54 protein-coding genes (2 of these 54 only partly in view) are annotated in these 56,259 nt (G+C 63.8%); 32 read left to right on the top strand and 22 right to left on the bottom strand.

Annotated elements, in window-relative coordinates; translation table 11 throughout:
- Positions 1-997, top strand: the 3' portion of a protein-coding gene (locus IVB31_RS06045) for a TRAP transporter large permease subunit (protein WP_247319804.1). Its footprint begins 308 nt before the window's first position; the window shows 997 of its 1,305 coding nt (coding positions 309-1,305); its start codon lies off the left edge, out of view; its stop codon occupies positions 995-997.
- 52 nt (positions 998-1,049) lie between these two features.
- On the opposite strand, the gene IVB31_RS06040 is transcribed toward IVB31_RS06045, so the two are convergent.
- Positions 1,050-1,694: a glutathione binding-like protein gene (locus IVB31_RS06040; protein WP_247319803.1), complete on the bottom strand. Its 645-nt coding sequence runs from the start codon at positions 1,692-1,694 to the stop codon at positions 1,050-1,052.
- A gap of 114 nt (positions 1,695-1,808) precedes the next feature.
- Here IVB31_RS06040 and IVB31_RS06035 point away from each other — a divergent pair, with 114 nt between their 5' ends.
- Entirely contained in the window at positions 1,809-2,459 is a 651-nt protein-coding gene (locus IVB31_RS06035) for a TetR/AcrR family transcriptional regulator (protein ID WP_247319801.1), read from the top strand.
- Positions 2,460-2,550: 91 nt separating this feature from the next.
- Here the strand turns inward: IVB31_RS06035 and IVB31_RS06030 are convergent, their stop codons facing one another.
- Together IVB31_RS06030 and IVB31_RS06025 are read right to left on the bottom strand one after the other, a co-directional pair.
- On the bottom strand, positions 2,551-4,518 hold the full coding sequence (locus IVB31_RS06030; protein ID WP_247319799.1) for a methyl-accepting chemotaxis protein: 1,968 nt from the start codon (positions 4,516-4,518) through the stop codon (positions 2,551-2,553).
- Between the two features lie 118 nt (positions 4,519-4,636).
- Positions 4,637-5,602, bottom strand: coding sequence for a glyoxylate/hydroxypyruvate reductase A (locus IVB31_RS06025; protein ID WP_247319797.1), 966 nt, complete (start codon positions 5,600-5,602; stop codon positions 4,637-4,639).
- A gap of 143 nt (positions 5,603-5,745) precedes the next feature.
- Here IVB31_RS06025 and IVB31_RS06020 point away from each other — a divergent pair, with 143 nt between their 5' ends.
- The 4 genes from IVB31_RS06020 to IVB31_RS06005 all read left to right on the top strand — a co-directional run bounded on the left by IVB31_RS06020 (position 5,746) and on the right by IVB31_RS06005 (position 8,478).
- Complete coding sequence (locus IVB31_RS06020) at positions 5,746-6,114, top strand: YciI family protein (RefSeq protein ID WP_247319795.1); 369 nt, start codon at positions 5,746-5,748, stop codon at positions 6,112-6,114.
- Entirely contained in the window at positions 6,111-7,412 is a 1,302-nt protein-coding gene (locus IVB31_RS06015) for an RNA polymerase sigma factor (protein ID WP_247319793.1), read from the top strand. Before IVB31_RS06020 ends, IVB31_RS06015 begins: the two co-directional genes overlap by 4 nt.
- Before the next feature lie 77 nt (positions 7,413-7,489).
- A complete protein-coding gene (locus IVB31_RS06010) occupies positions 7,490-8,026 on the top strand; it encodes an SRPBCC family protein (protein WP_247319791.1) in 537 nt (178 codons plus the stop codon).
- A gap of 38 nt (positions 8,027-8,064) precedes the next feature.
- On the top strand, positions 8,065-8,478 hold the full coding sequence (locus IVB31_RS06005; RefSeq protein WP_247319789.1) for a VOC family protein: 414 nt from the start codon (positions 8,065-8,067) through the stop codon (positions 8,476-8,478).
- 118 nt (positions 8,479-8,596) lie between these two features.
- Here the strand turns inward: IVB31_RS06005 and IVB31_RS06000 are convergent, their stop codons facing one another.
- From IVB31_RS06000 to IVB31_RS05980, 5 genes are all read right to left on the bottom strand, one after another.
- Positions 8,597-8,950 (bottom strand): hypothetical protein, encoded by a 354-nt coding sequence (locus IVB31_RS06000; protein ID WP_247319787.1) that lies wholly within the window; start codon positions 8,948-8,950, stop codon positions 8,597-8,599.
- Positions 8,951-9,373: 423 nt separating this feature from the next.
- A complete protein-coding gene (locus IVB31_RS05995) occupies positions 9,374-9,772 on the bottom strand; it encodes a hypothetical protein (protein WP_247319786.1) in 399 nt (132 codons plus the stop codon).
- A 241-nt stretch (positions 9,773-10,013) separates the two neighbouring features.
- Positions 10,014-10,451, bottom strand: a complete 438-nt coding sequence (locus IVB31_RS05990) for a hypothetical protein (RefSeq protein WP_247319784.1) — start codon at positions 10,449-10,451, stop codon at positions 10,014-10,016.
- A gap of 33 nt (positions 10,452-10,484) precedes the next feature.
- Positions 10,485-11,273, bottom strand: coding sequence for an SDR family oxidoreductase (locus tag IVB31_RS05985; RefSeq protein ID WP_247319782.1), 789 nt, complete (start codon positions 11,271-11,273; stop codon positions 10,485-10,487).
- Positions 11,274-11,393: 120 nt separating this feature from the next.
- Positions 11,394-12,035: a PAS domain S-box protein gene (locus IVB31_RS05980; protein ID WP_256464292.1), complete on the bottom strand. Its 642-nt coding sequence runs from the start codon at positions 12,033-12,035 to the stop codon at positions 11,394-11,396.
- Between the two features lie 334 nt (positions 12,036-12,369).
- On the opposite strand from IVB31_RS05980, the gene IVB31_RS05975 reads away from it, so the two are divergent.
- The 6 genes from IVB31_RS05975 to IVB31_RS05950 all read left to right on the top strand — a co-directional run bounded on the left by IVB31_RS05975 (position 12,370) and on the right by IVB31_RS05950 (position 15,557).
- Positions 12,370-12,735: a nuclear transport factor 2 family protein gene (locus IVB31_RS05975; protein WP_247319780.1), complete on the top strand. Its 366-nt coding sequence runs from the start codon at positions 12,370-12,372 to the stop codon at positions 12,733-12,735.
- 120 nt (positions 12,736-12,855) lie between these two features.
- Positions 12,856-13,272, top strand: coding sequence for a YciI family protein (locus tag IVB31_RS05970; protein ID WP_247319779.1), 417 nt, complete (start codon positions 12,856-12,858; stop codon positions 13,270-13,272).
- Between the two features lie 34 nt (positions 13,273-13,306).
- On the top strand, positions 13,307-13,711 hold the full coding sequence (locus tag IVB31_RS05965; protein ID WP_247319777.1) for a YciI family protein: 405 nt from the start codon (positions 13,307-13,309) through the stop codon (positions 13,709-13,711).
- A gap of 16 nt (positions 13,712-13,727) precedes the next feature.
- The gene (locus IVB31_RS05960; RefSeq protein ID WP_247319774.1) at positions 13,728-14,090 is read left to right on the top strand and encodes a hypothetical protein; all 363 of its coding nucleotides are present in this window, start codon (positions 13,728-13,730) and stop codon (positions 14,088-14,090) included.
- A 102-nt stretch (positions 14,091-14,192) separates the two neighbouring features.
- Complete coding sequence (locus IVB31_RS05955) at positions 14,193-14,945, top strand: TetR/AcrR family transcriptional regulator (RefSeq protein ID WP_247319772.1); 753 nt, start codon at positions 14,193-14,195, stop codon at positions 14,943-14,945.
- A 120-nt stretch (positions 14,946-15,065) separates the two neighbouring features.
- Positions 15,066-15,557 (top strand): DUF2852 domain-containing protein, encoded by a 492-nt coding sequence (locus tag IVB31_RS05950; RefSeq protein ID WP_247319770.1) that lies wholly within the window; start codon positions 15,066-15,068, stop codon positions 15,555-15,557.
- A 190-nt stretch (positions 15,558-15,747) separates the two neighbouring features.
- Here the strand turns inward: IVB31_RS05950 and IVB31_RS05945 are convergent, their stop codons facing one another.
- Positions 15,748-16,917, bottom strand: coding sequence for an acyl-CoA desaturase (locus IVB31_RS05945; RefSeq protein ID WP_247319768.1), 1,170 nt, complete (start codon positions 16,915-16,917; stop codon positions 15,748-15,750).
- 329 nt (positions 16,918-17,246) lie between these two features.
- Here IVB31_RS05945 and IVB31_RS05940 point away from each other — a divergent pair, with 329 nt between their 5' ends.
- Together IVB31_RS05940 and IVB31_RS05935 are read left to right on the top strand one after the other, a co-directional pair.
- Positions 17,247-17,996 carry a serine acetyltransferase gene (locus tag IVB31_RS05940; protein ID WP_247319767.1) on the top strand — a complete coding sequence of 250 codons (750 nt, stop codon included), beginning with the start codon at positions 17,247-17,249 and terminating at the stop codon, positions 17,994-17,996.
- A 30-nt stretch (positions 17,997-18,026) separates the two neighbouring features.
- Positions 18,027-18,737, top strand: coding sequence for an SDR family NAD(P)-dependent oxidoreductase (locus IVB31_RS05935; RefSeq protein WP_247319763.1), 711 nt, complete (start codon positions 18,027-18,029; stop codon positions 18,735-18,737).
- Positions 18,738-18,750: 13 nt separating this feature from the next.
- Here the strand turns inward: IVB31_RS05935 and ggt are convergent, their stop codons facing one another.
- Positions 18,751-20,487: a gamma-glutamyltransferase gene (ggt, locus tag IVB31_RS05930; RefSeq protein WP_247319761.1), complete on the bottom strand. Its 1,737-nt coding sequence runs from the start codon at positions 20,485-20,487 to the stop codon at positions 18,751-18,753.
- A gap of 249 nt (positions 20,488-20,736) precedes the next feature.
- The gene (locus IVB31_RS05925; RefSeq protein ID WP_247319759.1) at positions 20,737-21,255 is read right to left on the bottom strand and encodes a DUF2231 domain-containing protein; all 519 of its coding nucleotides are present in this window, start codon (positions 21,253-21,255) and stop codon (positions 20,737-20,739) included.
- Positions 21,256-21,711: 456 nt separating this feature from the next.
- On the opposite strand from IVB31_RS05925, the gene tolQ reads away from it, so the two are divergent.
- From tolQ to ftsH, 10 genes are all read left to right on the top strand, one after another.
- A complete protein-coding gene (gene tolQ, locus IVB31_RS05920) occupies positions 21,712-22,428 on the top strand; it encodes a protein TolQ (protein ID WP_007596319.1) in 717 nt (238 codons plus the stop codon).
- A gap of 43 nt (positions 22,429-22,471) precedes the next feature.
- Positions 22,472-22,921 carry a protein TolR gene (tolR, locus tag IVB31_RS05915; RefSeq protein WP_018453789.1) on the top strand — a complete coding sequence of 150 codons (450 nt, stop codon included), beginning with the start codon at positions 22,472-22,474 and terminating at the stop codon, positions 22,919-22,921.
- A gap of 3 nt (positions 22,922-22,924) precedes the next feature.
- Complete coding sequence (locus IVB31_RS05910; RefSeq protein WP_247319757.1) at positions 22,925-23,884, top strand: protein TolA; 960 nt, start codon at positions 22,925-22,927, stop codon at positions 23,882-23,884.
- A gap of 41 nt (positions 23,885-23,925) precedes the next feature.
- On the top strand, positions 23,926-25,275 hold the full coding sequence (gene tolB, locus IVB31_RS05905; protein WP_247320367.1) for a Tol-Pal system beta propeller repeat protein TolB: 1,350 nt from the start codon (positions 23,926-23,928) through the stop codon (positions 25,273-25,275).
- 254 nt (positions 25,276-25,529) lie between these two features.
- Complete coding sequence (locus tag IVB31_RS05900; RefSeq protein WP_247319756.1) at positions 25,530-27,857, top strand: EAL domain-containing protein; 2,328 nt, start codon at positions 25,530-25,532, stop codon at positions 27,855-27,857.
- 191 nt (positions 27,858-28,048) lie between these two features.
- The gene (locus IVB31_RS05895; protein WP_247319755.1) at positions 28,049-28,774 is read left to right on the top strand and encodes a hypothetical protein; all 726 of its coding nucleotides are present in this window, start codon (positions 28,049-28,051) and stop codon (positions 28,772-28,774) included.
- A 292-nt stretch (positions 28,775-29,066) separates the two neighbouring features.
- Positions 29,067-29,555, top strand: coding sequence for a peptidoglycan-associated lipoprotein Pal (gene pal, locus IVB31_RS05890; RefSeq protein ID WP_247319754.1), 489 nt, complete (start codon positions 29,067-29,069; stop codon positions 29,553-29,555).
- Positions 29,556-29,762: 207 nt separating this feature from the next.
- Positions 29,763-30,809, top strand: a complete 1,047-nt coding sequence (ybgF, locus tag IVB31_RS05885; RefSeq protein ID WP_247319753.1) for a tol-pal system protein YbgF — start codon at positions 29,763-29,765, stop codon at positions 30,807-30,809.
- Positions 30,810-30,880: 71 nt separating this feature from the next.
- Positions 30,881-31,951 (top strand): tRNA lysidine(34) synthetase TilS, encoded by a 1,071-nt coding sequence (gene tilS, locus IVB31_RS05880; RefSeq protein WP_247319752.1) that lies wholly within the window; start codon positions 30,881-30,883, stop codon positions 31,949-31,951.
- Positions 31,952-32,229: 278 nt separating this feature from the next.
- Positions 32,230-34,152 (top strand): ATP-dependent zinc metalloprotease FtsH, encoded by a 1,923-nt coding sequence (ftsH, locus tag IVB31_RS05875; protein WP_007596301.1) that lies wholly within the window; start codon positions 32,230-32,232, stop codon positions 34,150-34,152.
- Between the two features lie 111 nt (positions 34,153-34,263).
- Here ftsH and IVB31_RS05870 read toward each other — a convergent pair whose 3' ends face one another.
- From IVB31_RS05870 to IVB31_RS05855, 4 genes are all read right to left on the bottom strand, one after another.
- Positions 34,264-34,461, bottom strand: a complete 198-nt coding sequence (locus IVB31_RS05870; protein WP_247319751.1) for a hypothetical protein — start codon at positions 34,459-34,461, stop codon at positions 34,264-34,266.
- Positions 34,462-34,723: 262 nt separating this feature from the next.
- Entirely contained in the window at positions 34,724-35,128 is a 405-nt protein-coding gene (locus IVB31_RS05865) for a response regulator (RefSeq protein WP_247319750.1), read from the bottom strand.
- Positions 35,125-38,262: a CheR family methyltransferase gene (locus IVB31_RS05860; protein ID WP_247319749.1), complete on the bottom strand. Its 3,138-nt coding sequence runs from the start codon at positions 38,260-38,262 to the stop codon at positions 35,125-35,127. Before IVB31_RS05860 ends, IVB31_RS05865 begins: the two co-directional genes overlap by 4 nt.
- On the bottom strand, positions 38,259-38,486 hold the full coding sequence (locus IVB31_RS05855) for a type II toxin-antitoxin system ParD family antitoxin (RefSeq protein WP_247319748.1): 228 nt from the start codon (positions 38,484-38,486) through the stop codon (positions 38,259-38,261). The genes IVB31_RS05860 and IVB31_RS05855 overlap by 4 nt, the downstream gene beginning before the upstream one ends.
- A gap of 202 nt (positions 38,487-38,688) precedes the next feature.
- Here IVB31_RS05855 and IVB31_RS05850 point away from each other — a divergent pair, with 202 nt between their 5' ends.
- Complete coding sequence (locus IVB31_RS05850) at positions 38,689-39,129, top strand: hypothetical protein (RefSeq protein ID WP_247319747.1); 441 nt, start codon at positions 38,689-38,691, stop codon at positions 39,127-39,129.
- Positions 39,130-39,344: 215 nt separating this feature from the next.
- A complete protein-coding gene (locus IVB31_RS05845) occupies positions 39,345-40,076 on the top strand; it encodes a Crp/Fnr family transcriptional regulator (RefSeq protein ID WP_247319745.1) in 732 nt (243 codons plus the stop codon).
- A gap of 74 nt (positions 40,077-40,150) precedes the next feature.
- Here IVB31_RS05845 and IVB31_RS05840 read toward each other — a convergent pair whose 3' ends face one another.
- Positions 40,151-41,641 (bottom strand): hypothetical protein, encoded by a 1,491-nt coding sequence (locus tag IVB31_RS05840; RefSeq protein ID WP_247319743.1) that lies wholly within the window; start codon positions 41,639-41,641, stop codon positions 40,151-40,153.
- A gap of 296 nt (positions 41,642-41,937) precedes the next feature.
- On the opposite strand from IVB31_RS05840, the gene IVB31_RS05835 reads away from it, so the two are divergent.
- The gene (locus IVB31_RS05835) at positions 41,938-42,102 is read left to right on the top strand and encodes a Flp family type IVb pilin (RefSeq protein WP_247319741.1); all 165 of its coding nucleotides are present in this window, start codon (positions 41,938-41,940) and stop codon (positions 42,100-42,102) included.
- A gap of 240 nt (positions 42,103-42,342) precedes the next feature.
- On the opposite strand, the gene IVB31_RS05830 is transcribed toward IVB31_RS05835, so the two are convergent.
- Positions 42,343-43,326 carry a phosphatase PAP2 family protein gene (locus tag IVB31_RS05830; protein ID WP_247319739.1) on the bottom strand — a complete coding sequence of 328 codons (984 nt, stop codon included), beginning with the start codon at positions 43,324-43,326 and terminating at the stop codon, positions 42,343-42,345.
- A 251-nt stretch (positions 43,327-43,577) separates the two neighbouring features.
- Here IVB31_RS05830 and IVB31_RS05825 point away from each other — a divergent pair, with 251 nt between their 5' ends.
- Positions 43,578-44,258: a TetR family transcriptional regulator gene (locus tag IVB31_RS05825; protein ID WP_247319738.1), complete on the top strand. Its 681-nt coding sequence runs from the start codon at positions 43,578-43,580 to the stop codon at positions 44,256-44,258.
- A 151-nt stretch (positions 44,259-44,409) separates the two neighbouring features.
- Here the strand turns inward: IVB31_RS05825 and pyk are convergent, their stop codons facing one another.
- The gene (gene pyk, locus IVB31_RS05820) at positions 44,410-45,846 is read right to left on the bottom strand and encodes a pyruvate kinase (protein WP_247319736.1); all 1,437 of its coding nucleotides are present in this window, start codon (positions 45,844-45,846) and stop codon (positions 44,410-44,412) included.
- A complete protein-coding gene (locus IVB31_RS05815; RefSeq protein WP_247319734.1) occupies positions 45,843-46,442 on the bottom strand; it encodes a DUF1036 domain-containing protein in 600 nt (199 codons plus the stop codon). Before IVB31_RS05815 ends, pyk begins: the two co-directional genes overlap by 4 nt.
- A gap of 180 nt (positions 46,443-46,622) precedes the next feature.
- On the opposite strand from IVB31_RS05815, the gene IVB31_RS05810 reads away from it, so the two are divergent.
- Positions 46,623-46,925 (top strand): DUF1244 domain-containing protein, encoded by a 303-nt coding sequence (locus IVB31_RS05810; RefSeq protein ID WP_247319732.1) that lies wholly within the window; start codon positions 46,623-46,625, stop codon positions 46,923-46,925.
- Between the two features lie 209 nt (positions 46,926-47,134).
- Entirely contained in the window at positions 47,135-47,407 is a 273-nt protein-coding gene (locus tag IVB31_RS05805; protein ID WP_200295726.1) for a DUF2312 domain-containing protein, read from the top strand.
- Positions 47,408-47,584: 177 nt separating this feature from the next.
- On the opposite strand, the gene IVB31_RS05800 is transcribed toward IVB31_RS05805, so the two are convergent.
- The 3 genes from IVB31_RS05800 to IVB31_RS05790 form a co-directional block, all read right to left on the bottom strand.
- Entirely contained in the window at positions 47,585-49,204 is a 1,620-nt protein-coding gene (locus IVB31_RS05800; RefSeq protein ID WP_247319730.1) for a DUF882 domain-containing protein, read from the bottom strand.
- A gap of 283 nt (positions 49,205-49,487) precedes the next feature.
- The gene (locus IVB31_RS05795) at positions 49,488-51,710 is read right to left on the bottom strand and encodes a L,D-transpeptidase family protein (protein WP_247319728.1); all 2,223 of its coding nucleotides are present in this window, start codon (positions 51,708-51,710) and stop codon (positions 49,488-49,490) included.
- Between the two features lie 362 nt (positions 51,711-52,072).
- On the bottom strand, positions 52,073-53,569 hold the full coding sequence (locus IVB31_RS05790; protein ID WP_247319726.1) for a sigma-54 dependent transcriptional regulator: 1,497 nt from the start codon (positions 53,567-53,569) through the stop codon (positions 52,073-52,075).
- Between the two features lie 127 nt (positions 53,570-53,696).
- Here IVB31_RS05790 and IVB31_RS05785 point away from each other — a divergent pair, with 127 nt between their 5' ends.
- On the top strand, positions 53,697-55,619 hold the full coding sequence (locus IVB31_RS05785; RefSeq protein ID WP_247319724.1) for a M3 family oligoendopeptidase: 1,923 nt from the start codon (positions 53,697-53,699) through the stop codon (positions 55,617-55,619).
- Positions 55,620-55,837: 218 nt separating this feature from the next.
- A protein-coding gene (locus IVB31_RS05780; protein ID WP_247319722.1) for a cell division protein crosses the window boundary here: on the top strand, positions 55,838-56,259 show its 5' portion. 2,557 nt of this gene lie beyond the right edge of the window; only the first 422 of its 2,979 coding nucleotides appear in the window; the start codon lies at positions 55,838-55,840; the stop codon falls past the right edge of the window.

Below are 56,259 nucleotides of genomic sequence, written 5' to 3'. Positions count from 1 at the left end.
CTGCACCATCTTCGCGGCAATCTCCGGTTCGTCGGCCGCGACCACGCAGGTGATCGGCCGCATGTCGCTCAACGAGCTCCTGCGCCGCGGCTATTCCCGCGACATCGCGATCGGCTCGCTCGCCGGCGCCGGCACGCTCGGCTTTTTGATCCCGCCATCCAACATCATGATCATTTATGGCGTGCTCGGCGACGTCTCGATCCTGAAGCTGTTCACCGCCGGCGTGCTGCCCGGCCTGCTGCTGGCGGCCACTTTCATGGGCTGGGTGATGCTGCACACGACGCTGAACCCCAGCATGGTCCCGGAGGCCGAAGCAAAACTCTCGCAGGTGCCATGGCGCGAACGCTTCGCCGCGCTGAAGGACCTGGCGCCGGCGCTGTTCCTGATCGCCTGCGTGCTCGGCTCGATGTATGGCGGGCTGGCGACGCCGTCGGAGGCGGCCGCGGTCGGCGTGGCCGGCGCGGCGCTGGTCGCCTGGGCGCAGGGATCGATGTCGCAGCAGGTGATGCGCGACGTGCTGATCGGCTCAGTCGTGACCTGCTCGATGATCGCACTGATCGTGCTCGGCGCCTCGATTCTCGGAAATGCTGCAGCCTTCCTCGGCATCCCTCAGGCGGTCGCCGCCTTCGTCAAGGGCCTGGGGCTGTCGCCCTTCATGCTGATCGTCGTGCTGATCATCTTCTACCTGACCCTCGGCTGCTTCCTCGACGGCTTCTCGATGATCGTGATGACGCTGCCGATCGTGCTGCCGATCGTGAAGGGGGCGGGCTTCGACGAGATCTGGTTCGGTATCTTCCTCGTGCTCGCCGTCGAGATGGCGCAGATCACTCCGCCTGTCGGTTTCAACCTGTTCGTGATCCAGGGCCTGACCGAAGACGGCCTCGGCTACATCGCGCGCGTCACGATGCCGTATCTGATGATCATGATCGGCTTCGTGCTGTTGCTTACGCTGTGGCCCGGCATCGTCACGATCCTGCCGCGGGTGCTGTACGGATAGATTTGCGCCGCCCCGGCCTTGAGACCGGGACGGCATTTAGATCCTTCAGGTCTTACGCCGCAGCCTTCTTCCGCGCCTGCTCCGCCTTGTACAGCTCGAACTCCTCCGCGATCGCGCGTGCGACCGAGGGCCGCTGGCGCAGGCGCTCGTAATAGGCCTTCACGTTCGGCCATTTCGCGAGCTCGATCGGCGGCGTTGCCATGGTCCAGTTGATGACCGTGACGAGATAAGCATCGGCCACGCTGAAATGGTCGAGCAGGAAGTCGCGGCCCTTCAGGTAATTATCGAGATAATCGAGCCGCGGCAGGTTCTTCTCCAGCGCATAGGCCTTGGTTTCCTGCGGCGCCTTGCGGTCGAGCACGGGGATGAACAGGCCCTTGTGCAACTCGGTGCCGATGAAGCAGAGCCATTGATGCAGCCGGGTGCGATCAATGCCCTCGGCAGCGCCGAGGCCGGATTGCGGAAAGCGGTCGGCGACATATTGCAGGATCGCGGCGTTCTCGGTCAGCACCACGCCCTCGTCGGTGCGCAGCGTCGGCACCAGGCCGATCGGATTCACGGTGCGGAAGTCGGTGCCGTCGTTCAGCACCTTCTTGGTCGGCGGATCGACTTCGAGATAATTCGCGTCGGCGCCGGCTTCATACAGCGCGACGCGGGTCGCCATCGAACAAGCGAGCGGCGAGAAATAAAGATCCATCTTTGGCCTCCTTGGCAATTCCTTGGCAGTTCCTTGGGGTGTTGCTCAACCTGGCCAGATTGATTTTTGTACCATCTTGCATATTATATCGGTGGTCAAGGATTATTTTGCGAAATGGTACAAAAATCGAAAGGACCGCCCGTAGCGGCGTCCGAGCAGCCAAAGCGTCGCGGCCGCCCGCGTGCCTACGAGCCCGATGTCGCCCTCGGCAAGGCGCTCGACCTGTTCCGCACGCAGGGTTTTGCCGCGACCTCGCTCGACGATCTCAGCGAAGCGACCGGCATGAACCGGCCGAGCCTCTACGGCGCCTTCGGTGACAAGCGCGAGCTCTACATCAAGAGCTACCAGCGCTACCGCGATGAGGCGCGCGCGTCGATGGTCGCGATCTTTCGCGAGGAGATGCCGCTGCGCCTGAGGCTGGAGCGCATCTTCGCCTGCGCGCTGAACATCTATCTCTCCGGCGAGACCGGCCCGCGTGGCTGCTTCACGGTGGTGACGGCGGCATCCGAAGCAGTGAGCGATCCCGACATCCGCGCCATGGTGCTCGACGGTCTTACTGACCTCGACAAGGCTTTTGCGAATTGCTTCCGTCGCGCCAAGGAGAAGGGCGAGCTGCCTGGGAGTGCCGACCCCGCCGTGCTGGCGCAGCTCGCCTCCGCAACGGTCCACTCGATCGCCATCCGCTCCCGCGCCCGTGTCTCGCGCGAGGATCTGGAAGCGATCGTGAAAGGCGCGATCGATGTGATGGTGGGCGCCAAGAGTTAAGCTGTCGTCATCCACGATGAACGTAGGGCGCGCGGGTTACTCTCCCAGTCGTCCTGGCGACAGCCGAGACGAGTCGCCAACCTTCCCTTACTTACGCCGCGCGGATATGCGCGAGGAAGCGATCGACCTCGTCCCGCAGCCGCTGCGACTGTTTCGACAGCTCGATCGCCGAGCCCAGAACTTCCTCCGCCGCTGTCCCCGTCGCGGCGATGCCGGCGGTGACGCCGGCGATGTTTTGCGAGACCTCGCCGGTGCGGGCGGCGGCCTGCTGGACGTTCTGCGCGATTTCCTGCGTCGCCGTGCCTTGCTGGCCGACGGCCGCCGCAATCGCGGCCGAGATTTCATCGACCTGCTGGATCGTCGCGCAGATCGACTGGATACCATCCACCGCGCCGGTGGTCTCGCCCTGCACGGCGGTGACCTGCGCGCCGATCTCCTCGGTCGCCTTCGCGGTCTGGGTTGCCAGCGCCTTCACTTCGGAGGCGACCACCGCAAAGCCACGGCCGGCTTCGCCCGCGCGCGCAGCCTCGATCGTCGCGTTCAGTGCCAGCAGATTGGTCTGCCCCGCGATGCCGCTGATGAAGGAGACGACGTCGCCGATTTTTTGCGCGGCGTCTGCCAGGCTCTGCACGCGCTCATTCGACCGCCGTCCGTCGCTCGCGGCTTTGCCAACCACCTCGGTCGCGTGCGCGAGGCGTCGGCTGATCTCGGTCATCGACGATGACAGCTCTTCCGCGGCTGCAGCAACCGTCTGCACGTTCTCCGAGGCGAGCGCCGAGGCCGACGACACCGTGCCGGTCTGCTGCCGTGACTGCTCGACGATGGCCGACATCGAGCGCGCCGTGTGCTCCATCTCGACCGCGGCCGAGGACACCGTGGTGACGACGTCGCGGATGCTGGCTTCGAAATTGTCGGCGAGCGCGCCGAAGGCGCGTCGTTTCTCCGCTTCGGACTGCGCCTTGGCCTCAAGCTGATCGGCCTGGAGCTTGTTGAAGTTGACGGCATTGTCGCGGAACACCGCGACTGCCTTCACCATGGCGCCGACCTCGTCATTCGCCTTGCTGGCGGGAATGGCGACGTCGAGGTGTCCGTCCGCGAGTTCGCGCATCACGCTCGTGATGGAGAGGATCGGGCGCGAAATGCTGCGGGCGATGAGATAGCCGACGATCGCCGCCAGCACGAGCCCGAGCGCAGCGATGCCGAATGCCAGCAGCCAGGCACGGTCGGCGGAGGCCACATAGTCGGCATTGTCCATCACCAGCTCGACCGCGCCGAGCGGCTTGCCGGAAAAATCTCTGATCGGTCCGAGCAGCGCGGCCACCGGCGTGGTGTCGAGCCTGGCCTGTCGTACCGTGAAGTCGCCGCCGGCGGCGCGGCCGTAATCGGACGCGTCGAAGAAGCTCTTGCCCTTCAGCGTGCCGCCGAACAGCTTGAAGCCGCCGCCGTCCGCGAGATGGAAGGCGATGTCGACGTGGCGGTTGGTCTTGAAATCGTCGAGGAAGGACTGGCCGAAGGTCAGGCCAAACTCCACTGAGCCGAGATGCTTGCCGCCTTGCGCGATCGGCACGACGCCGCGGATGCCGAGCCCGGCCAGGCCGCCCTCGAGGCCGACCACGACCTTGTGCTCCTGGTTGGCCATGATCACGGTTTTGCGGAAGCCCGAGAGGTCGTCGCCAAATTTAGCAGGCTGGTGCACGCGCAGGAACGACGTCGCGGGCGCCACGTGGAACTGGAACTGTTCGACGCCATACTCCGATTTGGTCGCGGCAAAGACCGGCCCGAACAGGCCGATTAGAGCGTTGCGATCCTGCTTGGCCATAGCGTCCTGCGTCGCCGGCATCGCGGCGACGACGGCGCTCATGGCGGCGGCGCGCTGGGATTCCTCGGCAATTCGCGACTGGAGCGCGTCGTAATGACTGCGAAGCTCGCGCTGGTCGGCCCGGTCGATAATGCCGGAAATGATCCACATCGCCCCGAGCACGGCGAACAGGGCGGTCGCCGCCGCCGTCACCGCCAGCGCAACCGTGATCCGCATCCTGAGGCCGAGCGTGAAGCGCATGTCCGACTCGTTCGTTGAGCGTTGATTAACAACGCCTATCAACTTCTCGCTAAGAGAGGGTGAACGAGATACCGGCCGACGATTAGTGATTTTACGGGCTCGGGTGGCACGTGAGGTCTCAATACCCCCGCGTCCGGTCCACCACGTTCTCCAGCACGCCCCCACTCTCGAACCGCGCGATCTGCTCGGCGACATAGGCCGAGATCGCGTCCGCATCGGTGTCGGCCGCGTTGTGCGGGGTCAGCAGCACCTTGGGATGGGTCCAGAACCGGCTGTCCGCCGGCTGCGGCTCCTGCACGAAGACGTCGAGCGAGGCGGCGCCCAGCGTGCCATCGTCGAGGCAGGCCAGGATGTCAGCCTCGTTCTGCAAGGCCCCGCGGCCGGCATTGATCAGCACGGGCGCGCCGAGCGGGCTGTTGCGGTTGAGCTTGGTGAAGACGTCGCGGTTGAGGATGCCGCTTGTGCCAGGCGTCAGCGGCAGCAGTGACACCAGGATATCGGTCGTGCGCAGGAATGCGTCGATCTGTTCCGCGCCGTGGAAGCATTCGACGCCCGCGATGGTGCGCGGGCTGCGGCTCCAGCCGGCGACGCGGAAGCCGAGCCGCCGCAGCACGTCGGCCGCGTCAGAGCCGAGCGTGCCCAGCCCCATCACACCGACTGTGACGGCGCCCGCCGGCCACTGATATATCGGCTCCCAGCGTTTTTCTCGCTGCGACTGGCGCAGATAAAGCTCCTGGCGGTGGTGCATCAAGACATGCAGCACGACGTATTCGGTCATGCGGCCGGTCAGATCAGGCACGGCCACGCGCACCAGCGGCACGCCGGGCAGGCTCTTGTCCGCCATCAACGCATCGACGCCGGCACCCAGATTGAAGATCGCACGCAGATTGGGAAAGGCGCCGAGGTCGCCCGGCACCGGCTTCCACACTGCGGCATAGTGCACCTCGGCAGGATCGAGCCCGGCATGGGGCAGCAGCACCACCCGACGGCCGCCGCAGACCGCATCGAACCGGGCCTTCCAGCGCTCCGGCAGCCAGTTCTGCTGCGTGCTGTTGATCAGGACGGCCAATGTGCCTTTGGTCATTCGAAGTGCCTCGTCGGTTCCGCTTTTGAAGGCCCTCCTTGGCATGATCTGCCGGATTTTTCTCGCAAATTTTTTCCGCAGCCCTGTCGGGGCGGGGCATATTGGATCGTCTTCAAAACAAGCGTTCAGGGAAGGTGCTGCCCATGCTTTATGCGATCCTTTGCTATCATGATGAGGACTTCGTCGGCTCCTGGAGCAAGGACCAGGACGAAGCCGTGATGAAGAAGCTCGCCGTGGTGCAGGAGAAGCTCACACAGCAGGGGCGGCTCGGCCCGGTGGCGCGGCTGTTGCCGACCACTGCGGCGGCGACGCTGCGCAAGGAGGATCCGCCGCTGGTGCTCGACGGCCCCTATGCCGAGACCAAGGAGCAGTTGCTCGGCTTCTATATCGTCGATTGCAAGAATCTCGACGAGGCGCTCGACGTCGCGCGCGACCTCGGCTCGGCCAATCCCGGCGGCGCTTATGAGGTGCGTCCCGTCGGCGTATTTCGGCCCGGAGGAATTTCGGCGTGAGCGAGGCCGACACCGCCTGGATCGAGACCGCGCTGACCTCGGCGCGACCCCAGGCGGTGGGCGCGCTGCTCCGCTATTTCCGCGATCTCGATACCGCCGAGGAGGCGTTTCAGAACGCCTGCCTGCGCGCGCTCAAAACCTGGCCGCAGAACGGGCCGCCGCGCGATCCCGCGGCCTGGTTGATCATGGTCGGGCGCAACGTCGCGATCGACGAGGTGCGCCGGACCCGCAAGCAGCAGCCGTTGCCCGAGGACGACCAGGCGATCTCCGACCTCGACGACGCCGAAGGCGCGCTTGCCGAGCGGCTCGACGGCTCGCACTACCGCGACGACATTTTGCGGCTGATGTTCATCTGCTGTCATCCAGGGCTGCCGGCGACGCAGCAGATCGCGCTGGCGCTCCGCATCGTCTCCGGTCTGACCGTGAAGCAGATCGCGCGCGCTTTCCTGGTGTCGGAGGCGGCGATGGAGCAGCGCATCACGCGTGCCAAGGCCAAGGTCGCCGAGGCTGGGACGCCGTTCGAGACGCCCGGCGCGGTCGAGCGCTCCGGGCGGCTCGCCGGTGTCGCCGCGATGATCTATTTGATCTTCAACGAGGGCTATTCGGCCAGCGGCGACACCGCCGAAATCAGAAAGCCGCTATGCGAGGAGGCGATCCGGCTGGCGCGGCTGCTGTTGCGGCTGTTCCAGAGCGAGCCGGAGATCATGGGGCTCACGGCGCTCATCTTGCTGCAGCATGCGCGCAGTGCCTCGCGCTTTGCCGCGGATGGCTCGCTGATCCTGCTGGACGATCAGGATCGCTCGCTGTGGAACGGCACCATGATCGCGGAAGGCCTCGCGCTGATCGACAAGGCGATACGCCATCGCCGCAGCGGGCCCTACCAGATCCAGGCCGCGATCGCGGCACTGCATGCCCGCGCCGCGACGCCGGAGGAGACCGACTGGGCCCAGATCGATCTGCTCTACGGGGCGCTGGAAGTGGTGCAGCCCTCGCCGGTGGTGACGCTCAACCGCGCGGTCGCGGTTTCCAAGGTGCGCGGACCGCAAGCTGCGCTCGACCTGATCGAGCCGCTGGCGTCGAAGCTCGCCAATTACTTCCATTTCTACGGCGTGCGCGGCGCCTTCCTGATGCAGCTCGGCCGCAACGAAGAAGCGCGGGTGGCCTTCGACCGCGCCATCGCCCTCGCCAACACCTCCGCAGAAGCCGCCCACATCCGCATGCATCTCGATCGCCTGATCCGGGACAGTCAGCCGAAGGACGCCAATGGCGGCACCAGGCAGGGTGCGAAGGTGAAGTGACGGCGAAATAATTGCATTTCCGATTGTCGGCCCCGACCCGCCCCCTTCGTCTTAATCCCGTATCCAGGGAGCCTTTCATGCTGAAAGCCATTGCCATTGTCGCCATCGTGCTCGCGGTCGGGATCGCGGCGATCTTCGTCTTCGCGCTCACCAAGCCCGACACCTTCCGCGTCGAGCGTTCACTAGCCGTGAAGGCGCCGGCCGATGCGATCTATCCGCAGGTCGCCGATTTCCACCGCTGGACCGGCTGGTCGCCCTATGAGAACCGCGATTTCGCCATGAAGCGCACCTTCGGCGGAACTGCGCAGGGCAAAGGTGCGACCTATGCCTGGGACGGCAACAACAATGTCGGTGCCGGCCATATGGAGATCCTGGAGGCGAGCACGCCGTCAAAACTCCGCATCAAGCTTGATTTCGAGCGCCCGTTTGAAGGCCACAACACCGCCGAGTTCACCTTTGTGCCGCAAGGCGATGCCACACTGGTCACGTGGGCGATGTACGGTCCGGCACCGTTCATGTCCAAGGTCATGCAGGTCTTCATCAACATGGACAGCATGATCGGCAAGGACTTTGAGGCCGGCCTCGCCAGCCTGAAGAAGCTCACCGAGAAATAGCGCCCGCTCTGCCCAACCACACAAGAAGGAGAGAAACGATGCTCAACGCCTATCTGTTCTATCAGGACACCTGCGAGGCGGCGTTCAACTATTACGCCAAGGTTCTCGGCGGCAAGATCGACGCCATGATGCGTGCATCGGACGCGCCGGCGGACATGGCCGCCGCGCCCGGCCGGGAGAAGACGATCATGCATGCGCGGATGTCGCTGCCCGACGGCAGCGTATTGATGGCCTCCGACGCGCCAAGCGAGCATTTTCACAAGCCGCAAGGCTTTTCGATCTCGTTCACGGTGGCGGACCCCGCGGAGGGCGAGCGCAAGTTCAACGCGCTCGCCGACGGCGGCAGCGTGACCATGCCCTTCGGCAAGACGTTCTGGGCCAAGGGCTTTGGCATGTGCGTCGACAAGTTCGGCATTCCCTGGATGGTGAACTGCCCGGCCGAGGGAATGTGACAGCCGCGATCGTCTGACGCGCCAGGCGGCGCCTCCCTCTCCCCGGTCTGAACAGGATACGGGAGAGGGGGCACGCATAAAGCACGTCACGTCATGCGCCGATCGGCCGCGCACCCTTTCAGCGGATCGATCCTGTCACGTCGCTGCTCGGGGGCGGGGACGACGGAACGCAGCGAGGGCAGATCACGAGCTTCATGCCGAGCCGCCTGTCATTCTCCGCTTCGATTTCGTCATGGACGCCCCACCATGCTTCGGAGTACGGGCGCAAGGTGCCGAGCACCCTTTCCCGCTCTTGGTTCGGATCGGTCTCCGCAGGAGCCTGGTTCGCCACACGACGCTTGAGGACAGAGGGACGGTTCGGATCCTGACCGAGGCCGTCCCATGCGATCGGACGGCGTTCCTGCGCAGGCGCGACCGCGCATCCCATCAGCGTTGCGCAAAAAGTGAGCAAGACAAAGCCGTGTCGCATCATGCCGGACCCTCGGTGTCGTACGCGACGCGCAAACTCCGTATGCGGAAGCTTGCATCAGCCGCTTGAATGGAACCTAAGGGAAACGACTGGCCGGCATGGCCGAATATGAATGTTGCTCTCGCATCACATTGCGAGGGCAGTGAGGCCGCTTCGTGAAATGACGCGGACCGCATCGCACAACAACTGGCGCAATATTAGGCTGTGAACTCCGTGACAGAATCGCTAACTATTCCTTCATAAATTCTACAAACTAGGGCGGGCGGACTTGGAAGGGGAGCGACCGATGGCGGCGGCGCTACAGATCAACTTTGCACTTTGGGGTATGCTCATCTGCGCGAGCATGGAATTGACGCAGATGATCCAGAGGTTTTATTAGGCCTCACCAAGCGCGTGAACGGCGCAATTTGCCGGCGCGCTTGTTTGCTAGCTGACGAGCAACGCGATGAGCGTGAAGCTGACGCCTGCGATGACGATCATCGAGACGATGTAGTTGCGCGGTCGCGCTGTTCGTGAGGGTGGCGGTCTTCGCCGTCTTGGCGGCTCCTGCCGGGCGGGCTCCGTCGGCGCGCCCCCCGCAGCCCCTGGAGCCTCCGCGCCCGGCCGGACATACTTCACATAGAGCTCGAGCAACCGCAGCTCGGACGGCAGGTCCATCAGGCCCTCGCGGTCGCGCTGCGACAGCAACTCGAATTCGAGGGTTTCTTCGGAGCTCAGTTGGCCGAGGACGATGCGTCCCCGGTCCGACAGACGGTAGCGAAAATCGGTGGGCTGCATGGTCTGCGACCCGTTCGAAAATGAGTAATCCTGAAAAAGCGCAACCATCCTAGTCTCTGATCACTGCTGGGATTGTGACGGCCCCCGGCCATCGCGATCCGGATGCGGCCTCAATCTGGACGGCACCATCATAGACCGTCGGGAAACGCCGGAAACCGCGTAAATTGTGCAGGCCTTGCGAAGGGCTTGAGCGGATTCAGCGCCATGAAAGTCGGAATCCTGCAAAATTGCCTAATCGCCGGACAGCAGCGGATTCAACCTGGTCAAACGGCTGACTGCCGCCTGATCCTCACCGGCAGCGAGGATAGATCGCGGCGAGGTCGCGCCCCTTCAACAAAAGCAATCTGGACGAGAGGCCGCCGCGGCGGCTGATCCAGTCGCGCACCGGGCCGGGATAGGCGGCAAGCACCGCGTCGGATGCTTCCGGCTCGGCTGAGAAGCGCCCGCGCCGGTCGACCGAGCGCGCCGCATGGAAGCCAAGCACGGCGCGCCTGGTGACGCAGATGCGCTCGCCCGGCACGATGCTCAGCACCAGCGTGCAGGCGGACAGGCAGGGACCGTCGATCACCACGCGCTCGCCGCTCTCGCGCACCCTCTCGAACAGATCGAGGAACGGCCCGACCTGTCCGCCCGGCGACTGGATGATGCGGATTTCGGCGGCGGCGGGTGCGGACGCGAGCAGGCTTGCAGCGAGCATCAAGGCTTTGAGGAAGATGACGTGTCGCATGGAGCACTCCGCGAATCCGATTTCTACAAGCTTCTACCCGTTCCTCCGTTCGCCGCGCAGTGTCGGCAGGCCGATACCCGCCGCATCGAAACCGCCATCGACGGCCAAAATTTGACCCGTGATATAGCTCGATCGTTCCGAGCACAGGAAATAGACCGCTTCGGCGAGTTCCTCCTCCAGGCCGTAGCGGTTGAGCGGGATGGCGTCGTGATAGTCGGCGCGGATCTCCCTGGTGTGCACCTGCTTGGCCATCGCGGTGTCGACCGGCCCCGGCGCGACCGCGTTGACGCGGATGCCGAGCGAGGCGAGCTCGACCGCCAGCTGCTTGGTGAGATGCGCGAGGCCCGCCTTGCTGGTGCCGTAGGCCGAGCGCAATGTGGAGGCGCGCACCGCCGAGATCGATGTGATGTTGACGATGGCGCCGCCATTGCCGTCGCGCATCAGCGGCACCGCCGCCTTGGTGCAGAGGAACGGGCCGGTGAGGTTGACCTCGAGCACCCGCCGCCAATCGGCCTCCGATGTCTCCATCAGCGGCGCGAACACGGCAATGCCGGCATTGTTGACCAGCGCGTCGAGCCGGCCGAACCGCCGCTCGATCGTCGTCATCGCGGCGGCAACCGCGGCTGCGTCCGAGACGTCGCAGGCCAGCGTCAGCGTGGCCTCGTCCCGCCCGATCTCGCCGACCGCGCGGCCGAGCAGCTCGTCCTCGATGTCGAGCAGCGCCACGCGCCAGCCCTCGCCCAGAAATTTCTTCGCGGTCGCAAGGCCGATGCCGCGCGCGGCTCCGGTGACGAGGGCGACTTTTTGCGGGGAGGCGGGCATGGGCTGATCCATCCTGTGTCGAAAAGGGGCATGCGTGAGCACGCGCTCCTTTTACTGCGCTTTGGTCCTGGCGAGGAGGGACTTGATGAGTGACGCGGATAGAGGAAGCCTAGACCAACCCTACGCCAGCTCCGCCGAGGCGCGCTGCATGTTGGCCGACATGTCGGCTGTCACGATGCTCTGCTCCTCGACCGCGGCGGCGGTGGTGGGGGTCACGAACATGCTGTGGTGCTTGCCCTGGACCTCGTCGAGCGAGTAGCCCATCGCGCCCAGGAAGTTCTCGTTGGCGGTGACGATGGTGCCGTCCATGTTGAACTCGATCACGGCCTGCGCACGGCTGATCGCGGCGAGCTTGCCCGCTTCCTCCATGCTCCTCGTCTTGTAGGCCGTGATGTCGGTGGCGAACTTGATGAAGGAGACCACCTTGCCGTTCTCGTCGAGCAGCGGGGCGTAGGAGGCGTGAACCCAGAGTTCCTTGCCGTTCTTGCCGTAGCGCCTGTATTGTGTGGTCTGGAATTCACCGCGATTCAAGCTGGCCCAGAAGTCGCGATAGCGAGCGCTCTCGCGCTCGGCGGGGCTGACGAAGATGCTATGATGCTTGCCTTTGATTTCCGCGAGCGAATAGCCGCTCATCTTGAGCAAGTTCTCGTTGGCATCGAGGATGGTGCCGTCGAGACCGAACTCGATCACGGCCTGGGACCGATCGAGCGCCTCGACCTCTGCGACCGCGTGTCTGACTTTCTTGCTCTGAAAATTGAACAATGGTCGCTCCGTAAGATTCGAAGGCGGTTCAAAAGAATCACCGTACCGTCTCGCTGAGCGGAAAAGTTGCATATGCTCCTTGAGCAACTGTAAACCCTTGCAGGAACCTGCGCGCCTTCCGTAGTCTGCCGGGCAGCACGCATCTTATTCAAGTCACGAGCATTCTCGATTCATATGCGCGGCGGAATTCGCATGCCAACTGCAATGCGACCGTAATTCTACGGGCGCGTTTTGAAGAAATATTTCGCACTCGACGCATGTGTCGCTGCGACCGATTGTCGGCGTCGTCGAGTCTGCATCGTCTTGCATGGGATTGGATCGCTGGAGATTGACGATGCCTGATGACGTCGAACACCTGCTTCGAAATCTTTTCGCCGCCTATCTCGCCAACGACCGACAACAGGTCAGCGATGCGCTTGCCGACGATTTCCGCTTCACCAGCCCATTCGATGACGGCCTCGACAAGGCCACCTATTTCGAACGCTGCTGGCGCGACACCGGCTGGATCGCCCGGCATGATATCGAACGCATCTTCGTCCGGGGCGATGAAGCCTTCGTCACCTATCGCTGCCTGGCAAGAGATGGCAGGAGCTTTCGCAACACCGAGTTCTTCACCTTTGAACGCGGCAAGGTCCGCCGCATCGAGGTCTATTTCGGCGCCACCTTCCAGGGCGGCCGGTTCATGCCGCAGCCGCGTTAGATGGCTGCCTCATCTCCGAATAATTTCTGCCCCGATGTCGGTTCCGCCAGGGGGCGTTCGTCTTACAGGGGAGCACGGGCCAGCTCGGCCCGCCCCAGGACAATGCCACGGAGCAGGTCGATGCGTTTCATGGTGATCGTCAAGGCGACCCCGGATACCGAGGCCGGCAAGATGCCGAGCACGGAGATGCTGGCCGCCATGGGCAAGTTCAACGAGGAGATGGCCAAGGCCGGCGTGATCGAGGCCGGCGAGGGCCTGCATCCGACGGTCACGGGCGCCCGGATGAAGTACGGAACGTCGGAAGCGGGCGTCACCCGCGGCCCGTTCGATCTCTCCCCGGATCTGATCGCCGGCTTCTGGCTGATCAAGACCAATTCGCTCGACGAAGCAGTGGCCTGGATGAAGCGTGCGCCATTCGATCCCGGCTCCGAGATCGAGATCCGCCAGGTGTTCTCGGCCGAGGATTTCGGCGAGGCCTTCACCCCCGAGCTGCGCGAGCAGGAAGAGCGGACCCGCGCTTACGCGGCGAAGAGATAGCTCTGCCCTGGTCCACAACGATACGAGAAATCCCATGCGATTCATGATGCTGATGATCCCGCTCGGCTACGAGGCCGCGCCGCCGGACGTACAACTCGATCCGGAGCGTGTCGCGGCGATGATGCGCTACAACGAGGCCCTGAAGGATGCCGGCATCCTGATCACGCTCGACGGTTTGCACCCGCCGTCGATGGGCGCGCGTGTGACGTTTGCGACCGGTGAGCCGATCGTGACCGACGGCCCCTTTGCCGAGGCCAAGGAAGTCCTGGGCGGCTACTGGATGATCGAGGTTGCCTCGCGCGCCGAGGCGATCGCCTGGGCCCAGAAGTGCCCGGCCTCGGCCAACGAGATCATCGAGATCCGGCAGGTGCAGGAGATGAGCGACTTTCCGCCGGAGGTGCAGGAAGCCGCCGTCGGCTTCGACGATCTGAAGAAGTAAACAAGGGAGAGAACCGATGAGCACTGACACCTATCTCGCCGTCTTCCTCGGCAGCAAGACCAGCCCGAAGATGGCCGCCTGGAATGCGCTGTCCGAGTCCGAGCGCAAGGCGAAGGAAATAGAGGGCATGGCGGCCTGGAAGGGCTGGGTGGAGAAGCACCAGGGCGCGATCCAGGCGATGGGCGGTCCACTCGGCAAGACCAAGAAGGTCGATGCCGGCGGTATCGCGGACATCGCCAATGAGATGGGCGCCTTCACTTTGGTCCGCGCCGCGTCCCATGAAGCCGCTGCAAAAATGTTCGAGAACCACCCGCACTTCGTGATCTTCCCCGGCGAACGCATCGAGATCATGCCGGTGCTGCCGATCCCGGGCGGTTAGCCGAGCGCACCGCCATTCCGGGTTCGATGCTGGCGCATCGCCCCCGGAATGACGGGTGAGGGCTAGTGACCTTCACCCACGGCTCATGTAAAAGTCGTTCACATGAGCTGGCGCAAGGAAGAGCGCCGCGCCGAGCGCGGCTATCACCACGGCAATCTGAAGGAAGCCCTGTTGCAGGCTGCCCTCGGGCTGATCGCCGAGAAGGGTGCGGCCGGCTTCACCTTCGCCGATGCCGCGCGCATGGCCGGCGTCAGCGCGGCGGCGCCTTACCGGCATTTCCGCGATCGCGACGAGCTGCTGTCCTCGATCGCGCAGCGCGGCTTCGAGCAGTTCGAGGCCCGGTTGACCGCGGCCTGGGACGACGGCCGCCCCGATACGGTCACCGCGTTCGAGCGTGTCGGCCGAGCCTATCTCGCCTTCGCCCGCGAGGAGCCGGCTTTCTACAACGCGATGTTCGAGTCTGGCCTCCCGATCGATGCCAATCCGGCGCTCCAGGCCGCCAGCGAACGTGCTTTCAACGTCATTCGAGCCGCCGCCGAGCGGCTTGCGGCACTTGCGCCGCCCGGTGCGCCGCGGCCGCCAGCGATGATGATGGCGCTGCACATCTGGTCGATGGCGCACGGCGTGGCCTCGCTGTTCTCGCGTGGCGATGCGGCACGGCGAAAACTGCCGATGTCGCCGGATGAGCTGCTCGAAGCCGAAGTGCTGATCTATTTGCGCGGTCTCGGCTTCCCGACCGATCGCAGTTCGTCTGCGAAAAGCGCCGAGCCGCCGCCGGTGCCACCGGAGGCGTCCTCCGGTTCTGGCGTGCCTCCCGGCGGCACTCCCGGCGGTCCTTGGGGCAAGCCGAAATAAAGTTGCGCAAATAATTCCGCGGCCCTGTTGGCCGGCCGGCTTGACAAAATCGCGGGATGATTTAGCTATGTAAATGTTATTTACATTCACAACGGCGCTGATGCCGTCATGGAGATGGAAATGGCCTACACCGCTGATGTCAATCGATGGCGCGGTTCCTCAGACCAACACCAACACTACGAGCGTCCCCGCATGCTCGACACGCCCTGGCATCCCGGCTGGATCGCCGTGACCATCCTCGGCTTCATCATCTGGTGGCCGATCGGACTTGCCCTTCTCTTTTTCACACTCGGGAGCAGAAGAATGTCGTGCTGGAGCAATCAGGACCGTTGGCAGAACAAGATGGAGCGGATGCAGTACAAGATGGACCGCATGCGCGGCCACATGGAGCGCCGCGGTTTTGGCTTCGGGTTCGGCCCGCCTTCGAGCGGTAACCGCGCCTTCGACGAATACCGCACCGAGACTCTTCAGCGGCTCGAGGAAGAGCAGGTCGAGTTCAAGAACTTCCTCGACCGTCTGCGTCACGCCAAGGACAAGGAAGAGTTCGACCAGTTCATGTCCCAGCACAAGGCGCGCCCAACCCCGCCGCCGACCGACCAGCAGCAAGGCTGATCTAGGACTGACACCTCTCAAAGCCTTCAGGCGCATGCCCCCAAAGTCCTGATGGCCCCGAGCCGCCCGCCTGCGCAACCCGCAGGCGGGCGGTTTGGCTTTGGGAATGCGCGGCAGGCCGCCACAACCGTCTGGATTGCCTTGGTCTGGAAAGTCTTGCTCTGGAGAGTCTTGGTCCAGAGAGACTCGGTCAGCGCGCCGTGACGAGTTGCGTACGAACCGATTCCAGGAAGTGTTCGTAGGCGTAATCCACGATCTCGTTGAGGGATCGCGTTCGCGCGAACATCGCCCTCGCCTCGGCGAGAAACTCGTCTCGGCTCGGAATCTTCGGCAGATGCAGATGCGTCAGCGCATCGACGCCTTCATGGGCGCGATTGAGAATGTCGTGCAGCGTTGGCAGTTGCAGCTGAGCCGGATCGGCCCGGCGCAGCGCCGACGAGATTGCGTCTGCCAGAGCGTGAGCATCGAATCGTCCGGCAAGCTCGCGGGCCGCCCGATTGATGACCCGCGCGCCGAGTGCCTGCTCGTTGCGTAGCACCTGTTCGGGCGGCGACTTCATGTTCCAGACGATTCCGAACCAGGACAGAACCTTCAGGATGTAATAGGTCACGTCGATTTCCCACCAGTAAAAGCCCTGTCTTACGCTGCTCTGGTAGGCGTGGTGATTGTTGTGCCAGCCCTCACCCATGGTGAACAACGCCAGCAGCCAGTTGTTGCGGGAATCATCGCCCGTCACGTAGCGCTTGCGTCCGTGCACATGGGCGAGGGAATTGATGCAGAAGGTCGCGTGATAGACCAGCACCGTGCTCCACAGGAAGCCAACGACCAGACCCGACCACCCCGCAACCAGGAAACAGAGCGCTGCAAGCACAAAGGCCGGCAGGAGTTCCAGCCGATGCAGCCACACAAGTTCCGGATAGACCGCGAGATCGCCGACCTTCACGAGGTCGGTCTCGTCGTGCTCCCGGTAAAAAATCCAGCCGAGATGGCTGTACAGGAAGCCGCGCTGACGCGGCGAATGCACGTCCAATTCGGTATCGGAATGCAGATGATGGTGCCGATGCTTGGCCGCCCACCACAAGACGCTCTTCTGCGCGGTGCTCTGCGCAAGGCAGGCCAGGATGAATTGAAACACCCGGCCGGTGGCAAAAGCCTTATGCGAGAAATAGCGGTGGTAGCCTGCCCCGATCGCAAACATGCGCACGACATACAGTGACCCGCAGATCGCGAGGGCCTGCCAGGTGACGCCCGTCCAGATGGCAGCAAAGCAGCCGAGATGGACCAGCAGGAACGGCAGGGCGGACGGATACATGATGTCGTCGTGGTGGTCGTGATCTTGGGCGGGGGCGTTGGGCGACATGTATTGGCGTGACCTTGGATGACGGGGACTCGGGATTCGCTTCGGCAGCACCAAGGGCCGCCGCGTACGAAAAATCCGCGGATGGTGGACCACCGGAGGACTAAAGATGCTTTGCCCGGACAACGCTGGCAAAGAGTACGCAGCAAGGCCAACCTGAGGCCAAAGCTTCGGCCGGGAACTTGACTGACTATATATGATCGCGGCTGCCTGGCATGCAAGCTCGTAGCCTCACGGGGAGCGTGGCGCGCGGACTGCCGACGGCCTATATCCGACGGTGAGAAGAAGCGTCAAAACACCGCAGGCGGCACCGATGGCGGAAGCGGGCGATCATGGCGAGCGAAAACCTCTGGCAGGAGATCCGCGACGAGGCGCAGCGCGCAGCCGAAGCCGATCCGCTGTTCGGCAAGGCTCTTGTCGGCCTCATCCTCGCCCATGACGATTTTACCGCTGCTCTGGCCGACCTGATCGGGCGCCGGCTTGGCGGCCGCGCCGCCGAACGCGCGCGCTTCACGACATTTTCCCGGGACGCCTTTCGCGGCCAGCCGGATCTGATCGAGGCGGCCGGCCGCGACTTGCGGGCCATCGTGCGCAGCGATCCCGCCATCGCCGGCCTGCTGCCGCCGCTCCTGCATTTCAAAGGCTATGTCGCGCTCCAGGCCTGGCGCGTCTCGAACTGGCTCTGGCATCATGACCATCGCGACGCGGCGCTACTGTTTCAGAACGAGGCGTCGAACGTCCTGCAGGTCAGCATCCATCCGGCAGCACACGTTGGATCCTCGGTCTATCTCGACCACGCTACCGGCATCGTGATCGGAGCCAATGTGGTGATCGGCGATGAGGCCACCATTCTTCAAAATGTCAGCATCGGGCGTGGCAGTGAACTGCCGACCCGCTCGCCGCGCATTGGCCGCGGCGTGTTCATCGGCTCCGGCGCGACAATTCTCGGCGACGTCGGGATCGGCGATTTCGCAAAGATCGGCGCCGATACGGTCGTGACGTCAGACGTGCCGGGCGGCTGCACGGCGGTCGGGAATCCGGCGCGACTGACCAACTGCCCTGAACCTGCCTCCGTGGCTTGAGCCATCAATCTGTTCCCAGGAGACGTGCGAATGAAAACGGCAATCGTGATCGGCGTCGGACCGGACCGCGGGCTCGGCGCCCGGCTCTGCAAGCGCTTTGCGGCCGATGGACTCAAGGTGATCGTCGCGGGCCGGACGCTGTCCGCGTTGCAGATGGTCGCCGGCGATATCGAGAGGGCGGGCGGCGCGGCCGTCCCTGTCGTTGCGGACGCGACCAGCGAGCGAGACATCGCAGCCCTGTTCGATGCCGCCGGCGAAAACCTCGACCTCGCCATCTACAACGCCGGCAACAACACGCCCGGCAAGATCATCGAGATGGAGGCCGACTATTTCGAGCAGGCCTGGCGCGTGGTCTGCTTTGGCGGCTTCCTGTTCGGCCGCGAGGCGGTGCGCCGCATGGCGCCGAAGAAGACGGGAACGCTGCTTTTCACCGGCGCCAGCGCCTCGCTGCGCGGACGCCCCGGCTATGGCGCCTTCAACGCATCCAAGGCGGGGCTGCGCACGCTGGCGCAGGCCATGGCCAAGGAATACGCGCCCGACGGTATCCATGTTGGCCATGTCGTGGTCGACGGCGCGATCGCCGGCGACAAGATTTTTGCGCGGTTTCCGGATGCCGCCGGCCGCCAGGACAGCCTGATCGACATCGAAGGCATCGTCGATGCCTTCGCCTTCCTCTACCGCCAGCCCGAACGCGCCTGGTCGTTCGAGCTCGACATACGCACGTCGAAGGAGAAGTGGTGACACTCCGCTTCTCTCAATACCCCGCAGCCATGCCCGAGTTGCGGCGTGGATCATTGGCGCCATAGTAGCGGTTGTTGCCGACCTGCTTGCCGTTGAGTGACGGCGCGCCGACGATAATGACTGCCAGGTGGTTGGCCGGCTGCGGCGGTCCGAACTTGTGGCCCATGCCTTCCAGAATCTTTTGCGTATCCGGTGATAGGGCATAGTTCTCGACGTTGGTCAGGTCCGGTAGCCATTGCTGGTGGATCCGTGGCATGTCGACGGCTTCCTGCGCATTCATGCCGTAATCGATCGCGTTGATCATGGTCTGCAAGACCGCCGTGATAATGCGGCTGCCGCCGGGCGTCCCCACCACCATGACTGTCTTGCCGTCTTTGGTGACGATGGTCGGGCTCATCGAGGACAGCGGCCGCTTGCCGGGAGCAATGGAGTTGGCCTCGCCCTGCACCAGGCCATACAGGTTCGGCACCCCGACCTTGGCGGTGAAGTCGTCCATTTCATCGTTCAGCAGGACCCCCGTCCTGGCCGCCGTCACCTTGGCGCCGAACCAGTCGTTCAGCGTGTAGGTCACCGATACAGCGTTGCCATCCGTGTCCGCGATCGAATAGTGCGTGGTGTTGCTGCCCTCATGTGGCGCAACGCCCGGCTTGATGTCCTTGGAGACGCCAGCCTTGTTCGGATCGATCACGGCGCGGATCTTGGTCGCGTAATCCTTGTCGAGGAGGCGATCGAGCGGATTCTTCACGAAGTCCGGATCACCGAGGTAACTGTTGCGGTCCACGTAAGCGTGGCGCATGGCTTCGATCTGCACGTGCACGGCCTGCGCCGAGTGGTAGCCCAGCTCCTTCAGCGGATAACCCTCCAGGATATTCAGGATCTCGCATATGACGACGCCGCCCGAACTCGGCGGCGGCGCGGAGATCACGTGGTAGCCGCGATAGTCGCATTCGACCGGGGCGAGCTCGCGGGTCTTATAATTGTCGAGGTCATCCTGCGTGATCAGACCTTTGCCGGCCTGGCTCGACGCCACGATGGCGTTGCCGACCCAGCCCTTGTAGAAGCCGTCGGTGCCTTTGCCGCTGATCTCGCGCAGGGTCTTGGCGAGTTCCGACTGCACCAGCTTATCGCCCACGTCGAACGGCTGGCCGTTCTTGAGGAAGATGGCGCTCGATGCCTGATCGTCCTTGAAATCGTCAGTCGCCGTGCGCAGCAGGTCGATGTCGCCCTGGTCCAGCGCAAAGCCTTGTTCGGCGAGCTGGATCGCGGGGGCGAGCAGGTCGGCGCGCTTCATGGTGCCGTATTTTTCGCGCGCATATTCCATGCCCGAGACCGATCCTGGAACGCCCACGGCGAGGTGTCCCTTGGTCGAGATGCCCTTTATGACGTTGCCATCCTTGTCGAGATACATGTTGGCAGTCGCGCCCTTGGGCGCCGTCTCGCGGAAGTCGAGGAAGGTCTTGCGGCCGTCGGAGAGCTGGATCGTCATGAAGCCGCCGCCGCCGAGATTGCCGGCTGCCGGATAGACGACGGCGAGGGCGTAACCGACGGCCACAGCAGCATCGACGGCATTGCCGCCCCGCTTTAACACCTCGACTCCCACCTCGGTCGCCAGATGCTGCGCGGAGACGACCATGCCGTTTTCGGCGGCGACCGGCGCGACCGACGCCGCGTGCGCGGGGCCGAACGCCACGAAGCTGACCGATACGATCGCGGTGGCGATCCACCGCGCGCTTGTTGCTGGATTGTACAAGGAAGGCTCCCTGGGAGGGCCGCTGGTTCCGGCTCTATTCTATCGAGGGCACACCCTAACAGGTTGCGCTCGTCCGGCAAAACATCCTGCTCCTCCGATTCTTCTGAGCAAAGCCCGAACCAAGAGAGGACGGCCGACCTGCCTCCCGGAGAGCGCCTGGTCGTTCGAACTCGACGTGCGGACCTCGAAGGAGAAGTGGTAGGCACGGCGTTGCACGACGCCGAGCGGACTCGGCGATGCGCAATTCCCTCAGGCGGCGCGGCGGTGGCTCTCGCCGCCATGATGCGGCGTGACCGGCTCCGAACTGGTCTGACCCGGAGCGTCGAGCACGGCGACGTGATGCCGGTAGACCATCTCCCAGCCCTTCCATCCCGTGAACAGCAGGATGCCGACCACGATCAGGGAGAGCACCACGCCCCACGGCTTGATCGCAGCCTCCGCGCCCTGCGCATAGCGCAGGTAGAAATTGACCAGGGCCAGCACGACCGCCGCGAGATTGCCGACCATGTGGTACCAGGCATCGTTGAGCCGGCGAATGCGGGGTTCGCTGAAGAAGTCGGTGAAGCCGGCTCCGGCAGCCACCAGCGCCATGACGATGCCGGCGCCGATCAGCCACATCGCGGCCCGGGCCCAGAAATTGTCGCCGGTTCCGATGAAGACCAGATCGGCGATGGGCGCGCCGACCAGGAAGGCGACGGGGAATGGGATGATCATGGGGTGGAGCGGATGATCGCCGATCGCGGCGGTCGTCTTGGGGTTGACGGTCATGGCAAAACCTCGCGCCGAAAGGTGATTTTCGGAATAATTTTCCGCGCAAAGGGTGGTTCCTCCGGACTGCGGCCGGCTCCCCGTGGTCGCGCGTGGCTTTTTGGGCTCTGCGCCGCAATGCGAAGGTGGCGGCGCGTCCGGAACACCGACTACCCTCCAACCGCCTGCACCGGCTACCTTTCCCGGCGCCAAATTCGCCCGTGGTAACCTCGCATTAACCAACGCCGGGCTCTGGTAAGGGCGGACAATCGCGCCCGGAGCTGTCGTCGGGGCCCATAGTTTTGACATCTTGGCAGGGAATGCAGACGGCCGGCTTTGGACGAGCCCTGCACCCCAGAAAGACAAGGCTTTGAGCGAGCTTGCCGGCCGCGCCGGTTCTAGCGCGGCTATTGGGGAACCGGCGGCCATTTGCCGGCCGGGACATGAGGTAACGATCGCCTTGAGAGGATACTGCTTATGAATCCGGCCGACGTGGCTCAGTCAGCCCTTCCGGTTGCCGCTTCCGCGGACGTGTCGCTGATCGCGCTGTTCTGGCAGGCTCACTGGATCGTGAAAGCGGTGATGCTGGGGCTTCTCGCCTGCTCGGTCTGGGTCTGGGCGATCGCCATCGACAAGATCTTCCTGTTTGCCCGCACCCGCCGCTCGATGGACCGTTTCGAACAGGCCTTCTGGTCCGGCGAGTCGATCGAGGACCTCTATCGCACGCTCTCAGCCAAGCCGACCCATTCCATGGCGGCCTGCTTCGTCGCGGCGATGCGCGAATGGAAGCGTTCGTTCGAGAGCCAGGCCCGCTCGGTCGCAGGCCTTCAGATGCGCATCGACAAGGTCATGAATGTCTCGATCGCCCGCGAGGTCGAGCGGCTGGAACGCCGGCTGCTGGTGCTCGCCACCGTCGGCTCCGCAGGCCCGTTCGTCGGCCTGTTCGGCACCGTCTGGGGCATCATGTCGAGCTTCCAGTCGATCGCGGCGTCGAAAAATACTTCCCTGGCGGTGGTGGCCCCGGGTATCGCGGAGGCGCTGTTTGCGACCGCCGTCGGCCTTATCGCCGCCATTCCTGCCACTATTTTCTACAATAAGTTCACCTCCGAGGTGAACCGGCAGGCCCAACGGCTCGAAGGCTTCGCCGACGAATTTTCAGCCATCCTGTCGCGCCAGATCGACGAGCGGGGCTGACGGACGGCATGTATAGTATGAAGGGCAATTTGGGCACCAGACCATGGGCATGAACGTTGCGAGTTCGTCCGGAGGCGGTGGGCGCCGTGGCCGGCGCAAGCCGGTCGTGGCCGAGATCAACGTCACGCCGATGGTGGACGTGATGCTGGTGCTGCTCATCATCTTCATGGTGTCGGCGCCGATGCTGACGGTCGGCGTGCCGCTCGACCTGCCGCAGACCCAGGCCAAGAGCCTCGAAAACAACGACCAGAAGCCGATCCAGATGTCAGTGGACATCAAGGGCAAGGTGTTCATCAACGACGCCGAGATCGCGATCAACGAACTGATCCCGAAGCTGAAGGCGATCACGGACGCGCGCGGAGGGCTTGAGGAACGCATCTATCTGCGTGCCGACAAGAAGGCCGATTACGGGACGGTGGCCAAGGTGATGGGCCAGTTGTCCGGCGCAGGATTCAAGAAGCTGGCGCTCGTCACGGAAGCGGATCAGGGGTAGCCCGTGAAGGTGAAGGTCGACAAGACACTCGTTGCGTCGATTGCCCTCCACGTCCTCGTGCTGGGATGGGGGCTCGTCACCTTTAGCAGCAGGGCTTTCGTGCCTGCGGAAGAGTCGCTGCCGATCGACATCATCTCCACCGACCAACTCGCGCAGATGATGTCGGGGCAGAAGACCGGCGACAAGAAAGAGCCGAAGCCGAAGGTCGAGAAGATCGCGGAAGCCAAGCCCGAGGAAGATGCCGTCGGCAAGGTCACCGAGAAGAAAGAGCTGATCAAGACCAACTCGACGCCCGAGCCGCCGCCAAAACCCGTCGAGAAGCCGGTCGAGAAGAAGCCCGAGCCTCCCAAGCCGGTCGCCGAGGCCAAGCCGAAGGAAGAGCCGAAGCCGCAGGAAAAGAAGCCTGATCCGGCCAAGGAAGATCCGATCGCCGAGCTCCAGAAAAAGCTGGAGACTAAGAAGCCGCCGCCCAAGCCGCCGGAGCAAAAGGTCGCGGCGGTGCAGCCGCCGCAGCAGCCCAAGCCCAAGGAGCGCTCTTTCGATCCCGCGCAGATCCAGCGCGACCTCGACAAGCGCGCCGCGACCCGCCACGAGCTTGGCGGCGCGGCACTGAATGCGTCGGCCTCGCTGGGATCGACGACCGGAACAGCCGCTAACAACGTGGCGACCTGGCGCGGTGCGTTCCAGGGTGCGGTCAAGCGCTGCTTCACGCCCACTTATAACGGGCAGGACGCCGACCAGTACGAGGCTGACATCGACATTCCCATGAAGATCGATGGATCGCTGGCGGCGGAGCCGATCATCGTCGGGGTGAGGGGACCGTCCCGGTCGATCGCCCAGGCCATAGCTGAAAGCGCCAAGCGCGCCATCGTGCAGTGCCAGGTTTACTCGTTCATGCCGAAGCCGCAGTACGAGAGCTGGAAGCTCATTCCGATGACTTTCGGCCTGAAAGATATGTTGTGACATCCGAACAAAAGAATTTTGCGATGAATGACGTCCGATCGATGAACCGCCGCCGCTTCATGACCCTGACCGGATCGACGCTTGCGATACTCGGCGGCGGCCGTGCCTTTGCCCAGACCCCGCAGGGGCGCCTTCGCATCGATCCCACCGAATTCCGGCCGATCCCCATCGCGATCACCAATTTCGTGCCGGGCTCGCCCGCCGACGGTGACGTCGGCAACGGCGTCACGCAGGTCATCACCAACAATCTGAAACGCTCGGGCCTGTTTGCCCCGGTCGACCAGGCCGCCTTCATCGAGCGCATCAGCAATATCGACGTCTCGCCGCAATTCGAGAACTGGAAGACCCTCAATGCGCAGGCTCTCGTCACCGGCCGCATGACGCGGCAGCCGGACGGGCGGCTGAAGGCCGAATTCCGGTTGTGGGACGTGGTCACCGGTCAGCAGCTCGCCGGCCAGCAATATTTCACGTCGCCCGAATATTGGCGCCGGATCGCCCACATCATCTCCGATCAGATCTATGAGAAATTGACCGGCGAGAAGGGCTATTTCGACAGCCGCGTGGTGTTCGTGGACGAGAGCGGGCCGAAAGAGCGCCGCGTCAAGCGGCTGGCGATGATGGACCAGGACGGCGCGAATGTGCGCTATCTGACCCGCGGCTCCGATCTCGTGCTGACGCCGCGCTTCTCGCCGAACTCGCAAGAGATCACCTACATGGAGTTCGGGCAGGGCGATCCGAAGGTCTATCTCTTCAACATCGAGACCGGCCAGCGCGAGACCGTCGGCAACTTCCCGGGCATGAGCTTTGCGCCGCGGTTCTCGCCGGACGGCCAGCGCGTCATCATGAGCCTGCAGCAGGGCGGCAATTCCAACCTGTTCGTGATGGATCTGCGCTCGCGCTCGACCACGCGCCTCACCGACACTCCGGCGATCGACACCTCGCCGTCCTACTCCCCGGACGGTACCCGCATCTGCTTCGAATCCGATCGTGGCGGCAGGTCGCAGATCTACGTGATGGCGGCGGGTGGCGGAGCGGCACAGCGCATCTCCTTCTCCAAGGACGATACCAATGCCACCTATTCGACGCCGGTGTGGTCGCCGCGCGGCGATTACATCGCCTTCACCAGGCAGGGCGGCGGCCAGTTCTCGATCGGCGTCATGAAGCCGGACGGCTCCGGCGAGCGGCTGCTCACCTCCGGCTTTCACAACGAAGGCCCGACCTTCTCGCCGAACGGCCGCGTGCTGATGTTCTTCCGCGATCCCGGCGGCAGCGGCGGGCCGTCGCTGTTCTCCGTCGACATCTCCGGCCGCAACGAACTGAAGGTGCCGACGCCGGGCTTCGCCTCCGACCCGGCCTGGTCGCCGCTCTTGTCCTCGACACAAGGCGGCTAAGATCAAAGCGGCTAAGATATTGCGTGCCGAGAGGCGCGATGTTTCCGAAAAAACGCGCCGATTTTTTCGCGTCTGGTGGGGAAAGCAAGCTTTCCTTCACCTTGTGCTCGGCAATGCTTGCCTAGTTGCTTGATATTTCAGCGGAAACGGGTTCGCTATTGCCGAAAAACAACCCGACTTTAACGATGTTCCCTCAGAAAGGCTTCATCTGGGCTGGGTAACAGTACGCGCCAAACAGGACGCGTAACAAGCCGATGCAGCTGGCCGACCAGAAGCAGAGCGATCGAGACGAGCTGGAGCCGATACTCTACGCCGCTCTGATCAACTCCATGGTGCAGAATTTCTGGGCGATTTTCCTCGGCTCGGCCTCTACGGCCGTGGCTGCGGTGATGACTGCGCTGAAGACCGGCGACGTCCTGCTTTGGCCGATTGCATTTCTGATCATCGCCATCGGCACCGCGCGCGCGTTTCAGATGCGGCGCTACGAGAACCGGATACCGGGTCTGACGTTCGAAGAGGCCAGGCATCTGGAGCCGCGCTATTGGGCCGGCGCGCTCGTCTATGCCGCGGTCATCGGCCTGTGGTGCTTCGTCGTCATCTTCAACAACGACGACGCGGTCGCGAACATGCTCTGCGTCTCCGTCACGGTCGGCTACACCGCCGGCGGCGCCGCCCGCAATTACGGTCAGCCGAGGGTGATCCAGTGGCACGTCGCGCTCGCCTGCGGTCCGATGTCGCTCGCCTTGATGCTGCATGGCGGGTTCTACTATATCGGGCTCGCAATCCTGCTCGGGCTGTTCTTCATCGCCCTGAAGAACATCAACCTCAGCCTGCATGCGATCTTCGTCAAGGCGCTGACCTCGAGCTTCCGCGAATCCGCGCTCGCAAGCCAGTTCGACACTGCGCTCAACAACATGCCGCATGGCCTGTGCATGTTTCGCGACGACGGCCGCCTCGCGGTGATGAACCATCGCTTCGGCGAGCTGACGGCCTTGCCCGAGGATCTGGTCAAGCGCGGCGCCTCCGCCGCCGACATCGTCTCGGCCTGCGTCGCCGCCCGGTCGATCCTGGTGGAGAGCGGCAAGCAGATCCTGGCCGAGATCGAGCATGCGCGGATCTGCGAGATCGTCACCGCCGATCCCGATCCGTCGCGCGGCCGCACGTTGGCCTGGACGTTCCAGCCGATGGCCGGCGGCGGCACCGTGCTGCTGCTGGAAGACATCACTGAACGCACCAACGCCGAAGCCCGCATCACCCATCTCGCCCGCTATGACGAGCTCACGGCACTGCCCAACCGGGTCAGCTTCCGCGACGAGATCGAGCGGCTGCTGGCGATCTCGCACGACGCCGAGCGGCTCTCCGCACTGCTGTTCGTCGACCTCGACCAGTTCAAGCAGGTCAACGACACGCTCGGCCATCCCTGCGGCGACCAGCTGCTGTGCGCGGTCGCCAACCGCCTGCGCGAGATGCTGCGCCCCGAGGATTTCGTCGCCCGCTTCGGCGGCGACGAATTCGTCGTGTTCCAGCAGAACATCGCCTCGCCCGAGGACGCCGCTGCGCTGGCGCGCCGGATAGTCGAGCGGCTGAGCGAGCGCTACCGCATCGACAATCATCTGGTCGAGATCGGCGCCAGCGTCGGCATCGCGCTGACCTCGCCGGACGGCATCAGCGCCGACACGCTGCTCAAGAACGCCGACATGGCGCTGTACCGCGCCAAGGCCGACGGCCGCGGCACCTTCTGCTTCTTCCGCGACGAGATGGCGGCGACCGTCGAGGCGCGCCGTATCCTCGAGCTTGATTTGCGCAAGGCGCTCGCCAACGAGGAGTTCGAGCTGTTCTACCAGCCGCTGGTCAATCTGAAGTCCGGCAAGATCACTACCTGCGAGGCGCTGCTGCGCTGGAATCATCCGGTGCGCGGCACGGTCTCGCCGGTCGACATCATCCCGGTCGCCGAGGACATGGGGCTGATCGTCGATCTCGGCCGCTGGATCCTGCGCCGCGCCTGCATGGAATGCATGAAGTGGCCGGACGGCGTCAGCGTCGCCGTCAACTTCTCGCCGCAGCAATTCCACCAGCGCGACGTCTTGAGCGAAATCCGCTACGCGCTGGAGGTCTCGGGGCTCCCGGCCCATCGGCTCGAGATCGAGATCACCGAATCCTCGCTGCTGCGCAACACACAGCTCACGCACGACATCCTGTCGCAATTGCACGCGCTCGGCGTGCGCATCTCGCTCGACGATTTCGGCACCGGCTATTCGAGCCTCAGCTATCTGCACAATTTCCCGATGCAGAAGGTGAAGATCGACCGCTCCTTCCTCGAAGGCATCGACACCGACCGGCCGCTGACGCTGCTGCGCGGCGTGGCGCGGCTGTCCGCCGACCTCGGCATGGCGGTCGTGGTCGAGGGTATCGAGACCAACGAGCAGCTCGAGCTGATCAGCGCCGACGGCACCGTCTCCGAGGCGCAGGGCTATTTGTTCAGCCGTCCGGTGCCCGCCGTGCGGATGCGCCAGCTCCTCAACGCCTCCCATGGACGGCGCGGCGAGAGCCTGCTCCAGGTCGTCGGCTCGCGCTCCGCGTGACGCCGCGTCGCTAAATTTCCTGTCGTTTCAGTCTGTTGCCAGGCACCGTAGTCCTACGGGAGGTTAACCCTAACGTCTCGATTGCTTTGCAAACTTGTTAAGGAGCTGTTAATACATCGTCGCGCGCGCGCAGGTTGTCCTTCGGAGTTTGCCTTGGGCCGCGCGTCGTGAGCGGTGGGTAAGGAGTTGGAATGCAGTCCTCGGCCAGAGCGGTCATTTCGGCTGTTGGACGAGGGGCGGAACTCCTCACCGATGTCGATTATCATCTCGCAGAGACGGCTGCCGAGAAGGAGGAGATCTACAATCTCCGCTACCGCGCCTATCTGCGTGAAGGCGCCGTCAAGGAATCCGCCGACGCACGGGTCACCGATCGCTATGACGAGCTGCCGAACGCGTGGACCTTCGGCGTCTATCTCCACGGCGAGCTCTGCAGCTCGGTGCGCATCAGCGTGCTGACCTCGGAATGGCGCGAGTCCACCTCGGCCGACGTTTTCCCCGATGTTCTGCTGCCGCGGCTAGACCGCGGTGAGGTCATGATCGACCCGACGCGCTTCGTCGCCGATCCCGACCAGGTCAAGCGGGTTCCGGAACTGCCTTATCTGACGACACGCCTGGCCTACATGGCGTGCGAACATTTCAACGCCGATCTCGGCCTTGCGATCGTGCGTCCCGAGCATCAGGCCTTCTACCGCCGGGTGTTCCTGCACGAGACCATCGCCGAGCCGCGGCTGGTTCCGGGACTCACCAAGCCGTTCGGCCTGATGGCGGCGGACTTCCCGGCCTTCCGCAAGAAGGTGTTCGAGCGTTATCCGATCATGCGGTCCACCGCCTTCGAGCGGCGGATGCTGTTCGGGCGCGGCGGGCAGCGCCAGGTCCCGCAGCGGACGGCCCTGGTGGCGGACGCCGTCCACGCCTGAGGCCGGAGCCGGCATGGCCTGAAGCCGCCCCCTTTCGGCGGGGGACTCTCTCCGCCTTACACCAACTTCGGGCCTAAAATTCCAGCAAAAGCGGGCGCTTTTGCCGGCCGGCGCGGCTTGCCTTCACCCTCGCGCCACATTTACAACCCATTAACCATGACGTTTGCTTTTCGCCGGTTGGGGGCATTTGACCGGCTGGGGCAAGGTTCCGTCAAGGTTGACGGAACGTTCGCTTAACCAACCCCCTGTAGACCGGACAGCAGTGGACTAACGTGAGCGTGGAGGCTCCGGAATGAAACATCCTATGCGTATCCTCCAGGGATTGAAGCTGGTCGCGGTGCTTGCCGTCGCGTTGTCGATGGGCGCCTGCGCCAACAAGAACTCTGCCACGGATGCGATGGCCAACGCGGCGACGCCGGGCAGCCAGCAGGACTTCGTCGTCAATGTCGGCGACCGCGTGTTCTTCGAAAGCGACCAGACCGATCTGACCCCGCAGGCGATCGTGACCCTGGAGAAGCAGGCGCAGTGGCTTCAGAGCTATCCGCGCTACAGCTTCACCGTCGAAGGTCATGCCGACGAACGCGGCACCCGCGAATACAATATCGCGCTCGGCGCCCGCCGCGCGCAGTCGGTGCGCTCGTTCCTCGCCTCGCGCGGCATCGATCCGAACCGCATGCGTACGATCTCCTACGGCAAGGAGCGGCCGGTCGCCGTCTGTAACGACATCTCGTGCTGGTCGCAGAACCGCCGCGCCGTCACCGTGCTGAACGCGAGCTCCTGACGATCAGTCAGGTCCCTGACACGTCAGTCAGGCGCCGTTCATCTTCAGAAACCGATGATATCGGCGCCCTCTCGGGCGCCGGTTTCGTTTCAGCGATCTGTGACACAAACCCCTTTGTTCCAGTCACAGTTTTGGCGTACTCCCCTTCAATGTGTGGCGCGTCGACTGTTCCGTCGCAGGCCATTTCGCTTTCGTCGTCAGGGCAAGATGTCATCCAGATTTAAGGTCTTTTCCGGCACCGTGGCGATCGCCGCGCTGCTCGCTTTCGGCTCGCCCGCACTCGCGCAGACCGATGATGGCGACCCCGAGATGCGGATCGAGCGGCTGGAGAACCAGCTGCGCCAGCTCACCGGCCAGAACGAAGAGCTGCAATATCGCAACCGGCAACTCGAAGAGCGCCTGCGGGCGCTCGAGGGCGGCGCGCAAGCTGCGCCCGGCCAGGCCCCGGTTCAGCCCAATGTCGCGGCCATGCCGCCCGCGCAAGCCGCGCCGGCCTATCGCCAGCGGCAGCCGCAACAGCAACCGGCCCAGCCGAATTACGAGCAGCCGCAGATCGCTTCTCCCGCGCCGATCGTTCAGGAGCAGCCTGCGCCCGGCGCACCTGGCACGCGCCGCCGCGGCGACGCCTTCGATCCTAATCAGAACCCGAGCGCCCCTGGTGCGCCGCGCGCGCTCGGTGGCGGGCAACAGCCGATGCCGGCCGGCGCTCCCGGCGGCCGCGGCGCGGGCGAGCCGATCGATCTCGCCAGCCCCGGCCCTCGCTATCAGCAGCAGGCCGCGCCCCCGGCCGCGCAGCCCGGCTATCCGCCGGCCCCATCAGCCTCTCCCGCGCCATCAGGCGGCACCGGCCTTGCGACCCTGCCGCCGTCGGCCACTCCGCGCGATGAATTCGACCTCGGCATCGGCTACATGCAGCGCAAGGACTACGCGCTCGCCGAGCAGACCATGAAGAACTTTGCGCAGAAATATCCGAGCGACCCGCTGCTCGGCGACGCGGAATACTGGCTCGGCGAGAGCTACTTCCAGCGCCAGCAATATCGCGACTCCGCGGAAGCCTTCCTCGCCGTCACCACCAAATACGACAAATCGGCCAAGGCGCCCGATGCCCTGCTGCGGCTCGGCCAGTCGCTGGCCGCGCTGAAGGAGAAGGAGGCCGCCTGCGCCGCCTTCGGCGAGATCGGCCGCAAATATCCGCGCGCCTCCGCGGGCGTCAAAGCCGCCGTGGACCGCGAGCAGAAGCGGGTGAAGTGCTGATCCGCGGCGTCCAGGCCCTGACAATCCGAACGGCGCTGCGCTAAACAGTCTGGCGATTGCTGGGCAGCGTCATGTCAGACGACGACAATTCTCCGATCTCTGCGCGTGAGGCCAAGCGCCTTTTCGCCGGCCTGAAAAGCGCGCCGGCACTGGTGCTCGCGGTCTCCGGCGGGCCCGATTCGGTCGCGCTGATGTGGCTTGCGGCGCGCTGGCAGCGCAGCCTTGCGCGCGGTCCTCGTCTTCTTGTCATCACCGTCGACCACGGCCTGCGGCCGGAGGCGGCGCGGGAGGCGCGCGAGGTCAAGCGGCTGGCCGACGGGCTTGGCTTGCCGCACCGGACCCTGCGCTGGCGCGGCGCAAAGCCGAAGACGGGACTGCCGGCCGCTGCGCGCGAAGCTCGCTACCGCCTGCTTGCGGACGCCGCGCGTGCCGCCGGTGCGAGCCATGTGCTGATCGCCCACACGCGCGACGACCAGGCCGAGACCGTGTTGATGCGTCTTGTCCGCGGCAGCGGACTTGCCGGGCTGTCGGCGATGGCCCGTCTCACGGCACGCGACGGCGTCATCCTTGCGCGTCCGCTGCTCGATGTGCCGAAGGCGCAGCTGATCGCGACCTTGAAGCGGGCGAAGATCGGCTTTGCCGACGATCCCACCAATCGCGACACCGACTTTACCCGGCCGCGGCTGCGCGCGCTGCTGCCGCAGCTTGCGGCCGAGGGCGGCGATGCCCGCACTCTGGTGCGGCTCGCGGCGCGGCTGGCGCGCGCCAATGCGGCTGTCGAGGTGATGGTCGACGGTGCCGAGCGCTTCCTTCAACTCCGGGCGCGTGGCGATGCGCCGCAGGCGACCGGTCGTAGCTTCGAAGCCTCGAGCTTTGCCGTCCTGCCGGAGGAGGTCCGGCTGCGGCTCCTGCTGCGGGCCGTCAATGCCTTCGGCCACGAAGGGCCGGCGGAACTCGGCAAGGTCGAAACCCTGATGGCCGCGCTCGATGAGGCCATGCTTGCAGGACGTATGGCTGCAGGGCGCGCAGGGGCAAATGGCCGGCCGGTGCTGAAGCAGACGCTTGCGGGAGCCTTGATCAGCCTTGCCGGGGGCCGTATCCACATCGCGCCGGCGCCGGCCCGGCGGCGCAAGGAGAGCTAAGCGCGGACCATGACACCGGCCGTTTCGGCCGCGCGGCGTCAGGTCACCTTAACCAGGCGGAAAAAACCCCGGTCCGACCGCCATTATTTCAGCGGGAATCGCTCTAAGATGGGATAAATAGTCCCATCTCGTTCCCTTGGCAGCGACCGGGGCGGCACCTAGATTGTATGCGTCTAACCAAGAGGATTCCTTGGGGATTTCCTCGCACTGCCCAAGCAGCTACCCAAGATACCGCCCAAGGATCAGGCCGCGATCCGCGCGACCACGAAGGAAGATCGATGAACGCCAATCTGCGCAATTTCGCCCTCTGGGTCATCATTGTCTTGCTGCTGTTGGCGTTGTTCACGCTCTTCCAGAATCCGGGTCAGCGCGCCTCCTCGCAGGACATCGCTTTCTCCCAGCTCTTGAGCGAGGTTGACCGCGGCAATGTGCGCGACGTCGTAATCCAGGGGCCGGACATCCACGGCACCTTCACCAACGGCTCGAGCTTCCAGACCTACGCGCCCAGCGATCCGACGCTGGTGAAGCGTCTCTATGACAGCAAGGTCCAGATCACCGCGAAGCCACCCGGCGACAACGTGCCGTGGTTCGTCTCGCTGCTGGTCTCCTGGCTGCCCTTCATCGCGCTGATCGGCGTGTGGATTTTCCTGTCGCGGCAGATGCAGGGCGGCGCCGGCAAGGCCATGGGCTTCGGCAAGTCGCGCGCCAAGATGCTCACGGAAGCTCATGGCCGCGTGACCTTCGAGGACGTCGCCGGCGTCGACGAAGCCAAGCAGGACCTGCAGGAGATCGTCGAATTCCTGCGCGACCCCGGCAAATTCCAGCGCCTCGGCGGCCGTATCCCGCGCGGCGTGCTGCTGGTCGGCCCTCCCGGCACCGGCAAGACCCTGATCGCGCGTGCGGTCGCGGGCGAAGCCAACGTGCCGTTCTTCACCATTTCGGGTTCTGACTTCGTCGAGATGTTCGTCGGCGTCGGCGCCAGCCGCGTCCGCGACATGTTCGAGCAGGCCAAGAAGAACGCGCCCTGCATCATTTTCATCGACGAAATCGACGCCGTCGGTCGTCACCGCGGCGCCGGCCTCGGCGGCGGCAATGACGAGCGCGAGCAGACGCTGAACCAGTTGCTGGTCGAGATGGACGGCTTCGAGGCGAACGAGGGCGTGATCCTGATCGCCGCGACCAACCGTCCCGACGTGCTCGATCCCGCGCTGCTGCGTCCCGGCCGCTTCGACCGTCAGGTCGTGGTGCCCAATCCGGATGTCGTCGGCCGCGAGCAGATCCTCAAGGTCCACGTCCGCAAGGTGCCGCTGGCCCCCGATATCAACCTCAAGACCATCGCGCGGGGCACCCCGGGCTTCTCCGGCGCCGACCTGATGAACCTCGTCAACGAAGCCGCCCTGACCGCCGCCCGTCGCAACAAGCGGATGGTGACGCAGGCCGAGTTCGAAGAGGCCAAGGACAAGGTGATGATGGGCGCCGAGCGCAAGTCGCTCGTCATGACCGAGGAAGAGAAGCTGTTGACGGCCTATCACGAGGGCGGCCACGCCATCGTCGGCCTCAACGTCGTCGCGACCGATCCGATCCACAAGGCGACGATCATTCCGCGCGGTCGTGCGCTGGGCATGGTCATGCAGCTGCCCGAGCGCGACAAGCTGTCGATGTCGCTGGAGCAGATGACCTCGCGGCTCGCCATCATGATGGGTGGTCGCGTCGCCGAAGAGCTGATCTTCGGCCGCGAGAAGGTGACTTCGGGTGCGTCATCCGACATCGAGCAGGCGACGCGTCTGGCGCGCATGATGGTGACGCGCTGGGGTCTGTCCGAGGCGCTTGGTACCGTGTCCTATGGCGAAAACCAGGACGAGGTTTTCCTCGGCATGTCGGTGTCGCGCACCCAGAATGCGTCGGAAGCGACGGTTCAGAAGATCGACACCGAAATCCGGCGTTTCGTGGAAGAAGGCTACAACGAAGCGACGCGTATTCTCACCGAGAAGCGCGCCGACCTCGAGGCGCTCGCCAAGGGACTGCTCGAGTTCGAGACGCTGTCCGGTGACGAGATCATCGACCTCCTCAAGGGCAAGAAGCCGAACCGCGAATCCGTGCTCGAGCCGACTACGCCGCGCGCCTCTGCCGTGCCCCCGGCCGGCAAGTCGCGCCCGCGGCCCGATCCGGATCCCGGCCTGGAGCCGCAGCCGCAGGCGTAAGCGCGAGCGGCAGAATGAATTGAAAGACGCGGCGGCGACGCCGCGTTTTTTATTGGCGGTAATGCGGAGACGGCCAGGTTCCTAACTGTAAGGCTGGATCAAGATTCAGAGTTACTTCGGCGGCTGTAAGCCTGGCGAGCGCAGCCACTCGCTCATGTGAGATCCGGTCTCGGCTTGTCTGGCTCTGCGGATGAGGTCTTCGCGGGCTGGGCCGGGTGGGAGCGATTTGGCTTTCTCGCGTAACCGCTTTGCCTCGTCCGCAAGACGTTCTTCGAGCGGAACGGTTTGTTTGAATCGACGGCGCTGCATGACTTACCTCCGGACTTCCAGCCGGTTGAACGCGGTCAGTCAGATGACACCTGCCAATAGTGCGGCGTCTTTAACCTAGGTTAAAAAAGTTCATGGAGAGACCGGTTTTGCAAGCCAGGCCGCTCCATGGAAAAGAAGCCGCCCAAAGACGGGGAGCCGGACAAGCCGTCGCCCACGAGCAAGCCCGGAAGGCCGCTGAAGAGTACGCGGACGGGCAACGAGAGATTGCCGAGAAGCTCCGCCGCAAGTTGAACTAAGGTCGCTAGGTGCGCATTCCTGCGGTGCATTTCTTTGAAAGAATATCGTTCAGGAGTGCTACCAACATGGACTGATCAAACGGCTTCTCGCATCTCGGATGATCCAAATATGATGCGTCCAGGGCATCCGAACCATAGCCAGTGGCGAACACGAAAGGCACAGACCGTTCCGCGAGAGCATCCGCTATCGGGTAGGACTTGGCTCCGTGAAGATTGACGTCCAGCACTGCCGCATCAACATTGATCTCGCCATTGTCGATAGCGGCAAGCGCTTCCTCGACCCAGCCGATAGGGCCTACGATCTCCGCCCCGGCCTCCTCGAGGAAATCGATCAAGACCTGCGCCAGCAGATAGTCATCCTCGATCACGAGAATCCGGCGACCCCTCAGTTTCGTGTCCGCATCTGTCACTCGGCTACATCCTCAAGCGCTTCCGATGCCGGCAGTGGCAGCTCAATGCGACAGGAGATGCCATTCTCGCTGAACGAAAGCTTCGTGCTGGCCCGAAGAGTGAATGCCAGGGCTCGTTCGATCAATTCTCGTCCAAAGCCTCGGTGTGAAGGCTCGGAAAGTCCCGTAAGCCCGCTTTCTTTCCAGTTCAGCAAAAGCGTGGACGTCCCATGGCCGTTGCTTTGAACGCTCCATGATACGTCGAGCTGGCCCTGGCCATCTTTGAGAGCCCCGTACTTGACGGAGTTCGTCGTTAGTTCATGGAGAGCAAGGCCAAATGTCTGGACCAATTCGAAGCCCAGAGGCACCGTCGGTCCGGACACCGACACCTTCTCGTCGGCGGCGCCGACCGCCTGCAGCTCCAGGCGGAGAATATCGTTTAGATCGATATGATCGGTCATGGTGCCGCCGACGAGACTCTGGACGCGCCCGAGCGCTGCAAGCCGGGTCGAAAATGCCTTGAGCGATCCACCTTTGCCCAAAGTCTGCTGAGCAAGGGATTGAACGATCGATAAGAGATTGCGTGTCCTGTGCTGCAGCTCGGCAATGAGTATGCGCTGCTTCGCTTCGGAAGAGGTCAGGCTGGTTACATCGATGAAGGTCACGACGACGCCCTCGATGCCGTGATTGCCGTCGCGATAGGGCGCGAGCCGCACCAGATAATGGGGGCCGCGCTCATCGGCGCTCACGCGCCTCTCGAGCGGCGCCGCGCCGGCGAATACCCGCCGAAGGTCATCCGCAAAATCGACGAGATTCAGCCGGCTCGAGAGATCAGTGATCGGACGTCCCCTGTCGGTCGGAAGTATGTTGAATACCTTGGTGACGGCCGGTGTAAAACTACGTATGACCAAGCTTTTATCGAGAAACACAGTTGCGACGTCGGTGCTTTCAAATAGATTTTGGAGGTCGTTGTTTGCACGATCGAGCGCATCGACCTTGCCGCTGAGCTCGGCGTTTACGGTATGAAGTTCTTCGTTTACGGATTGCAGCTCTTCTTTCGAAGCCTCGAGTTCCTCGTTCGTCGACTGCATCTCCTCATTTACCGAAACCAGCTCTTCATTGGAGGATTTCAACTCCTCAAGCGCTGTTTCGTATTCCTCGATCATGGACTGCAGTCGATCGCGGGTCTCGCGGAGCTCCCGCTCCGTAAGAGCAACCGCTCCGTCACGTCCGATCTGCGCGTTGGTTTGCGCCTCCTCTTCAGTGAGCACGGCGCCCTGATCAGTGAAGAGGACGAGATAAAGACCATCCCCGGCGGGCGTGTTTGCCAGAGGCTCTATTGTGAGATTGACGAATTGAACGCCGCCCTCCTCGGTATCCAGGGAAACACTGGTGCGGGTTGCCGTTTTTCCCGTCTCGACCGCCTCTCGAAACAAGGCGCGCAGATCAAGACGTAATCCTTTACGCGCCATTGTTAGAAGCTGCCGCGTGGGGGCGCCGGCCGGAGCTTCCAGATATTTTCCGGTACGCGCCGAATAATAGACGACATCGCCATCGTGGTTGACCACGACATGCGGCGGAGCATAGCGCTCGACGACTTGTTCATCGATCGCCTGGCGCAGACCGAGTCCTGCAAGCGGGGACCGGCGCGCGGCAAGCTCCGAAGTCTGGCCCGGGCGGAGGCCTTGTAGAACCATGGGAAGCCGAAAAACTGGAGCTGTGTCGGAGCGACGGCGGAAGACCCGGTGACGCTTCTCGATCGGTGAAAAAAGCTCCTCGAATTGCGACACATTCTCTGCCGACCCGAGGAAAAGATAACCGTCCGGACGCAGTGCGTAGTGAAAGGTCGGGATGACCTGGTTTTGCACGTCGGTGCCGAAATAAATGAGCAGGTTCCGACATGACACAAGGTCGATTTTTGAAAACGGCGGGTCGCGAATAACACTGTGCGGCGAAAAGATGCATAGCTCTCGAACGTCCTTCGAGACGACAAAGCTGCCCCCGTCCGCGATGAAGAACCTCTTTCGTCGCTCAGGCGAGACGCTCTCGAGGAGTGCGCCCGGATATCTGGCCATTCGTGCGACACTGAGCGCTCGTTCGTCGATGTCCGTCGCAAAAATCTGTACTCTAGGGACCGCCTTCAGCCCATCCATGTGTTCGCGCGCCAGGATCGCGATTGAGAACACTTCCTCGCCCGTTGAACAGCCCGGCACCCAGATGCGTACGGCCTCGTCTGCTCCGCGTCCTTCGAATATTTTTGGAATGACGGCGCTTGCCAAACTCTCAAAAGCATCCTCGTCCCGGAAGAAATTTGTGACGTTGATGAGCAGATCGCGAAACAGGGCGCCGACCTCTGTCGGTTCCTGCCTGAGGTGCTCCACATAAGCTTCGACCGAGCTGAGCTGGGTCACCTGCATGCGGCGCTGCACACGGCGTACGAACGTCTTTGTCTTGTAACCACTGAAATCGTGACCAATCTGGTTCCGCAAGATGCCATAAATCTCGGGCAAGATCTGAGCGATCGTTGGATCATCTTCCTTGTGTGGAGAACCCTTCATCATTTGCTCAAACAGGTCGTTCCCGCGAGCAAATTCAATGAGCTTTGGTCCCATCTCTTCCGCCGGGACGGCGAAGTCGATAAAGCCAGAGGAGATGGCTGCATCCGGCATGTCCGGGTGTTGCGGGCCGAAGCCATCGCGTACCTGGGCCAACGTTATTCCACCGCGCTCCTTAATGGCTTTCGCGCCGAGTGTTCCATCCGAATCCCCTCCTGACAGAATCACCCCACCGGCCAGTTCGCCGATATCAACCGCCAAAGCGCTCATGAAAACATCGATCGGCTTTCGTCCACGGCGGTTGTTGCTCTTCCGAAGCACGAGGCGGCGGTTCTCGATGCTGAGAACGGCACTGGCCGGCATGACATAGACGTGGTTGTTTAGAACCTCCATCCCCTCGGCGGCAACCTCGACCGGCATGTCCGTGTAGCGGCCCAAAATTTCGTGAAGCAGGCTTTCTCTGTCCGGGCTCAGATGGGTCACGACAACCAAGGCAAGCGCTGGCTGGGGGGGCAAACCTCGGAAAAACCCTTCCAGAGCCTCGATGCCCCCGGCCGATGCCCCCACGCAGACAATTGGAAATGGTCCGTCGGCGCTCATACTCTCAGGCTCCGCCGGGATGCCGATTTTTTAGCTTTTGCGGTACCAGCTACGGGATGCGCCGGGCGGACGAGGGATGAGCCATTTGCTTCCTTTTCCAGAAGTCGAAGCGCCGCTCGAACAACTTCGCTCGACGTTCGAAACCGGCCGGACGACACCTGCTGGGATATGAAGCCCAGGAACTCGTTCGTCAGGGAAACATTGAGCGTGTGCTTGCTCGGCATCGGAGCTCCTGGGGTGGCAACGTCTGCTACCCTCGCAGCTAACTAGACCTTGTCAAGAAGCGCGCCCGACCCGGAAAGTTCCACCTCACGAGGCGACGTCGGCACCGAGGAGATGCTTTGAACAGCCTCAAGATTTTCCACTCTAGGGCTTGGTCGATTCGGTCCCGCGAGCCATAGTGGGAGAGCCTCAGGAGCAGCACCGATGCCTCGGTTCTTTTTCAATTTCTCTATCGACGGATGTCTTGAATTCGACGAGTTGGGGACCGAGTTCAACTCCATTGAAGAAGCTTATCTCGAGGCATGCCGCACTGCACTGGACATGTCGTTTGAAAAGCTGCGCGAGCGGGCCGATCCGACAGGAGATTCCGTCGAAATCTTCGATGCTCAGCGCCGAACTTTGATGCACTTGCCTTTCTCGGATATGCTCAGTCCAAAACCGCTGCGCAGGCCGCCGACACTCGAAAGCAACAGGATTGCCGATCGCTGCCATCGTGAGCTGGTACGGGGCCAGCGCCTGAAGGCTGAAATCCGGGAAGAATTGGAGAAAGTGCAGTCAATCTCTCGCACGATACGGGCCAACTTGCGGCGGTTTTCAAAAGTGGCGGGTACGGATCATTTACTCGCCAGATCGCGTCCTGATTGATTTTCACGGAAGATCGAGCCCATCACGTCCAGGCGTCGGCGCCATGCCCGAAGAGCTTTCACGAACGAGCGGAAAAATATTCGGGAACCCGGAGCGACGCGGAACCGATTCAGTCTGCCTTTTGTTATGCTGGAACTCGGCTGGACATTGAGGCGGCCGCCGACGCTATCCCGACCGTTGCGGTTCGCCGAAAGCATTGCGTTGACGGAGTAACCGTGGACTACGCACAAACCCTGATTCGAAGATTGCGGTCCGATACTCGTCTGAGCGACGATGATGCCGGAGCTATCAGGTCATTGCCTCTCAGATTGGTGGACGTTCCTGCCGAAACGCCGATCGTGCGCGAAGGCGACCATCCAAGCTGCGCCTGTTTGTTGGTCACCGGCTTTGGTTGCCGCTCAAAGGTAACGGAAACAGGCAAACGTCAAATTTTGAGTTTCCATATACCCGGGGATATTCCCGACCTGCAAAGTCTGTTCTTGAAAACGATGGATCATGATCTGGATACTATCTCTCCCGCGACCCTGGCGTTTATCGACCATACCGATCTGCTGAAGCTGATCGATGCGCGTCCGTCAGTCGCCCGCGCCCTTTGGCGGGAGACCTTGATTGATGCCGCGGTATTCCGCGAGTGGATCGTAAATCTCGGGGTTCGACCAGCGTCTGCGCGGCTTGCTCATCTGCTCGCCGAACTTCGACAGCGTTTGAATGCGGTTGGGCTCGTTGCTGAAGACGAGTTTCGTTTCCCTATCACGCAATCGCAACTGGCGGAGGCGCTTGGATTGAGCGCGGTTCACGTCAACCGGGTGCTCCAGGCGTTTCGTACCGAAGGCATTTTGGATGTTCGCAAGAACACGGTGACTTTGCTTGATATCGAGAGGGTCGTCGCTGCTGGAGGCTTTGACCCTTCGTATCTCCACCAACTTGCTGGGGCGGGAGCAGGATAGGTTTCTGATCAAAATCCTTCCGAGCAGCTTTCATACAGAGAAGACTTTCCCGCAGTCGCCTTGTTGCCCGGCCCTCACTTCGGCGGCGACGCCGCCACACCTTCCGCATCATCCCGCACGTGGATCACCGCGATATTATCCGCATAGAGCCGCTTCCAGCCCTTGATGTGATCGAGCACTTGCGCCGCGGGGGAGTCCGCGGTCAGCAGGGTGGCATCGATCCGGTAGTCCGCGAGCAGCCGCGTCAGATTGTCGAGCTTCTTGAGCTCCACGGCCTTGAAGGCCTCCATGGCGAAGGTTTCGCCGTAGAGCTCGGCGCGGCCGTCGATGAAGACCGGGATGTCGCGCGAGATCAGATAACCGCCGAACTGGTAGGCGTTGAAGATGCGCTGCGCCTTGCGTTTCTCGAGCAGGTCGACGGCGGCAACCGGTGTCTGGTCCATCGCGAAGGTGAAGCGGTGATGCGACATGTAAAGCGACGTCGAGGTCCAGCCGGCGGCCACGATCATCAGCGCGCCCGTTGCGATGACATAGCGGGCGGCCCAGCTCGCGCTGTCTTGCGTGCCTGGCTGCGGCAGAGCGGAACGTTCGCCGAGCGGCTTGGCCAGCACCAGCGGCACCAGGAAGGCAAAGGCCTCGATGCTCCTGACATGGGTGAGCGCCATCCAGGTCAGCAGCAGGATCAGAACAATGCGCGGCGGCGAGAGCGTCAGGCCGCGATAGAGCCCGATCGCGATCAGGCCGAACAGCGCACCTTCGAATGCATTGAAGGATGCGAAGCTCGCGGGCGCCCATTCGGAGATGACCGTCAGCAGCTCGCCGAGATTGAGGATGTTGATCGCGCCGAGCAATGTGCGCCAGCCATAGGGAGTGACGCAGCTTGCGGCCAGTGCCGCAACACCGAACAGGAACCAGCGCGTCAGCAGCCGGACCTGCTTGCCGGACTCCATGCCCCAGAGCGCCACGAACGACATCGGGCCAATCAGCGCCAGGCCCAGCACGAAGCCGCCGTGCAGGTTCGACCACAGTGACATCAGAGGCAGCCAGTACCATGACGGGACGCCCTTGCGGTCGGCCGCGGCCATCAGCATGCCGACCCACGCGATCATGACGGGCAGCGCCAGCACGTGCGGCCGCGCCAGAATGTGGTGCAGCGACAGCAAGACCGCGAATATCGCGAACAGGACGGCGCGCGGAATGTCCAGATGGGCCTCGAGCAGGTCGACCAGGATTGCCGCCGACAATGCGACCGCAAGCGCGGTGAGGATCACCGGCCCGGCCCAGTCCCATTGCGCATAGGAGAGGGCGAACAGCACCTGTGACAGCCACGAGGTCGAAACCCAGGGCGCCGCCGGGCGGGTGAAGGAATAGAAGTCCATCGTGGGAAGCGCGTGGTGATCGAGGATCCATTGCCCGATCTTGATCTGCCAGAACGCGTCGGAGTCCTGCAGCAGCGTGTCGCCGACATACACGAAGAAGAGATAGGCGGCTACACCGACGCACAGCGGCACGAGGGCTCGCGCGCGACTCTGCATCGCGATGCTGTTGGCAAAGGAAAGGGACATGCCGCCTCGTCGTCCTGTCGTTCTTGTCGGGCTGCCAAGCGGGCGGCATTGGACCACGGCGGTCATAACTTCGGGTAAACCGGCGGTGCGGGGCCGGTCCGATGTCCCGACAATTTAACGGATTGTTTTAGATTTCGGTTTACCATCGGCGAATACACGCAATCCGCTCTGTGTTTACGCAGTCGAATTAACTGCGGCGCAATTCTTTGCCCCTACGTTCGGTTCCATGGTCGGGCGGCGCTGGGAAGCCGAAAAGACCAGATCAGTTGTAGCCTCGTGTATTTTTGGAGCTGTCTATGAAGAACCTCGTTGCCCGTTTCGTGAAGGATGAATCCGGCGCCACCGCCATTGAATACGGTCTGATCGCCGCCGGCATCGCGCTGGCCATCATCACCGTCGTCAACCAGCTCGGCGGCACGCTGAACACCAAGTTCACCTCGATCCAGACCAGCCTCAAGTAAGGCCGGACGTATCAAGAATTTAAGAGCCCCGTCCTTGACGGGGCTCTTTTCTTTTGGCCGACGATGTCTGCGTCTTAGAGGCCGTGAAGCTGTAGCAAGCTCGTCAGGTGGGCAAAGCGTCCGCCGCAGTTCGAAGCGCGCGAGCGGAAGCACGCCATCGTCGAGAATATCGCACATTGGAAAAAATTGACGGGTACGGCGCTGCACGCCTGTGCCCGCCCTACGGCAACTTGCCGCCTGTCATTCCGCGAGGCTGGGCTGCCAGACCGGCGATGGAGCGGGCACGGCTGACGTTCGCGACGCGCGGCCGCGCCATTGGAAACAGAATTTCGTCGCCCAGATCGAGCCTGCTGCGACCGCGATGCCGCCGGCGACGTCGATGATGTAATGCGCGCCGATCACCGGCGTCGCCAGAATCATCAGCAGATTGAGCGCCGCCGCGATGCCGCCGATGCCGCGCACCGGCCACAGCGCCCACATGTAGAGCACGGCGGACGCGGCGTGGAAGCTCGGAAACGAGACGATGCCGGAGAGGAAGAACAGCCGGAGCTCGTGCAGGCTGTCGTCGCGAAGCGCGAGGATGTCGCGCAACTGCCCGGCATAGATCGCGGTGTTGATCTCGGGGAAATGCGCGGCGGGCAGTTGCAGTCCCCAATAGGTGCCGATGGCGGGCACGACGGCAGAGATCGCAATGGTGCCAGCGAGCGCGAGGCTCGTCGCGAGCATGAACAATTGCAGCCGCACATAGCGCGCCGTCAGCGCCAGCACGACGGGGATGCCGAGCAGCGGCAATTTGATCAGCGCGTATCCGCGAGCGAGACAGTCCGCGAGCCAGGGATGGTCGTTGACGTATCGCGCGATCGGTTCGGGATCGAGGCCGAACGCGCGGTCGATCGCAAGCAGCGCCTGGTCCTGGAGCGGCCAGTTCAGCTTGCCGGCGACGTAGCTGAGCGGTCCGACGATGGCGCAGGTGAGAATGATCTGTCCGAGCGTGCCGAGCGAAAACACCAGCTTCGGGTCGGCAAGCTCGCCTTTGACGATGCGGTGGCCATAGGCCAGCGCGAGCAGGGCAGCAGCGATCGCCAGGGTCACGCAGTAGGCGACCGGTTCGAGGCTCAGGCCGGTGAAAGGCAGGCCGAGCGCCAGCAGGCTGCCCATGGTGGCGATGGGAAGCCAATTCAGGTGGAAGAGCTGCCAGGCGGTCCGGGCGTCCGTGTCGACCATGCTGCACCGAGGTGGGATCGCAGTATCGCAGCACAGTCGCGGAGCAGGTTTAAGATGGCGGTAACGATCGTGGTTACCCCTTCACCAAACCAATTCGCGACGTTTTTAGCGGGTGGGAGGCTTTGTGCATTTGCACCTTGTCATCCCCTCTGAATAGTTGTTCAGTCCTTGCGGGGCGATTTGCATCTATTGCAGTGACGAAGCGTTCGGCCGCAGGGCGTGCGGCTGGCGTGTGGGACAGGAAGCGCGCCATGGTTTATCGGCGGACGCATCAAGTGGTGAAGCGCCTCGCGGCAAGGCGCAGTGCGATACTGGCGGCGGCGCGGGAGGCGGCAGCGGAAGGCGGGATGGCGGCGGTGCAGATTGCGCCGGTCGCGGTTCGCGCCAGCGTCGCTGCGGGTACGGTCTACCGCTATTTCCCCTCCAAGGCCGAGCTGATCTCCGAATTGATCGCCGAGGTCTCCCGCGACGAACTCGCGGCGATCCGGCGGGCGGCGGATGCCGCGCCGGGGCCATCCTCGGCGCTGGCGGCGGCCGTAACCACCGTGGCGGTTCATACCCTGTCGCAGCGCAGGCTGGCCTGGGGCATCCTGGCCGAGCCGGTGGATGTCGATGTCAGCGCCTCGCGCCTGGCCAGCCGGCGCGAGATCGCGGGCGAGATGGCTGCGCGGATCGACGCCGCCGTGCGTGCCGGTCATCTGCCGGCGCAGGACACCGCGCTCGCCGCCACTGCGCTGCTCGGTGCGCTGCATGAGGCCCTGGTCGGACCGCTCGCGCCGGATAATCTCGAAGATCCCGCCAGGATGCGCGATGCCGTGCAGACCGTGACCCTGCTGGCGCTGCGCGCGGTCGGCGTCATGGACGCCCGCGCCAGGGGGCTCGTGGTGCAGCAGACGCTGCTACCGGCGGCGAAAGCGCTGGTTGGGGCGTAAATTGCCCGCCGGATCGACGTGGTGACCTGATTGCGCCCAGGGCATTGCCCGGATGCGTCTTTCCGAAAAACCCCAGCATCGTCGCCGGACCAGCCGGCTACTGTGCATGGGGTTGTTTTTCGACTTTTTTGTTTGCCGGGTGCCGGCGGACCTACAAATTCGCGTCGCCTTCGGGGCCGACCGAGGCGATGCGGACCATGTTGGTGGTGCCGGGGATGCCGAGCGGCACGCCAGCGACGATGAGCACGCGTTGGCCGGCGCGGACGAAGCCATCCCGGAACGCGATCTGCCCGGCGCGGCTCACCATGTCGTCCTGGTCGCGCGCATCCTCCGCCACGACGCAATGCACGCCCCAGACCACGGCGAGCCGGCGGCCGGCCGTGATGTTCGGCGTGATCGCCACGATCGGCGGCTTCGGCCGCTCGCGCGCCACGCGCGCCGCGGTCGAACCCGAGCTGGTCCAGCAGATCAGGGCCGGCAGGTCCAGCGTCTCAGCGATCTGCCGCGCGGCGTCCGCGATGGCGTCGCCGGCGGTGGCCTCGGGCGCGGGGCGCTGGGCGGTGATGACGGAGCGATAGATCGGGTCGCGCTCGACCTCCTCGCCAATGCGGTTCATGGTCGAGACGGCTTCGACGGGGAATTTGCCGGCCGCCGATTCCGCCGACAGCATGATGGCGTCGGCGCCTTCATAGACGGCGGTGGCGACGTCGGAGACTTCGGCGCGGGTCGGCACCGGCGACTGGATCATCGATTCCAGCATTTGCGTTGCGATCACCACCGGCTTGCCGGCGCGGCGCGCCATCCGCGTCATCTGCTTCTGCAGGCTGGGCACACGCTCCAGCGGCAGCTCGACGCCGAGGTCGCCGCGCGCCACCATCAGCGCGTCGGAGGCCTCGATGATCTCGGCGAGACGGTCGATCGCCTGCGGCTTCTCGATCTTGGCCATCACCGCGGCGCGGCCGCGGATCATCTTCTTGGCCTCGATCACGTCGTCGGCGCGCTGCACGAAGGACAGCGCGATCCAGTCGACGCCGGTGACCAGCGCCGCCTCGAGGTCGGCGCGGTCCTTCGGCGTCATCGCCGAGACCGGCAGGTCGGTGTCGGGCAGGCTGACGCCCTTGCGGTCGGACATCCGGCCGCCGACCACGACGCGGGTCACCGCGTGCTCCTTCGATGTCTCCTCGGTGATCAGCCGCACCTTGCCGTCGTCGAGCAGTAGCGAATGGCCCGGCCGCAGCGCGGCCAGGATCTCCGGATGCGGGAGCTGGACGCGGGTGGCATCGCCCGGCGTCTTGTCGGAATCCAGCGTAAAGGTCTGGCCGTTCTCGAGCTGGACCGCGCCTTCGGCGAAGGCCCCGAGCCGGAGCTTCGGCCCCTGGAGGTCGACCAGGATGCCGATCGGCCGGCCATAGCTGCTCTCGACGTTGCGAATCGTCGCCACCAGCTCCCGCATCTTGTCATGCGGGGTGTGGCTCATGTTGATGCGGAACAGGTCGGCGCCGGCCTCGAACAGGCGGCGGATCATCGCGAGGTCCGAAGAGGCGGGGCCCAGGGTCGCGAGAATCTTGATACGGCGAAGACGCCTCATGGCTTGCTTCCAGATGGGGGCGGAGGGGCTGGCGGGAGGCCAGGACCGGCGGGGGGCGTACCACCGGGCGGACTATTGGGCAAACCCGGGACGCCGCCACCCGGACCAACGGGGCCCGGAAGGCCGGGTACGCGCTGCTGCTGCGACGGCTGCTCGTTGGCGTCGGTGAGCTGCACCGTCCAGGCGCGCTGCTCGCCGGTGTCGACCTCGAAATAACCGGTCCGGTCATAGCCCCGCGCGAGGCAATCCTCGGTGCCGCGGATGGTGAATTCCTTGTCGCGCGAGCACATGAAGGCCTGGCCCGACCATTCGCCGCCGCGGTCATAGTCGATGGCGTAGATGTAATAGAAGCGGGCGACCAGCGTTCCCCGCAGCAAGGTCTCGCAGGAGCGCGAGGAGATGTTCCACCAGCCCTCGGTGGTCCAGCCCTCGGCGTCCTTGTAGCCGAGCGCGATGCCGACCCGGCTCGATGTGTTGTTGCAGAGGCGGAAATCGGCGGAGGCCGGGCTGGCCCAGAGGCACAGCAGGGCAACCACCAGCACCGGGACCAACCGGGCGAGCAGGCGAAGGGGGGAGCGGGGAGATTCGGCGATCATTGTCGCGGAAGCTATATCAGATCATTGACGATTTGGCGTAGGGGCCCCGGGGAACTCCCCAAAGCCGGCTCCGCGCCCGTTTGCGCCGCGATGTGGCAAAATCTGTGACAGGCCCCACCTGATCTCATAAGGGTGACCCATCCGGGTCAGAGCCAATTTCGCAAGCCGAGGGATCCAGCCATGGCAATCGACGACAAAACCAGAACGGAGCTCGAGGCAGCCGCTTTCCGGCGCCTGGTCGATCATTTGAAGACGCGGACGGACGTCCAGAACATCGACCTGATGAATCTCGCAGGCTTCTGCCGCAACTGCCTGTCCAACTGGCTCAAGGACGCCGCCGACGCGCAAGGCGTCGCCTTGAGCAAGGACGAGAGCAGGGAAGCCGTTTACGGCATGCCCTACGAGACCTGGAAGTCGAAATACCAGGGCACGGCGAACCCCGAGCAGCTCGAGGCCATGAAGAAGGTTCATCCCGGGCACTGAGCGGGCTCGCCGGCCGCCTGCCGATGCGGTGCCCTTGAGTCGCATTACACAACAGCTTTCTTCGACACGCCGCAGGAAGGTGTGGGCGCGCTGTGGACGAGCGCGATGCTGCCTTGAACGCGGGAGCGGCGAACCCTAAGGGTCAACCAGCACGCGCGGTGAGGATGCCGGCGTCACCTCGTTTTGCCAGTTCCATTGGGAGTACCAAGATGGCCACCTCCGCCGCCGTTCGCGACGACGAGCCCGCGACGAAATTTGCAAAAGACCAGCTCAAATCCATCATCGAGCGCATCGAGCGGCTGGAGGAAGAGAAGAAGGCGATCTCCGACGACATCCGCGACGTCTATGCCGAAAGCAAGGGCAATGGTTACGACGTCAAGGCGCTGCGCGCCATCGTGCGGATGCGCAAGCAGGATCCGAACGAGCGGGCCGAGGCCGAGACGATTCTCGAGACCTACATGCAGGCGCTGGGGATGATCTGAGGCGTTTGCCTCTGACACCACTGTCGCAGCCCGGAGGAGCGCAAGCGTAATCCGGGTTCTTGCAGTGTGCGTCGATATCCCGGATTGCGATGCTCCGTCCGGGCTACGAAACTGAGCTCTTGGAAATAGCAGCTCTTGGAACTAGCAGATCTTGGAAATAGCGAAGGCTATCAGCCCTCAGCGCAGCGCGGCGGTACGCATGACGAAGGACGTCGTCTCGAGCTTCGCGGTGGCGCTGCCCGTAAAGCTGTCGCAGGACAGGCCCTGCATCGGATCGTCGGCAAAACCCATGGCGATCACGGCCTTCGGCTTGACGAAGTAGGCGCGCATTGCGGCCGTGTCGACGTCGCCCATCAGCGTCACCGACATCGCGCGGCTGGCGCTCGGTGACAGCATCACGATCTTGAGCCAGATGCTTTCGCCCTTGGCCGCGGAGAGCCGGCTCGCGGTCGCGACCATGCCGTCCTTGCTCTTGCCGACCACCGTGTTGATCTCGGTCGCGGGCGCGAGGTTGCGCGAGGCAGAGGCCGGACGGGCGGAGCGCGGGATCGGCGCGGAGGCGGCGACGACGTTTGCGCGGTCGACCGGGGAGGCGGCCGGCGCGTAGGCCAGCGCCTGAAGAGTTGCGTTGGAGACGCTCGCGGTTGGCTGCGGATCGGTGGTAGCGGCAAGCGCCTGGCGGGCCTTCAGCGCAGCCACTTGAGCCGGTGTTGCCTGTTGCGGAGTGGCCGGGGCGTCCCAGAAGCCGCGGGCATTGATGATGTCGGCCGGGGTCTCGGGCTTTGCGTCAGCCGATTTGCCGGCCGCCGGCTTGTCAGCCACGGGTGCGGGCTTCGGCTTGGGCGGCGCGACGATCTGCGCATCGGCCGAGGCGAGCTGGATCGTCGCCGCGACGGACGGCTTGGCGCGCGGCGTCGGTACCGGATCCGCCGGCTTGGTCGCGGCGGCGACCACGGTCGGCGCGGCGGGCTTTGCAGTCGCGGCGGGCGCGCCCTCGTCATCCTCGTCGCTGCTCGTGGCAGCCGGAGCCGGCTTGCCCTTGAACAAAGCGGTGAAAAAATTCGGCTTGCTGCCGGAATCCTCGCCGTTACCGCGCCGCTCGATCTCGGCCTTGGCGAGTTCATAGCCCTTCAGCGGCGTGCCGTCGGTCGGGACATGGACCGTGCGGCCGTCCGGGAAGACGCGGGCGAGCTGGTCATGGGTCATGCGCGGCCAGTGCCGGATGCTGCCGGTGTCCAGATGCACGAAGGGCGAGCCCGAGGTCGGATAAAAGCCGACGCCGCCGCGCTGAAGGCGCAGGCCGGCGAACCGGATCTGCTCCAGCGGCACGCCCGGAATGTGGAAATCCATCGCATGCCCCAGCATGTGCTGGCTGAAGCGCGCCACGCCGGAGGAGCGGCGGCGGAGCATGGCGTTGGTGGCGGGGGAGCGGTAGGAGGAGATGATCTGGATCGGCTGCTTGGCGTCGACGTCGCGATAGACTTCCCAGAGGATGTCGAAGAGGTGACGGTCCATCACCGTCTCGTCCTGGGTGCGCCAGTCGCGCAGGAAATGATTGAGCTGCTTCAGCGCGGCTTCGTCGTAGCGCCCGTCGCGCTTGAAGGTGACGGTGAGGTCTTCGCCGGAATGGGTGTGGTGGAAGGAGAGCGTCTTGGTCTCGTTCAGCGCGGCGGCGTTGTGAACTGAGCCCGCGGCAGCAAACAGCAATACGGCAGCGAGGCCGATCCGCGATCCGGCCTTCACTCCCGCATGGGACAACGACAGCACAGCAAATTGGCGTGCGATATCAGTCAGCACGTTAGAGCCCACCCAGTCGACCAGCGTTCAAAATGGACTCTCCCGCTAACCCCGTTAGCGCGCGAAAGAGGGTGAACGCTTTCTTAAAGCGAGAAGGTTAATTCGAGGTTGACCTTCTCGCCCCCAAACCAAGTCAGATTAAGATCCTAACCGGTTGAGTGTGGCAAAAAAACGCCCGCTGCCCGAGATCGGGTGGAGAATGGTTAACGTTAAACGACCCCATCCAGGGGATGAGGTCGCTGATCTTATTGCAGAATTTCAGGAATTCGGGGCTGGGCCTGGCTCAGCGCGTGAACACCCGCTGTGGCCTGCGGCCGACCGGAGCCGGCGGCGGGGACGGCGCCCCGAACAGCCGCTCGAAGAAGTTCGGCCCGGACGAGCCGAAGCCGCCGCCGTTATTGGCCACCGTCACGCCGGGTGGCAGCGTCGTCGACGGGCGCGAATAGCTCGGCTGGGAGTGTGCGACGATGTTCTCGAGATCCTTGCCGCGGCCGTTCTTCAGGATGTTGATCATGGTCGCGTCGCGGCCATAGACATCCTTGCGGAATTGCAGCTTGCCGCCCTCGTCCACGAACGCAGTCTGGTAGGTGATGTTGACCGGAATCGGGGTCGGGAATTTTAGGTCGACTTCGCCCTTGCCGTACATGCTGCGCACGCGCTCGGGCGTGTACTTCTCGTTCGGCAGCGCGATGTTGAGCAGCACCGACGCATATTGATCCGGGTTCTGCACGCGCATGCAGCCATGGCTGAAGGCGCGCTCGTCCCGGGCGAACAGGTTCTTGTCCGGCGTGTCGTGCTGATAGACCAGGAACTTGTTGGGGAAGTTGAAGCGGATGCGGCCGAGCGCGTTGGCTTCACCGGGCGGCTGCGAGATGTGCACCGAACCGTCGCGGTTCTGCTCGAGCTTCAGACCCATGCGCTGAAGCACGGTCGGGTCCTGCTGCAATGCCGGCAGATATTCGCCATAGACGATCGACGGCGGCACGTTCCAGGTCGGATTGACCGTGATGTACTTCATCGTCTCGGTCAGCAGCGGGGTGGCGTGCTGGCCCGGCTTGCCGGTGACGACGCGGGTGGTCCAGACCTGCTGGCCGCGCTGCATCACCTTCAGCGTGTAGTCGGGGATGTTGAGGATGACATAGGCATCGCCCAGCGAGGGGACGCCGAGGTCGCGCGGCAGCCAGCGCAAGCGCTCCATGTTCACCAGCACCACGTCGATCTGCTTGTCGCGCTTCGGGGTGTTGATGGCCTTGACCGTCTTGTCGTCGAGGATGCCGGTCGCCTTGATCTCGGCACCGTTCTGGAATTTGCGCACGGCTTCGGCGACGGTGGCGTCATAGCGGGTGTCGCTGGCGTTCTCGGCGAGGCCGAGCTTGGCGCGGAGCTGCGGCACGCGCGGATCTTCGACGACGATTTCAGCCTGCTTCTTGCCGGCCGGGGTGTATTTCAGCGCCGGGCCGTCGGCGATCTCGACCACGGGGCCGCTGCCCTGGCCCCGCAGCTCGGCGAGCTTGGCCTTCAGCTCCTTGTAGAGCTTCTGCGGCGGATTGTAGCTGTCGAGCGCTGCGGAGGCATCCGGCGCGGTCGTCACCTTGGCGAGCACGTCGCTCGGATCTGTCGGATGCTCGGGATAGAGGATGTCAGCACTGACCTGCGACCAGTGCATGCGGCCGCTCTGCGCCTGGCGGGCATAGTCGAACATGCTGGCGGTGAGCTTCAGCTCGGCGTCCGCGAGCGCATCGGGGCTCGTGGCGGCGAAATCCGGCACCGGATAGTCGGCCGGGTTGAGACCGTCGGAAGCCGCATCCTTCAGCCGTGCGATCACGCCCTTGGCCGCAGCGGTCAGGCTGCCGGCTTGCGTCCACACCGGCGCGAAGTCGCGTGCGCCGTAAAATTTCTCGATCGCCGCGCGCTCGTTCTTGCGGTCGAAATGGCGCGAGGTCTTGGCGCCGATGATGTCCTTGAGCTTGTCGGCGACCGGCTGGTCGGCGGCGGGAACGTTGCTGGCGGCCTTGACGGGCTCGGAAGCCGGCTGCTCCTTGGCGACGTCCTTCGGCGGTTCGGCCGGGGTCGTCGCGGCGGCAGGGGCCGTCGCAGTGTCGGCCTTGGCAGTGTCGGCCTTGGCAGGCTCGGTCTTGGCAGGCTCGGTCGTCTTGGCCGTCTCGCTCTTCGGTGCCTCAGCGGCAGGCGTGGTGGCGACGTCGGAAGGCTTGGTCTCGACCTTGTCGGGAGCCGGCGCGGCTTCGGCCTTCGCGGGCTCCTTGGCAGGCTCTTTCGCGGAGTCCTGCACTGTGGCGGTGGTGTCGAGCTTGATGTCGGATGCGGTCGGGGGCGGGACGTTTGCGGGCTCAGGGCGCGGGATCGCGGCTTCGATCGCAAGCTCGGCGGCGCTGCTGCGCGCCTGATCCTGCGCCAAGGCTGAGCTGGCCGATACCGTGAGGAAGGTCGCCGCGACCGTCATCAAGACACGGTCGAAGCCTGCACGGTGGTTCAAACAGTCACGCATTGTGTCGCACCCCTCGGGTGAACTGTCCCTCGTGGAACAGCTTCGTTATCGCCTAATGAGCTTCGGCTAAACCGCGCCGGCCTCTCGAAAGTTGCACGCCTGCACGCAACGATTCCTACGCAGACGATATACAGGCCCCGGTTTTGCAGCCAGCGCTACCCGGGACAACTCACGACAAACTGACCTCACGCAAACTGACTTCAAGGAAGCCTCTTGGCAACGGATTGTGCGCCTTTGCCACGCGCTTTTCCCTGTGTCTGTCACTTCCAAGTCACGGTCCACAGCTTAGTCGAATTCTGTCGTCACGCGAACGGCTTACAGCCGTCTCGCACTGCCCGCACGAACCTCCGTCCGCATGAGGCTCAGTGCGTCTCCTCACCGCTTTTGCCGCCATGGCCGGGAACCCCGGCTTCGTCGAGTTTGCGGTAGAGGGTGGATCGGCCGATTTTGAGGCGGCGGGCAACCTCGGACATCTGTCCGCGGTAATGGGAGATCGCGAAACGGATGATCTCGTTCTCGATGTCCTCCAGCGGTCGGACGTCGCCGGTCGCCGTCAGCATGGAAAGGGCACCACCCATGGGGAGCGGCGCGATCGGTATTTCGTTACCTGAAACTACGGACGGGGCCGCGATCGGCTCCAGCATCAGCGGCGCGGTCGGAATGTCCGTTCCCGGATGCGGCTGCGAGGCGAGCAGGGGGAAATCGTCGAGGCCAAGCTGATCGCCCTCGCTCATCACCACGGCGCGGTAGACCGCGTTTTCGAGCTGGCGGATGTTGCCGGGCCAATCGAGCTGGGCGAGGTGCGCAACGGCCTCGCCGCTGATGCCGGTGATCGGGCGGTTTTCCTCGGCGGCAAAGCGCGCGAGGAAATGCCGGAGCAAATGCGGGATGTCCTCGCGCCGGGCGCGCAGCGAGGGGATCGTCAGCGGCAGCACGTGCAGCCGATAGAACAAATCTTCCCGGAAGTGGCCCTGCTTGACCCGCTCGAGCAGCCGGCGGTTGGTCGCCGAGATGATGCGGACGTCGACCTTCACGGGTTTGCGGCCGCCGACCGCCTCGACCGCGCCTTCCTGGAGGGCGCGGAGCAGCTTGACCTGTGCGGCCAGCGGCAACTCGCTGACCTCGTCCAGAAACAGTGTGCCGCCATGGGCTTCGACGAACTTGCCGGTGTGGCGTTCGGTGGCGCCAGTGAAGGCACCCTTTTCGTGACCGAACAGGATGGACTCCACGAGATTATCGGGGATCGCGCCGCAATTGACCGCGACGAAGGGTTTTGCCTTGCGCTCGCCGCTGCCATGGATGGCGCGCGCGAACATCTCCTTGCCGACGCCGGACTCGCCCTCGATCAGCACGGGGATCGAGGAGTTCGTTGCTTTCTGCGCCGCGCGCATCACGCCCGCCATCGCCTCCGCGCGGGTGATGATGTCGGAGAAGGTCAGCCGGCCCTCGCGGCTGTGACGAATGCGCTGCAATTCGCCCTTGAGTGCAGACGAATTGAGCGCGTTGCGAAGAGAGACCTGGAGCCGCTCCAGGCCGACCGGCTTGACCACGAAATCGGCCGCGCCCGCGCGCATCGCCGAGATCACATTGTCGATGCCGCCATGGGCGGTCTGCACGATGACGGGGATGCTGAGGCCCGCTTCGCGGATTTTTGCCAGCACGCCCATGCCGTCGAGGCCGGGCATCACGAGATCGAGGATCACGCCGTCGATAACAGGCGCGTCAGGGGCGGTGAGGGCGGCGATCGCGGCGTCGCCGGAGTCCACGACGATCGTCTCATAGCCGCATTTCTGCACCATGTTCTCGACCAGCCGGCGGGCTACAGCGTCGTCGTCGGCGATCAAAATACTGGCAGCCATGGTGTTCCCCGCACGCTACTACTATCTGTCTCGAATCGGGGCACTCTGGCCGAAGCCGATTAACGCACTCTTAAACCTTGTTGCCCCCGCCCGCCGTCGCGATTGTTGAACACAGGTTTCCCACACAATGAATTCGCGCTCCAAGCCTGCTCTCAAAAAGCCTGCTCCCAAAAAGCCCGCTCTCGGCAAGGCAGCCACAAAGACATCCGCCACCAAGAAATCTGCCGTCAAGGCGAAGTCCTCCAAATCTTCACTCGCCAAGCCTGCGAACAAGACGGGCAAGCTTCCCGAGTGGAACCTCGCCGATCTCTATTCCGGGATCGACGCGCCGGAAGTGGCGCGCGATCTCGAAAAGATGGACGCCGATTGCGTCGCGTTCGAGACGGACTACAAGGGCAAGCTCGCAACAGGAACAGCAAAGGAAGATGGCGGAAAATGGCTCACTGAAGCCGTGCGACGCTATGAGGCGATCGACGATCTCGCCGGCCGTCTCGGCTCCTACGCTGGTCTCGTCCATGCAGGCGACAGCGTGGATCCTGCGATTTCAAAGTTTTACGGCGACGTTTCCGAGCGGCTAACGGCGGCATCGACGCATCTGCTGTTCTTCGCGCTCGAGCTCAATCGTGTCGATGACGATATTTTGAACCGCGCGATGCAGACCGCCGAGCTCGCGCACTACCGTCCCTGGATCGAGGATCTGCGCAAGGAGAAGCCGTACCAGCTCGACGACAAGCTCGAGCAGCTTTTCCTGGAGAAGGCGCAGACCGGCTATTCCGCCTTCAACCGGCTGTTCGACCAGACCATATCGGGCCTGCGCTTCAAGGTCGGCTCCAAGGAGCTGGCGATCGAGCCGACGCTCAATCTGCTGCAGGACCGCGACGGCGCCAAGCGCAAGAGCGCGGCGGAGGCGCTGGCGAAAACCTTCAAGGCCAATGAGCGCACCTTTGCGCTGATCACCAACACGCTCGCCAAGGACAAGGACATCTCCGACAGCTGGCGCGGCTTCAAGGATGTCGCCGATTCCCGCCATCTGAACAACCGTGTCGAGCGCGAGGTGGTGGATGCGCTGGTCGCCTCGGTGCGCGCGGCCTATCCAAAGCTGTCGCATCGCTACTACGCGCTGAAGGCGAAGTGGTTTGGCAGGAAGCGGCTGGCTTCCTGGGACCGCAACGCGCCGCTGCCCTTTGCGGCCACCGATATCATCGGCTGGCCCGATGCGCGGAACATGGTGCTGACAGCCTATCGCGGTTTCTCGCCCGAGATGGCCGACATCGCCGAGCGTTTCTTCACCGACCGCTGGATCGACGCGCCGGTGCGTCCGGGCAAGGCGCCGGGCGCCTTCTCGCATCCGACCACGCCGTCGGCGCATCCTTATGTGCTGATGAATTACCAGGGTAAGCCGCGAGATGTGATGACGCTCGCCCACGAGCTCGGCCATGGCGTGCATCAGGTGCTGGCCGCGAAGAACGGCGCGCTGATGGCGCCGACGCCGCTGACGCTGGCCGAAACGGCAAGCGTGTTCGGCGAAATGCTCACGTTCAGGCGGCTCCTGGCCCAGACCAAAAATGCCAAACAGCGCCAGGCGCTGCTCGCCGGCAAGGTCGAGGACATGATCAACACCGTGGTGCGGCAGATCGCGTTCTACTCGTTCGAGCGCGCGGTCCACACCGAGCGCAAGAACGGCGAGCTCACCGCGACCCGGCTGGGCGAGATCTGGCTGTCGGTGCAGGGCGAGAGCCTCGGGCCGGCCATCGAGATCAAGGCGGGCTACGAGAACTACTGGATGTACATCCCGCACTTCATCCATTCGCCATTCTACGTCTACGCCTACGCCTTCGGCGATTGCCTCGTGAACTCGCTCTACGCCGTCTACGAGAACGCGGCCGAGGGCTTTGCCGAGCGCTATCTCGGCATGCTCGCCGCGGGCGGCACCAAGCACTATTCCGAGCTGCTGCGGCCGTTCGGACTCGATGCCAAGGATCCAAAATTCTGGGACGGCGGTCTCTCGGTCATTGCCGGCATGATCGACGAGCTGGAAGCGATGGGCTGAGCCGGCGGCTGAGGGCGGCAGCGCCGCTTCGGCCCTGCCGTAGTTCGAGCCGGCCTGACATCCCTGACGACCTTCGCGACCGGTCGGAAGATCCTGCTACGTGGGATTGAACGTTCGCGCGCCCTGCAAGACTAATTCGATATACTGCTTTGCTATATTGAAGATAGAATTTTCAACTATTGATTGTGGATCGATCGATTTCCGCTTGGGAGGCACCCATGCTCGATCAAGGACCCGCCGCGCCAGTTCCTCCGACACGAAACCCTGCTGCGGTCGACGAGGAGACCCCCTGGTGCGAGAAGCACCATCGGATCGTTCGCGATGAAATCGCGGCGATCAACACGCGGCGTGAACCGGAGCGGCGCCTCGACCCGGAAAGCCTGGAACCTTGTCGATTGCTCGATGTCGTCGGGCTCGCATTGTCCGGCGGCGGTATCCGTTCGTCGGCCCTTTGCCTCGGCGTGCTACAGGCCTTGAACCACCACAATCTGATTGGGCGGATCGACTATCTCTCCACGGTTTCGGGCGGCGGCTATATCGGGACCTCTCTCAGCGCGACCATGACGGCGGCCAGGCGGTTTGTATTCGGCGAAAGGCCGGTCGCCGGCACTGCCACCGCCGCGGAGATCAGCGACACGCC

This window comes from Bradyrhizobium sp. 21 (genome assembly GCF_023073335.1).
Taxonomy (GTDB): domain Bacteria; phylum Pseudomonadota; class Alphaproteobacteria; order Rhizobiales; family Xanthobacteraceae; genus Bradyrhizobium.
The sequence above is the reverse complement of the archived record's forward strand: the minus strand, read 5'-3'. Positions and strand labels throughout refer to the sequence as shown.

Coding starts and splice junctions, on each gene's coding strand:
- IVB31_RS06040 (WP_247319803.1), bottom strand. CDS start 1,694: ATGGATCTTTATTTCTCGCCGCTCGCTTGTTCGATGGCGACCCGCGTC.
- IVB31_RS06035 (WP_247319801.1), top strand. CDS start 1,809: ATGGTACAAAAATCGAAAGGACCGCCCGTAGCGGCGTCCGAGCAGCCA.
- IVB31_RS06030 (WP_247319799.1), bottom strand. CDS start 4,518: ATGCGCTTCACGCTCGGCCTCAGGATGCGGATCACGGTTGCGCTGGCG.
- IVB31_RS06025 (WP_247319797.1), bottom strand. CDS start 5,602: ATGACCAAAGGCACATTGGCCGTCCTGATCAACAGCACGCAGCAGAAC.
- IVB31_RS06020 (WP_247319795.1), top strand. CDS start 5,746: ATGCTTTATGCGATCCTTTGCTATCATGATGAGGACTTCGTCGGCTCC.
- IVB31_RS06010 (WP_247319791.1), top strand. CDS start 7,490: ATGCTGAAAGCCATTGCCATTGTCGCCATCGTGCTCGCGGTCGGGATC.
- IVB31_RS06005 (WP_247319789.1), top strand. CDS start 8,065: ATGCTCAACGCCTATCTGTTCTATCAGGACACCTGCGAGGCGGCGTTC.
- IVB31_RS06000 (WP_247319787.1), bottom strand. CDS start 8,950: ATGATGCGACACGGCTTTGTCTTGCTCACTTTTTGCGCAACGCTGATG.
- IVB31_RS05995 (WP_247319786.1), bottom strand. CDS start 9,772: ATGGTTGCGCTTTTTCAGGATTACTCATTTTCGAACGGGTCGCAGACC.
- IVB31_RS05990 (WP_247319784.1), bottom strand. CDS start 10,451: ATGCGACACGTCATCTTCCTCAAAGCCTTGATGCTCGCTGCAAGCCTG.
- IVB31_RS05985 (WP_247319782.1), bottom strand. CDS start 11,273: ATGCCCGCCTCCCCGCAAAAAGTCGCCCTCGTCACCGGAGCCGCGCGC.
- IVB31_RS05975 (WP_247319780.1), top strand. CDS start 12,370: ATGCCTGATGACGTCGAACACCTGCTTCGAAATCTTTTCGCCGCCTAT.
- IVB31_RS05970 (WP_247319779.1), top strand. CDS start 12,856: ATGCGTTTCATGGTGATCGTCAAGGCGACCCCGGATACCGAGGCCGGC.
- IVB31_RS05965 (WP_247319777.1), top strand. CDS start 13,307: ATGCGATTCATGATGCTGATGATCCCGCTCGGCTACGAGGCCGCGCCG.
- IVB31_RS05960 (WP_247319774.1), top strand. CDS start 13,728: ATGAGCACTGACACCTATCTCGCCGTCTTCCTCGGCAGCAAGACCAGC.
- IVB31_RS05955 (WP_247319772.1), top strand. CDS start 14,193: ATGAGCTGGCGCAAGGAAGAGCGCCGCGCCGAGCGCGGCTATCACCAC.
- IVB31_RS05950 (WP_247319770.1), top strand. CDS start 15,066: ATGGCCTACACCGCTGATGTCAATCGATGGCGCGGTTCCTCAGACCAA.
- IVB31_RS05945 (WP_247319768.1), bottom strand. CDS start 16,917: ATGTCGCCCAACGCCCCCGCCCAAGATCACGACCACCACGACGACATC.
- IVB31_RS05940 (WP_247319767.1), top strand. CDS start 17,247: ATGGCGAGCGAAAACCTCTGGCAGGAGATCCGCGACGAGGCGCAGCGC.
- IVB31_RS05935 (WP_247319763.1), top strand. CDS start 18,027: ATGAAAACGGCAATCGTGATCGGCGTCGGACCGGACCGCGGGCTCGGC.
- IVB31_RS05925 (WP_247319759.1), bottom strand. CDS start 21,255: ATGACCGTCAACCCCAAGACGACCGCCGCGATCGGCGATCATCCGCTC.
- tolQ (WP_007596319.1), top strand. CDS start 21,712: ATGAATCCGGCCGACGTGGCTCAGTCAGCCCTTCCGGTTGCCGCTTCC.
- tolR (WP_018453789.1), top strand. CDS start 22,472: ATGGGCATGAACGTTGCGAGTTCGTCCGGAGGCGGTGGGCGCCGTGGC.
- tolB (WP_247320367.1), top strand. CDS start 23,926: ATGAACCGCCGCCGCTTCATGACCCTGACCGGATCGACGCTTGCGATA.
- IVB31_RS05900 (WP_247319756.1), top strand. CDS start 25,530: ATGCAGCTGGCCGACCAGAAGCAGAGCGATCGAGACGAGCTGGAGCCG.
- IVB31_RS05895 (WP_247319755.1), top strand. CDS start 28,049: ATGCAGTCCTCGGCCAGAGCGGTCATTTCGGCTGTTGGACGAGGGGCG.
- pal (WP_247319754.1), top strand. CDS start 29,067: ATGAAACATCCTATGCGTATCCTCCAGGGATTGAAGCTGGTCGCGGTG.
- ybgF (WP_247319753.1), top strand. CDS start 29,763: ATGTCATCCAGATTTAAGGTCTTTTCCGGCACCGTGGCGATCGCCGCG.
- tilS (WP_247319752.1), top strand. CDS start 30,881: ATGTCAGACGACGACAATTCTCCGATCTCTGCGCGTGAGGCCAAGCGC.
- ftsH (WP_007596301.1), top strand. CDS start 32,230: ATGAACGCCAATCTGCGCAATTTCGCCCTCTGGGTCATCATTGTCTTG.
- IVB31_RS05870 (WP_247319751.1), bottom strand. CDS start 34,461: ATGCAGCGCCGTCGATTCAAACAAACCGTTCCGCTCGAAGAACGTCTT.
- IVB31_RS05860 (WP_247319749.1), bottom strand. CDS start 38,262: ATGAGCGCCGACGGACCATTTCCAATTGTCTGCGTGGGGGCATCGGCC.
- IVB31_RS05855 (WP_247319748.1), bottom strand. CDS start 38,486: ATGCCGAGCAAGCACACGCTCAATGTTTCCCTGACGAACGAGTTCCTG.
- IVB31_RS05850 (WP_247319747.1), top strand. CDS start 38,689: ATGCCTCGGTTCTTTTTCAATTTCTCTATCGACGGATGTCTTGAATTC.
- IVB31_RS05840 (WP_247319743.1), bottom strand. CDS start 41,641: ATGTCCCTTTCCTTTGCCAACAGCATCGCGATGCAGAGTCGCGCGCGA.
- IVB31_RS05835 (WP_247319741.1), top strand. CDS start 41,938: ATGAAGAACCTCGTTGCCCGTTTCGTGAAGGATGAATCCGGCGCCACC.
- IVB31_RS05830 (WP_247319739.1), bottom strand. CDS start 43,326: ATGGTCGACACGGACGCCCGGACCGCCTGGCAGCTCTTCCACCTGAAT.
- IVB31_RS05825 (WP_247319738.1), top strand. CDS start 43,578: ATGGTTTATCGGCGGACGCATCAAGTGGTGAAGCGCCTCGCGGCAAGG.
- pyk (WP_247319736.1), bottom strand. CDS start 45,846: ATGAGGCGTCTTCGCCGTATCAAGATTCTCGCGACCCTGGGCCCCGCC.
- IVB31_RS05815 (WP_247319734.1), bottom strand. CDS start 46,442: ATGATCGCCGAATCTCCCCGCTCCCCCCTTCGCCTGCTCGCCCGGTTG.
- IVB31_RS05810 (WP_247319732.1), top strand. CDS start 46,623: ATGGCAATCGACGACAAAACCAGAACGGAGCTCGAGGCAGCCGCTTTC.
- IVB31_RS05805 (WP_200295726.1), top strand. CDS start 47,135: ATGGCCACCTCCGCCGCCGTTCGCGACGACGAGCCCGCGACGAAATTT.
- IVB31_RS05795 (WP_247319728.1), bottom strand. CDS start 51,710: ATGCGTGACTGTTTGAACCACCGTGCAGGCTTCGACCGTGTCTTGATG.
- IVB31_RS05790 (WP_247319726.1), bottom strand. CDS start 53,569: ATGGCTGCCAGTATTTTGATCGCCGACGACGACGCTGTAGCCCGCCGG.
- IVB31_RS05785 (WP_247319724.1), top strand. CDS start 53,697: ATGAATTCGCGCTCCAAGCCTGCTCTCAAAAAGCCTGCTCCCAAAAAG.